Genomic DNA, 56676 nt, shown 5'->3' with positions numbered 1-56676 from the left:
ACTTTGTAAGTCTTGGAACCAACGATTTGACCCAATACACACTTGCAGTTGACAGAAACAACGAATTCGTTGCAAAACACTACACTGAAGAGCACCCTGCAGTAATGAAACTCATAGAAAGGACCATTAAGAAATGTGCCGAAGCCGGAGTTACCTGCAGTATCTGCGGACAGGCAGGTAGTGTACCGCACATCGTTGAAAAACTTGTAAAATTCGGAATTACATCAGTTAGTTCCAATGCAGACGCAGTGGCGGAAGTAAGAAAAACCGTTGCCCGCGCTGAACAGAAAATTATTTTAGAGGCTGCCCGTAAGCGTTTAGAATAAATTTTTTCTTTTTTTCTTTTTTTTAAATTTTTAATGTAATCAGATGATTTTATGAACGATTTACCGATAGATAAAGACGAAATCCTTAAGGAACTTGATTTGATTCAAGACGAAGATTTGAAATACCGTGACGGAAGAATTCTGGGATCCATGTGTACGGAGGCACATCCTTTTGCAAAGGAAATTTACATGAAGTTTCTTGACAGCAATCTGGGAGATCCTGGACTGTTTAAGGGAACCAAATCCGTTGAGGATAAGACAATAAAAATCATCGGTAAATTATTGAATCTTGATGAGGCTTACGGAAATATCGTAACCGGAGGAACCGAAGCCAACATCATGGCCGTAAGGGCTGCAAGAAATCATGCAAGAAACCATAAGGGGATAAAAAACGGTGAAATTATCCTTCCGAGATCCGCCCATTTCTCTTTTAAAAAGGCGGCGGACATGATGAACCTTAAAATCGTCGAGGCGGATTTAGATGAAAACTTCAAAATTGACGTAAACTCCGTAAAAAATAAAATAAGCGATAACACCATAGCGATTGTGGCGATTGCCGGAACGACCGAACTCGGATTAATCGACCCGATTGAGGAGCTCTCACAAATTGCCCATGAAAACAACATCTACTTCCACGTGGATGCGGCGTTCGGCGGATTTTCAATACCGTTTCTTAAAAACATTGGATATGACTTTCCCGAATTCGACTTTAAACTGAAAGGAGTTTCATCAGTAACTGTTGACCCTCACAAAATGGGGCTTGCACCGATTCCTGCAGGAGGAATAATCTTCAGGAAAAAGGAGTATCTGGAAGTGATGGCGGTTGACTCACCATATCTGACGGTAAAGACTCAGTCAACAATAGTCGGAACACGTCTTGGAGCTTCAACGGTTGCAACATACGCTCTTTTAAAGTATTTCGGAAAATCAGGATATTCCAAGCTCGCAGACAATCTCATGAAAAACACATACTTTTTAAAACAGTCCCTGGAAGAAATAGGTTATGATGTCATAGTCGAGCCGGAACTCAACATTGTTGCTTTCAATCATCCTGAAAAAAGTCCTGAACAGTTATCTCGGGAACTGGAAAAAATAAATGGGTGGAAAGTTTCAGTTGCAAACTGTCCTAAGGCAATAAGGATTGTCCTCATGAACCATGTAACCAAAACTCACTTGAAGGAATTCATATCTGACTTAAAGAAGCTTTACTGAATCTCCTCAACATACATGAGAGGATAGTTAAGCTCTTCAATGAACTCTATTCTGATTACTGCCCTGACGTCATCGACAAGGGTATGTATCCTAACGTCAAGCATATCGCCTGAAAGGGAAATGTAGTCAAATTCAGTATTGTCATTGAGATTGATTTTAACCTCAACGTCCTCGATTGCAGGCTGCAATCTAAATGAATCCTCAATTGTCCTTTCAAGATTTTCACGGGTTGCTTCATTAACAGGAGTTCCCACGAACTGGTGGAAAAGCGCTCCCATTGATATTCCCCCTTCAAAGATAGCGCGTTCCCTTTTTGTAATGTTTGAAAAGTATTTTTCGTTAACGTCCATTCATATTCCTCCGTTTAAAAAGATAATCTTGTCATAAATCAGCTGTGAAGGCATCGGATTGAAGCAGAAATAGAAAAGCACTGCTGACACTATCAGAACAGTTGCCAGAATATATGGCCTCATGTCCTTAGGATAGATGAATGACACTATAAGGCCCACTATCAGAAACGCTCCGGCTATTATGAACGCATAGGACTCATGCGGATTGTCCTCGATAATTTTTTCATCGATTCCGCTGACGTTTGTCTCAACACCTTCAATAATCAGCCTGTTTGCCGTGGATCCAATCGGGTCGCAGGTTATCAGAAATATGTGGTCTGCTGACTCAGTTGTGGAGAGCTTGTATGTTGCAGGCACGATTGATGAGTTTATCACAGTATAGTTGACCTCGCCCACATCAGGCCATTCCAGAGTAATGATGTCTCCCTTTTCAATCTCGTTAAGCCTTAAAAAGGGTGATCCCTGAAGCGTCCTGTGTCCGAAAAGCATGACGTCGCCCTCGGTTGGAATTGAGGACTTTTCATCTATCATAACTCCCAGTGAAAGGGATTCATTGTTGATTTTTTCCTGTATTCCAACCTTTTCAAGTATGACGACAGGAGAGGTAATGTTTTTTTCAGTAATTGTCTTTGCAGAGAAATAATTCACTTCTCCGGCCGCATACAGGGCAATTATCAGAATACAAATAATTATGATTATTGTTGTAACGTTTGGTTTTTCCATAGTATCATTTTTGTCCAATCAGTTAAAATAGCTTTTCTATTTGGGGGAGTATGTTGCATTAATCTCACCGGCCATCCATGACGGGGCCTTTGAAGTCGGTATCGTCAATACGATGCTGTCCATGTTGTCCAGAATGAAGCTGACCTTGTCCTGTGGCGCCTCAACCAGAAGCATGTACTCGGCATCCAGATCACCGAGATTGATTTGCCTTTCATAGCTTGAAAGCTTAACGCCGTAGTTCCTCAGCATATCCACAGTTGCCGCTTCATCATAGCCTTTTATGATGGCTCCCTTAAGCATCTCCAGAACGTTTGAATTGAAAGTCTGGGTGTTTTCCGATGGATTTGTCATGTTTCCCTCAACGATTGTATTGGCCTTCGAATATTCGGATTCGATTTCACCGTTGTCCTCATATCTCATTATGGAAAGTACTGTGCACCCGCTCACCGCAGCCTCAGTGGAATTGGTGATATTCTCCTCAAAGGTGTCGTTGTTGTTTTTGTAGATGTCCACAACGCTTCCGACGCTTATAAGGCCTGCTCCGGCCTGAAGACGTGAAACCAGAATTGGAACGGAAACGGTATTCGGCTTTTCAAAGGAGATTTCACATAATTTCTCCGCATTGTTGGCGTTTACGATGTTGACCGCATCCTCGCCGGACATTATGACGTTTCTTGACTCGTTTTCATATACTGCCATCGTTCGGTTGAACTGATCGGTGTTTGTCCGGATTGCCTTGAGATGGAAATTCTTCCAGTCCTTCGTTGCATACTGCATAATGTTGATGGATTCGACTTCATAGACGTTTCCCGCATCGTTTATTTTATCCTCAAGTATGAAGACGTTTCCGTCGCTTGCAAGTGCGCCCCTGTAAAGGGAGTGAAGCTCGTTGAGCTTTGTTGTCTTTGCGGCGTTCAACTCTTCCTGTGCAGGCTCGTAAATCAGGAAGTAATATGCTGATATGATAAGCGTCAGCACAATCAGCGTGGTGATTATCATCCCGATTTTGCGCTTTTTCTCGTCGCTTACGCTGGCGTTGATTTTAAACAGTGAACCTAACTTGTTGTTGAATGCCTCTATTGGCGTTATTTCCTTGTTTTCCTTCGGTTTCGGGCGAGGCATCTCAGTGTTTTTAAGGTCATCCAGCTCACCGAATCCCTTTGGAATAAATGAATCTTTTCTTGTCATTGTAAATCCTCACTATTTATTAATGAAAACCGGGTGTTCGGCGTGAAAATTTTTTATGCTGTGATTGACTGTGCGAAAACCCGGCAAGTTTTTTTAGAAAAATTTCTTAAAAACTTTAATATTACTATTTACCTTGTTATTATTAAGCTTAACTTATAATAAGGATTATAATTATTTATTTGATTTATTATGAATTTGTGGAGGTTATTTTCAAAAAAATAAGAATTATTATATGACTAATGAAAATTGTTCTCACTCATAAATATTGCCCTGAAAAATCCCGAAAGATAAAATATATATAAGAATTTAAAGTAATTTAATATTGTTAGACCTTAATTAATAGTACCTAAATTCGGCGATTTTTATCAAGCTAAATGGGGTTTTTAATTAATTTAACTATTAATTAAACGTATTTGGAACTTATATTAATATAATTGCGAGTAGTTAAATGATAGAAGATAATATACGCATTCTCAGACAGGCAGCAAGGGTCACGTCTTCGGATGAGCCAATTGATGATAAAGTTTGGTGTGTAATTGCAGGAAATGTTGATTTAATCGATGATGTGGCATATAAAGCTATTGCATCTAAGAACAGCGTAAAAATTCTATTCAGAGAACATGTCGTATTGAATGATGGAAGGCTCAACAAGAAATTTGATTTCATCATGCTGTATGGTAATTCACGAAGGATTGATGAGTTTGGGCGCTACACCCAGGCCAAGGGTGGGGCATTCGTCAAGATTTCACACTACTATACTCAGGAGGAGTCAAATCTTATGGTGTTTGTCGCTCCGGATGATACAATAAGGGATTCGGTTTCAATCATTGAAAAGGCCAGGATTCCATTTGCGATTCTGCAGGAATCACAGACCACAGGATTCATTGAAGTCGACCTTAACGACTCTGTAAAACTGCCGGGATTTGTTAAATCCGCTTTAAAACCATTTTATAATGCAAATGAGGTTGTCCTATCAACAATACTCATTTCTGTTGAAAATGATAAAGACGTTGGAAAGGTTCAAAGTATTGCTACATCTAATAAAATATTTGTTATCGATTTTAAAGATATTATAACGGAGGATTAGTCATGAATATTTTCGGAAACGATGAGGAAGAACTTGAAATTACCGATACAAGAGTAATCAGTAATAGTTTAGGGATAGATTTAGGAACTTTAAACACTGTAATAGCCAAACCTTCAGGGGACAAATTTGACCTGTACCAGATTCCATCTGTTGTTGCAGTCAAAAAGGACGATCCAAGCGAAGTATTGGCAGTCGGTGAGGAAGCTAAAAAAATGCTGGGAAGAACTCCTGAAGATATTCTCGCAGTAAGACCGCTCAAAAAAGGCGTAATTGAAAACGTTGTACAGGCACAGGCTTTACTTATCAAAGCAATGCAGATCGGTATCAACGAAGGAGAAACTGTTGGAAGAATTGTTATCGGTATTCCTGGTGACGCATCCGAAGTTGAAAAGAATGCGGCTGAAGAAATCGGAAGAAAAGCAGGCGCACAAAACATTCTCGTAATCAGTGAAGGTCTTGCAGCAGCTATCGGCGCAGGACTTCCTATAGCAGAGCCAAACGGAACAATGGTAGTTGATATTGGTGCGGGCTCTACAGATATCGTAATCATCTCATTAGGTGGTATCAACGACATCGAAACCGTAAGATGCGGAGGAGATGACATCGACAACAAAATCGTCGAACTTGTAGCAGAAAAATACGATGTAGCAATTGGTATTCATGATGCAGAATCTGCAAAAATGGAAGTTGGAATGGTACACTGTTCAGAACAGCTTGAAAACTTAAGCGTTGAGGTCATCGGTAAATCCCTCGAAACCAACAGACCTAAGAAAGTTGTCATCGACTCCATGCTTGTAGCAGATGCAGTTGAACCGTTCATGCAGGAAATCGTTGACGGATTGAACGTGATTTTAGAAAGATTATCTCCGGAGCTGATGATGGGTGTTTACAATAACGCAGTGGCTGTCGGAGGAAGCTCAAGACTTCGCGGTATCAAGGAAAGAATATTCGATGAAATTGCTATTCCAATCGAAATATCAGATGATCCTATGACTGTGGTTGCAAAAGGAACAGCAATCGTTGCAGCTGAACCTCTCGCACTGGAACCTGAAGTACGTTTAAGAGCTATGAAATAATTTTCAATAAATTATTTCTCTTTTTTTACTTTTTTTGATTTTAATGAATATTTTAGGCATTGATGAGGCAGGACGAGGTTCCGTTTTAGGTCCCCTGGTCATTGCAGGTGTTGTAATTGACAAACGCAAGGAAGCCGTTCTGGACAATATGGGCGTCAAGGACTCAAAAAAGCTCACGCCAAAAAGGCGAGAAGTGCTCTCCCGCAAGCTCAAGAAAATGTTTGAATGGGACACTGTAATATACTCAGCCCAGGACATCGACAATTTGAGGGCGAAAGGAGTCAACCTGAACGAAATCGAGCGTAAGGGAATGCAGGAACTGCTTCTCAAACTTGACTGTGACAAGGCAATAGTCGATGCTGTTGACGTAAAGCCGCAAAGGTTTGAGGACAAGCTTAGAAGAGCCACGAATGTTGACGTTACGGCAGAACACAAGGCAGACGACAGATATATTGAAGTGAGCGCAGCATCAATCATTGCAAAACAGACCCGTGACGATGCAATAGCTGAAATAAACAAGTACTTTGAGGATGTCGGAGGAATCGGTTCCGGTTATCCTTCAGATCCGACGACCAAAAAGTTCCTTTCAAATTACACATACAGCGAAATGCCTGGTTTTGTTAGAAAGTCGTGGTCAACTGTTGCAAAGCTTAAGGATGTTCAGACAACATTAATCTGATTTTAAAACTAATCCGCAAAGACTTCATCATAATCAACATCCATGCCGATGCTTACATAAAAGTTATACATCATATCATTTTCCGTCGGTGCATATGGACATTCTTCAAGAAATCTGGCTAATTCAAGAACTTCTGGCTCAGTTTTTCCTTTGATGCTTTTATATACTGCCGTTTGGCTATTGTCAACATTTATAAATTTTGATTCGGTCGTTTCACTGTCATCAAAGATTTCATCATATTTAACATCCATGCCTTCGCTTCTGTAGAAGTTGTACATTATATCTTTTGCTGATGGAGTGTATGGACAGCTTTCAAAAGCTCTGGCAAATCTGTGTACTTTGGGATTGGTTATTCTTTTTCTGCAATGATAAATAGCGGTTTTTCTATTATTCATATTATATACTCCAGTTTGGTTAATTGTTATCATTTATGTTTTCATTATTTATATATTATTCCCATACTCAGATTTTGTATCTTATAAATCAAAATATTTAACATTGTCTTTGTATAAATCATAATCATAGATTCAAAGATAAAAGTATTCCCATTTGGCCTCGTCGTGATGAGCGGCGAATTAGGTGCCATATGGGTTCTTTATCTACACTTGATAAATAGCTATTTTTAAGTATAGGAATAGATATACTATTCTTATAAATGATTATTTAATGTAATTTTTATAGAGGATAAATATGATTGTAGAGTATATCTCGCCAATTTTTGATGGAGTAATGGACATCTTTACCCAAGGGGGAATTATAACTTACATAATTCTTTTCATAGGTATCTATGGACTCATTATTTCACTTAGAAAAATTGCGTATTTAAGAAAGATTAGCCGTGTTGACACTACCGAAATATTCGGCGTTGTCACTGCGTCTATGGAAAGAGGAGGAGCTGTAGAGGCCTTGAAGCAAATCAACCGGTTCAAAAACCCTGTCTCAAGAATCATTTCCGAAACCCTGAAAATCGGTTACAAGAACAAGACCGAGGTTGAGGAAAGTATGGAGCAGATTTTCATCGTGGAAGTCGCCAAGATGACAAAGGGATTGAGCACTATCAAGACCATTACGGAACTGGCTCCTTTCATCGGATTGATCGGTACCGTTATTGGTATCTGGATGACCTTCAAGTCCTTGGGGGTAAATCCTAACTCAGCAGCAATGGCTGAAGGTATTTATGTGGCGCTCACAACCACAATCATGGGTCTTTTTGTTGTAATCATCTTATTGCCGATTTACACATATATTCAGGGACTCATTGAAGCGGAAATGGATAAAATCGAGCTGGCCACAAAGATGACAAACTGGGGATTTGCTGTGGTTAAGGTGAGAGTCGAGGCTAATGTGGAATGTGCCGTTGCGGCCCTTCAGGAAGCTGAAGGCGTTGTAAACACAAGGCTTATTTCAGACCCTTACGCCAATATCAAGGTTTCATTCAAGCCGAGTATGTTGGACAAGAGTATTTCCAACATCATTTTAGAGAAATGTAATGTGAATGCAGAGATTACTGAAAGTAAATTGAGACAATAAGTGGTTGTTATGGCAATTGATATTAAATCTTACAAGAAGAAGGTTTTGGGAGATTCCAAACCCAATATTAATTTGGTTCCATTTATTGACATCTTGTTTACAATAATGATTTTTCTAGTTGTAACTAGTAACTTTTCAGCAGTTGACATGCCGACGGATGTCACTGACGGCGGAACGGGAAAGCCTAACGTGACTGACGTTTCAGGTGATGCTGAATACTATATTGTGCCTGTTGCCAACCTGCACAAGGTCACTGTCAATGGCGTTGACAGGTCAGATGCCATAAGCGGAAGCGCTGTCGGAGTGATGGCAAAGGTTATGGATGAAGGACAGATATCGATCAGGCCGGGAGAGATTGTAATTACCACTCCTGACGGCATTGATCCGAATAAGGCGGTTCAACGTCCGAACGTTTAATTTAGAGGAGATTGTATGTATACTGGGAGGATATTATCAATTGGGATGAATAGTGATGGAAAACCGTTTGCTGCCTACAGGGTATCAAGCAGGTCATTTCCTAACAGGCAATGCCTGAAATTCGATACAAGGGCAGCTATCGTTCCTAAGGAAGGCTTTGAAAAGGACATCTATGAAAACACTTATATTACCTATAACTGTCTTCGTATAGTCCGTGACACTGCAATCGTGTCAAACGGTTCCCATACCGACGTGATTGCGGACAAGATTTCCCTTGGAATGAACATCAAGGATGCGATAGCATATTCACTTCTCACCATGGACTATGAAAAGGACGATTATCATACTCCAAGGATTGCGGGTGTAGTGACATCCACAAACAAAAAAGATGAATATGGCTGTTATGTTGGAATAGCAAACGACAAGAAACTGCTGGTTGAGCAGGTGCCTTATGGAGATGCGGTCTTCATTTCTACCTACGGCAGTCAGGTCCACGATTCTGTGGAATTCACGGCAAAGACTGCAAGTGAAGCTGCCAAGTTTATTTTTGATGAGGGCACATTTGCAAACTATAAAAAACCGGTAACCTCTTGTGCTACTGTTTTTGATGGAGAATGGACTATAGATGTTCATAATCCATAATTTTTTTTATTTTTTTTCAAGATGATTATTATGCAGATTAATTTGATTGGACTAGAAGGCATTCCTTTAGTTAAGGCAGGGGATAATATTGCCGAAATCATTAAAGACGCTATCATAAAGCAGGATTATGCCTTAAAAGACGGAGACATTATTTTAATAGCTGAAACCCTGATTTCAAAAGCTGAAGGAAACATCGTAAAGCTGGATGACATCACGCCATCCGAAAAGGCCCTTGAAGTGGCTGAAATATGCAAAAAGGACCCTAAGCTCGTGGAACTTATCCTGCAGAATTCAACAGAAATCGTTGAAATCGGACCGAATTTCATCATAACCGAAACCAAGCACGGATTCGTATGCGCAAATGCGGCAATTGATGAGTCAAATGTGGAGGACGGTCTTGCGACTCCGGTTCCTGAAAACCCTGACGAATCAGCATCAAAGATAAGGGAATTTCTCGAAGACGAATTCGGCAAAAACCTGGCCGTAATCATAACGGACACCCAGGGAAGGGCATTCAGGGTAGGAGCAATCGGAACGGCAATAGGATGCAGCGGAATGAATCCTCTGTGGGTAAGAATTGGTGAAAAGGACCTTTACGGAAGGCAGCTTGAAACCACCGAAATCGCCAGTGCCGACGAGCTTGCAAGCGCAGCATCACTTATTATGGGTCAGGCTGACGAAGGCCTTCCTGTCGTGATAATTTCAGGCTTTGCGGGATTCAATCACCTGAGAGATGAGAACTCAAACATAAAGCCTCTGCTCAGGGCTAAGGAATTTGACGTATTCAGGAAATAGGGATTTTTATGATTACTGTTTTATCCGGAGGAACGGGCACTCCAAAACTACTCCAGGGAATCAAGGAAATCGTCGAGCCTGAAGATTTGACAATCATCGTCAACACCCTGGAAAACGACTATTTTGCCGGAGTATATGTTTCAGCAGACATAGACACTGTACTCTACACAATGGCCGACATGATCAATGAGGAGACATGGTACGGGGTTAAAAACGACACATTCATAACCCATGAAAGGCTTGAGGAGCTGTCATGTCCCGAGCTTTTAAGAATCGGTGATATCGACAGGGCCACCAAAATACAGAAGACTCTCCTGATGCAGAATCATTCCCTTCAGGAAAGCGTTGAAATCCAGTCAAAGCATATGGGCATAGCATCAAGGATAATCCCGATGAGCAATGAAAACTCCGAAATCAAAATCTTAACCGACATCGGAGAGCTTGATTTTCATGACTTTCTCATAAAGCACCAGTCACAGCCTGAAGTTCTGGACGTGAAATTTTCAAAGGTCAGACCTGCTGAGGGCATAATCGACACCATAAGAAATTCCGATGCGGTAATACTAGGACCTTCAAATCCGATTACCTCAATATTGCCAATACTTTCTCTTGAAGGGGTAAGGGATGCACTGAAAGAGACCAAAGTAGTCGCAGTTTCTCCTATAATAGGCAATGATTCCGTTTCAGGACCTGCGGCAAAATTCATGAAGGCAATGGACATTGAAGTTTCATCAGTTGGTGTTGCAAAATTATACAAAGATTTTTTAGATGTAATTGTAATTGACAATCTTGATAAGGATTTGGAAGATACTTTAGGCGAAATTATTAATAAAGTAATAATTACAAATACTATAATGAATAGTTCAGATACCAAATTTAGTTTAGCCAAAAAAATTCTGGATGGTATCTGATGAAGTTAGGCGGTAATGCAATGATACAAATGACATTGATACAAATAGACAATTATGGTCCTTGGACTGTTACTCCAAGGCCACGTACTGAATCAGATTTACAAATGTTACAGGCAAGCTTATTTGCTGATTTAAACAACCATTTTGGAAACAAAAAGGGTTTGGTTTTCTTCACAAGATTCGACAACCTGCTTGCAATCTCAAACGGTTTGGATGAGGAAGACCACTTAAGGATTCAAAGATCCATCAGAAACAGATACCCTATCACAGTAAGTATGGGTGTCGGAGCTGCCGAAACCCCACATGAAGCTCAAAGACTTGCTACTGTGGCACTGCAGGAAAAAGGCGGAGCACAGTCCTCCCAAAGAAAAGAGATTCTTGCTATCGACAGTCTCGTTTCAGAGGAAGACAGCTACGTTCAGGCAGCACACATCGACATCAACAGCGTAACCGAAACCCTCACAGACATCGAATCAGCATTCGACACAAGCTTCATGGTCAACAAGGCCCAGCATTACCTTATGACAAAACTTATCAAAAAAGGAGCTTTATTATTCTTCATTGGCGGAGACAACTTCATGGCACCGTGCAACGGACTTAGCGAAGAGGAAATCAAGGAAATCCTTGTTGAAATCGATGAGGAAATTGGAATCGGCCTTAAGGCAGGTATCGGAAGAGGCAAAAACGCTGAAGACGCCGCATACATGGCAGACATCGGTCTTGAAGAAATCCGTGACCGCAACAACGAGCCTTGGACATGGGTAATCGAAAAGGAATACTAGGGGGATTTTAAATAAAAGTAGTTGCACCAATGGCCGGAATAACTGATGCGGAATTTTTAAAACGTGTTATTCCATACGGATTTGATGTAGTTACTTTAGGTGGATATAGCCTTGATGAAAAGACAATCGAAGCCTCCCGCAAGATTATCGAAAGGGGAAGAAAGGAATTCCACTTCGAAATCGATGAGGTAATTCCCCATATAGAAAGTGAAGTAAACTCAATAAAAAACAGTTATCCGGATGTGCGTGTAAGCGCAAACGTGAGGTCAGCTCTTCCCGAGCCAATAATTGAAGCGTCAAAAATAGAAAAACTAGATATAATAGAAATCAATTGTCATTGCCGTCAGGACGAAATAACAGCTATTGGCTGCGGTCAGGAGATGTTGAAAAGACCTGATTTTACGAAATACATCTCCAAAATAGTTGACGAATCCGAAAGTGAAGTGTCTGTAAAGATACGTGCAAATGTCGAAGGAACAGACACTCTTGAAATTGCACAAGGAATTGAGGATGCCGGAGCGGACTATCTGCATCTGGATGCGATGGACCCCAACGTGTTTGACGCAGACTGGAAACTGCTTAAAAAGGTTTGCGACAATACTGATATTAAGGTTATTGGAAACAACTCCATTGATTCTCGTGAAAAAATCATGAAAATGTATGATTGCGGAGTTTATGGATTTTCAATAGCTCGTGGAGTAATTTCCGGAAGCCTAAATTTTAATATTTCTGATTTTTGAAAACAAATATTTATTAATGCTCAAAATAAAACATTAATTATTTAACAATAGGTGAGTTATCTATGAATTTTATAACACTCAAAAACATTACTAAATCATTTAATGGAGTAGATGTTTTAAAGGATATTAACTTGGAGATTTATGAAGGAGAGACTTTAGGTATTTTAGGACGTAGTGGTAGTGGTAAATCTGTTTTAATCAACATGCTAAGAGGTACTCTTGATTACAAGCCTGATGGCGGTAAAATATTAATCAATGTTGCAGTATGTCCTAACTGTATGAAAATCGAATCCCCGTCCCATGACGGCGAAAAATGTTCATGCGGATGCGAACTTGCAGTTCAGGAAGTTGATTTCTTCAACTGCGACAGGAAACTTTTCGCAGCCATCAAAAGAAGAATTTCCATCATGCTTCAACGTAACTTCGCATTATACGACGAAGAAACCGTTATTGAAAACGTAATGAGAGCAATGGGGGACGAAATAGATTACGAAGAAGGCCTCTACAAAGCTTTAGACTTATTGGAAATGGTTCAGATGAACCACCGTATCACACACATCGCACGTGACTTAAGTGGTGGGGAAAAGCAGAGGGTTGTGCTTGCAAGACAGCTCGCTAAAGACCCTATGATGTTTCTTGCAGACGAACCGACAGGTACCCTTGACCCTCAAACCGCTGTAAAGCTTCACAATACATTGAAAGAAGGTGTAAAGGATGAAGGAATCACGATGCTCATCACATCCCACTGGCCTGAAGTAATGACTGAGCTTGCAGACAAGGTGGTCTGGTTTGAAAACGGTGAAATCAAAGAGGAAGGTGACCCTCAAACCATTGTGGACAACTTCATGGCTACCGTACCTGTTCCGGAAAAACCTGAAATTCCTGAATTCGGAGAACCTGAAGTGGTATTGGAAGACGTTAAAAAACATTACTATTCAATTGAAAGGGGAGTAATCAAAGCTGTTGACGGTGTTTCAATCACAATCAACAAGGAAGAAATCTTTGGTATAGTAGGTTTAAGCGGTTCCGGTAAGACCACAACAACCAGAATGCTTATGGGACTCACCGATCCGAGCAGCGGTAAAATAGAAATCAGGCTCGGGGAAGACGAATGGGTCGACATGACAAAGGTCGGTCCTTTAAACCGTGGACGTATCATGCCTTACATAGGCTTGCTTCACCAGGAATACTCACTCTATCCTCACAGAACTATTTTAGGTAACCTTACTGACGCTATCAGTTTGGAACTGCCTGCAGAGTTCGGTAAGATAAAGGCAATCGATGCGCTGACCACAGTAGGATTCAGCGACACCACTGCAGTAGGAATTCTCGACAAGTATCCTGATGAGCTGAGTGTGGGTGAAAAGCACAGGGTGGCTCTTGCTCAGGTACTGATTAAGGAACCTAAACTCATCGTACTGGATGAGCCTACAGGTACAATGGATCCGGTTACCCGTGTGGTCGTTACAGATTCAATTTTAAAGGCACGTAATGAACTGGAACAGACATTCATTATCATTTCACACGATATGGACTTCGTACTGGATGTTTGTGACAGGGCTGCTTTAATGAGAGGAGGAAAACTGTTGGATATCGGTACTCCTGAAGATATCGTTAAACAGCTAACGCCAGACGAAAAAGAAGACATGCTTAAAAGGGAAGAATAATTCTCTTTTAGCTATTTAATATTTTTTTTATGTCCCTCCAGTCGGGACAGTTCTTATCCATCAGCATTTTAAATTTTTTTCCATGATTGAACTCTATAAGATGGCACAGTTCATGGATAAAGACATATTCCAGACAGATTTTAGGCTTTTTGGCCAGGTTCAGGTTAAGGGTAATCACTCTGTTCTGCTTGCAGTTTCCCCAGTTTTTCATTTTGCGGATTTTAACTTCACGGGGCTTCACGCCGACGATTCCGCAGCACTTGTCATAGATTTCATCAATCTCTCGTGACAGTTCAAGACGATAGAAATCCTCCAGGGTCTTCTGGCGCCTTTCCATTCGGCTTCTTTTGGAAACCGGCAGGTAAATGGTGCCGTCCTTTAAAAAGGCAGTTTTAATATTGTTGGCAATTAACTGAAGATCATATTCTTCGCCCCAGAGAGGATGCTTTTCGCCGTTGACGTATTTCAGTTTTGGCAGATATTTGCCCTCAGCTATTTTAGCCCTTTTTTCTATAATCCAGTCCATTTTTGAATATATAAAATCGATTATCTGCTCATCGCTTACATAGTGGGGTGCGGAGATTTTAACAGTACCCTCAGGCGGAACAACCCGAAGGTACATGTTCTTGATGTTTTTCCTTTGAATTATTATGTCAATGTCGTTGATTTTCATTAGTGTGCCTCAGGGTCAAAATTGAATATTTTGATAGATAATTTGAAAGCGAGAGGCCTTACTATGAAGTTGACCAGACAGTATGCTACAAACCAGCGTACAGGCCACATTAAAAAGAACAGATCCAGAGGAAGGTTTGTCGTAACGCCGAATATCAGAGGTATGATGAAACTCATCTGAAGGCTTATGAAAAACGGCACAGGGTTGAAAAGGCCATATTCCTTATCCGGTCTGAAGTCAAAGACCTTGATGGCCAGTTTAAATCCTAAAGGATTGCAGATGAAGTTTGCAAAAAAGTATGCTACAGGCCAACGTACAGGCCATAATGCTAAACATAGCCAGACAGGCATTCCCATAGGATATGAAAAGATTAAAGCCATTATTCCGCTCATAAAAAAACTAATAAAAAATGCGATAGGGTTCCATAATTTCATGGGTTAATGTATGTGGTTTATATGTACAAGTAATTTTTGTCAGTGAGCAAATATTTGAATTAGTTTTTAAAACACAAAATATCAAATATCATCAGGAATTATCAAAATGTTTATGAATAAAATTGTTTTCAAAATTATTTTTTGTTGTAATTGTTGTTTGAATATTAGGAAGATTATCAAAATATTTTATTTTATCTTTTAATCTAACCTCAAAAGAAAAATGGCGATTTGAAGGACTAATTTCATTATTTTCAGCGAAAACAAAAATAAATTTTTTATTTAAATTCAATAACCATAATATGAAATCATTTTGAGATTGATTGTAATCCATTCCTAATTTTTCACAATAAGTTTCATAAATTAAGGGTAGGGAGAAAAATAATGATTCATTGGTTTTATTTTTTAATTTACAAATAATCTCATCTTCAAATCTTTTATAAATATTATCTAATGAATTGATAATATATTCATCTATATTATAGTTTGATTTTAATAGATTAATTATGGTTTCCAGTTCTTTTTTATAATCAGTTGATTTTAATGGAAGATTTTTAAATTCTAAAAAATATAATGTACTTTTTTCTTCATTAAAATAAATAGCATCAGTGGATGCAGGTAAATTTCTTTTTGGTTTTCCATTTTCACGTAAATTCGCATTAAAACATATATTATCAAAATTATACATGAAAATTTCGTTATTTTCTATAAAATGATTATTATTTTCTGATTTAGAGATATTATCTAAATTATCATATGTAATTTTAGCTTTTTCATGGAAATTATCCATATTCTTATAATACTTTAAAAGATTCATAAAATCATTATCATTAAATGACATTTAATCACCATCATCCAATTCTAATTTAAAACGAACTCCATTAAGTATATCAAATGGGTTTCCTAAGTTCATGTATACTTTCATTATGTCCAAATCATCAATCAAATTATAATTATATTTTCCAGAAATTTCTGATTCTTCTGTTAAATAGAAATTTGTATTATCATATAATCCATAATATTTAGAATAAACTTCAATAGCTTCAGCTAGAAATGGGCTGTGTGTATTGATATAGGTAGTTATATTTAATTCTTTGCTTGCCAACACTAAAATTTCAGCAAGTTTCACTTGAAATTCGGGGTGTAAATTGATTTCAGGTTCATCCATGATTAAAAAACTGTCCTCTGTCAGTTCATTTTTTTCAAGTAATATTTGGAGAATTCCTAACTGTTTTAATCCAGAAGCGGTGTTTTCCATAGGAAATATTAATCCATCTTTTTTAAAAGAAAATTTTCTGGATTTTGGATTATATATAAATTCCCCATTAATTAAATTATCAATTTTCTTTTTAAATTCTATTAACTTTTTATATGCTTCATCATCATAAACATCAGAAGTTAACTTTCTAAGTTTTCTATTAAGCAATTGAAAGTGGATTTGTTTGTTAATTTCATTATCAAATTCAAGGACAGACGGTGAATCAATGTAAATAATATTTTTAAAATTAAAATATGTTAAATATTCATTAGTTACTGCCCAATTTTTTCCATTGTTGGTTATATGAATTTCTTGATTTAAAGGTTCACCATCAATTTCGCCATGTAATTTAACATCAATATTTCCATTTTCTCCTAAAAATCCATTATATTCTGAATTAAATAATAAATTAAATGTTGAAGCATGTCTAATTTTTAGATTTTTATTTATTTCGGCTAAATCATGAATAGAATCCAAATCTTTTAGATAATCGTTTTTCAAATTCATTGGAGAAATGTCATCAGCTATATTAATGAGATCTTTATAGACATCATCAAAAATTCTAGTTGAAATGATGTCTGTGTTTATTATTGTAAAAATGTCATTTAACTTAGTTGAAAATGAATCATCAAAAAGTTTATTGGACCAATATGAGATAAAATTCATATATCTTCTTTTTATATCTCTATTTGCCAAATAGAAGCCATCACTTGAAGATGCGGTTAAAAGACAATATAAAAATTTACTTGATGTTGATTTTCCTGTGGAATTTTTTCCAACAATCACGTTAATTTTAGCTATATCCAACTCCGCATTATTTATTGGACCTAAATTGTTAATGGTTAATAACATTTTATTTGACATAAAAATTCTCCAAATTCGATTAATATATAATATATTTTAAAACTATATAAAATTATTCAATGCTTTAAATTTTAATTAAAATGATAATATTAATTTAATTATTAATTCAAATAATATTACTCGATTAAAATAATATTGTCGTGAATTAATAAACATTAATCTATAAAATGCATATTTTAAATATCTCTTTTAATTTTTGTATTTTTTAAAAATACATATTCATTTAGTCTAAAATATAATTTTAAAGCTAAATAATGTTTTAATCGTGTAACCGGTGTTGTAGTAATGTTTATATATTTTGATTGTTATAAATCAATATCGGACCATATTTCGGTTCTATGTTTTAGTAAGTTGGATAAGGATGCGTCAAAATTTGTTAATGCAAATTTGTCCTTATTCATTCAATCCTATTTTTTTCATCCATATGCCATTGCTTCAAATTTGTTAGTAACATTACAAAGTATTATATATTGTCATCAAGAAAAATTAATACATTATATTTATGGAGAATTATTATGACTTGGGAAAACGCACCGTCTCATATATGTAGGGGTGGAGATGTAATGGGACTTGCTTTTTGCTGTCCTCCTATAAAACCATGTCCTGTTTTAAATGCATTGGAAGAGGTAAATTTAACTCCTCAAGAGTATATTGATATTAAAGTGGAGTTTGGTAGGCAAACAAGGCTAGGTGAAGGGGCCGGAACTTGTTTTGGATCATTGATTTGGTGTTGCAAACCGTCCAAGCCTTGTCCTTTAAGAGACATGACTTTAAGAAATATGGGCATGAGTCATGACGAATACCTGGATTTGAAAAAAGAGCTCTCAGAAAGATTGGTGGGTGTTAAAAAACCTGAGCCTGATGCAAGAGCCGAAGCGCTGGCTGAAACTTTCAACATTTCAAAACTTGAAGCTATGAAAGTGCTGACTGACTGTAATAACGACTTGAGAAAGGCCGTCAGTGTTTTGAAAGCGCAATCCCTGGAAAATTCTGATTAATATGGATTGGACTGCTCTTTATCTGAAAACTTCCGGACTGAAAGTGTTTATTTTAGGAACCGGTGAAGTTGCAACAAGAAGAGCAAACAGATTTTTAGACCATGGGGCGATTGTAAGGCTTGCTGGCAACTCCATTTCAGACGATATTAAGGATAAGGGAGCAACGCTTCACTCAACTGATGATGCTGACGAGTTGGTTGAATGGGCGGATTTGGTTGTTGTGGCAAGCGCAGATGAGCAGCTGTCTGATTATGTTGCCAGTATCTCTGGAGATAAGCTGCTTAACCGTGCGGATTTTCCTTTTGACGGAGACATAATTGTCCCGACAAGCTTCAATATTGGGGATATTGAGATTTCTATTTTTACGGGAGGCAAAAGCCCGCTCATGGCAAGGCAGCTCAGAAAAAGAATCCAGTCCATCATCACTGAAGAGGACATTCTGGAGATTGAACTTCAGGACTATTCACGCTCAATTTTAAAAGAAATCATTCCTGACCAGAAGGAAAGGCGCAAATACCTTTATAAAATATTTGAAGACGAAACTATTTTAAAATTAATAAAATCTAGAGAAATCGACAAAGCAAAGGCTGTTATCAATGAATCAATAAAGAGGGATTTCAATGATACTTAACTTAAGGGTTGACCATAAGATTGCGGACATTCAGTCAATGGAGAACATTTCAAAGCAGATCGATGATTTGTTTTTGAAACTGCATGAAAAGTATTCAATTACCGAATACGTTGAAATATCAACCTGCAACCGTAAGGAATACTATATTTACAACAATTATATCGACAGCGACGATGAGCTTCTCTCACATGAAAACCAGAATATCATCATTGAATACGGTGATGCTGCAGTATTGCATCTGCTTCGTATGACTTCAGGACTGGAATCAATGATTGTTGGGGAAGACCAGATTCTGGGTCAGGTGAAGGACTCCAAAAACAAGGCGGTTAAGGAGCTTCACTGCAGAAAGGCATTGGACACTATATTCACAAAGGCCATTCATGTAGGCCAGGTCGTCAGAAACAGGACCAAAATAAACAAGGGTTCAGTTTCCATAGGTTCGGCAGCAGTGGATTTGGCCGAAAAGCACCTGGGCGATTTGGAAGGCAAGTCAGTTCTGGTCATCGGCGCCGGAAAGATGGGCAAGCTTGTTGCAAAGGCGCTGGCAGAAAAGGACTTAAGCGCAATTTTTGTTGCAAACAGGACATTTTATGTTGCGGTTGAGCTTGCAAAGGATCTTGACGGAACGGCAATTCTTTTTTCAGAGCTTGACGAATACCTTAAAACTGCCGATTTGGTTATAAGCGCAACCAGTGCACCGCATTCAATCATAAACAAGAAAAGGCTGGAATCAATCGATTTGGTTGAAACTGATTTGTTCATGGTCGATATTGCAAATCCCCGTGACATTGCAGAGGATGTCTGTGAATTGGGAGTCAGACTATTCAATATTGATGATTTGCGCGAGATTGCAGACACCAATACCAAGCTTCGTGAGAAGGAATTCGGTGAGGCAGAAATCATCATCGAAGAAGAGTTCAATTTGCTTAAAGAATCGTTTAAAATAATGGAAGTTGAATCAATACTATCAACTTTAAGAGTATCTATGGAAGATATAAGACAACGTGAAACAAAAAAAGCATCTTCAAAGTTGTCTGATGTAGATGGCAGCGGTAAAATTTTAAATAATCTTACAAATTCCATAGTCAACAAGATATTTTTCGACATCCAGAAGAATCTCAAGCAGGCTGCACTTGACGATAAAAAAGAAGTTATAGATTCTGCAGAGTATATTTTTGATTTCAGGAAGTAAGTGACTGTCTGACACACATTGAAAAGAGTCTTGTCGTGAACAATAAAAATATTGGGCTTACGATTAATGAAAGTATGAAATCAATGGACGGCAGAGACCTTAAAATGCCTAAATCAAGAATGCAGCTAATGACAATATTGAGGCTAATGCTTTCAATGATAATAATAAACAATGTTTCAAAAATCCCTAATTTGTAATATAATCTCAGTATCTCTTTTATATTGAATGCAGATTTCATTTTTCCATCATTTAATGCCTTATTGATTGCGGCTCCGAAAAAACATATGTATATCAGTACTGATGGAACTATAAAAGGTATCCAGATTAACGGATTGTCTGTGATGTCCATTATTCTAACTCCAAAGCCATACATTATTCCAAAAACAATCATATAAACGTATATGATGAGAATTTCTTTAAATCCGTCAACAATCACTTCCAGATGATTCCCCACAATTGATGGGGGAGCGTTTTCACCGTCCAATGTAGTTTCAATTATCTTTGAACGGTATCCCTCTTCAAAAAACAGAAGAACTGTTGAAATTATGAATATTAAGGTCACGATGATATAATGATTGCTCAGGTGTAATTCTTCAATGGATGATGCCATACAGAGGATTATGCCTAAAAGAATCAATATTTTCCAGTTTTTCAACGTATAATGAAAGGAGTCATCAATTAAAGTTATTAAATTCATTCAAACATTCCTTTGATATCGCTAATTTTTACTTTGCTGGATTTCAATGCATAATCAATATCTGACATATCTACAGTATCCTTATCATTGGCTATTGCATGATGCAGTGAAGTCTTGAGAATCTTTTCTTTGATATCTCTTCCTGACATGTTCTTGGATATCTTGACAAGCCTTTCCATATCAAAGTCATGTTCCAGAGGCATAGTTTCAATGTTTCTTTTGAAAATTTCACGCCTTTCATCATCATCAGGAAGCTTGAACTCGATTTCCTCTTCAAAACGGCTTCGAACGGCACTGTCAAGAGAGCTTCTGTTGTTTGTTGCACATATTGTTATGACGCTGTTGTTTTCAGTAATTCCGTCCATCTCGGTTAAAAGCGCATTGACTATTTCTGAAACGTCTCCTCTCAGTGACTGAAAAGACCTGTGAAGCGCAATCGCATCAATCTCATCAATGAAAATTATTGAAGGTGAATTCTTTGAAGCCTTCTCAAACAGATCATGTATCTTGGATGCTGCATCGCCCACATGGTCTCCAATAAGGGAAGTTGCCTTAATCAGATACAGGGGAACGTCAACCTCGCTTGCAAGGCCTTTGACAAGCATGGTCTTTCCCGTGCCGGGATATCCGTAGAAAAGAACGTTTTTAGGAGCCCATCCGCCAAAGCGTTCAGGTTCCGTAAGATACTTTTCAATAACCTTGATTTTGTTTTTTGCATTTGTCTGACCTACAACGTCGGATAACCTGACACTGCTTTTCGTTGACTTCAGGGCATTTTCATTAGCGGTTTCATCAATTATGATGTTGATTTTGGTGTTTTCCGAAATTATTGAGTTTTCAGGCTCTACGGAAATTACCTTAAAGGCAAAATCCGGAATGATTTTTTGATCGAAAAGGTATGATTCATTGTTGATTTCCATACCCAGCCACTGGTCACGGGCGTACTGTTCGAATAAACTTTTGTCGGTGATTTCCAAAGTATTATCCATCATTTCAAAGTCAAAAGGATAACCTGCTGCTTTTAAAACAATACATTCAGCGTTTTTCCTGTTGTTGCTTGTTGGAACTGCTGTTTTTTGACTTTGGCCTTTGACCTCGCTTTTTTTAGAATTGTTTTTCAAAAAATCACCCTGTAAAATTAATTAATATAAATACTATTGTAACTATATTATATTTATAATTTGGTGATTTTATTATGAGCTTCAGGACTAGACGGGTAACATTCATGACCCCATTTTATATGCTTTTCGAATTTTTTCTTCTGAAATTCCTTTTTATGCTGTTCTATCCTCTGGATGACTGGACTTTGCTTTTAATAACAGTTTTAATTGGAATATTAAATATAGCTCCGATGCTTTTAGAAGAGAAGAAAACCAGATTCATAACAAGACTATTAACGGAAATATCTGCAATCTGGATGTGGGCATCTCTGATGTTTTTTATAGACATTGTAATAATTTATCTTATTGGAAATCTCAGCCAAAGCGTTATTTACATCATGCTTCTTGCAGTGCCTTTAATAGGAATTTATGCATATTACAAGGCCCATAAATTAGTAATAAAACAGAAAGAAGTGAAACTGGACAGTCTTGAAAAAGATGTAAATATTGTCCACCTCTCAGACGTTCACTTCGGTGCCGTAAGGTATAAGAAAATCATAAATCAGCTTAAAGACACTTTAAATTATTTGTCTGATACATGTGATGTGGCAATCATTTCAGGAGATCTGGCCGACGGCTCATCACTTGTAGCACCCGACGATTTCATGCCTTTAAAGGATGTGAAGATGCCGATTATATTCACGCCGGGAAACCATGACTATTATCCCGGAATCGACAATGTAATTAATGCATGCAGAAATGCGGGAATAATAGTTCTTGACAACGAGTCAGTTGAAATCAACGGACTTAACATTTACGGACTCACATACAGCTTCGGCGACATTGAAATGCCGAGTGCAGATGAGCTTAGAAGTGAAATAAAAGAAGATAAAACCAATATAATCGTTTATCATGTTCCATACGCCTGGGACGTCCATTCAAAAATAGGCTTTGACATACAGCTGTCCGGACACACTCATGGGGGACAGTTCTATCCGGTAACATGGATGTCCGACAGGATGTTTGAATATAACAGGGGGCTTTTTAAGGATAATTTAAATCATTACCTTAACGTGACGACCGGTGTGGGTTCAATGGACCAGCCGTTAAGGTGGGGAACAGACTCTGAAGTAGTAGTCCTCAAACTGAAGAAAAACTAAATCATATTTTCATACAGTTCCTTCATTTTCAGGGCATCGATGTCCCTCAGCGGAGTTTCGCAGATTATGTTTGCCTTCCAGCCGTTGTCGATGAGATTGGCAAGAAGATCCCCGATTTGCGGTCCGTACTCATCGCTTTCATCCAATGTGTGATGCTTGACCTCTCCGCCATGGCCATATTCGATTGTTGTGAAATGACAGTGCAGGCGGTCAATATCCAGCTTGTTTTCGATTGTTGAAAAAATGCAGTTATAATCGTCCTTTTTTGTTAAAAATCCTCTTCCACGGGCATGTATGTGTGCAAAATCGATTGTAGGTTCGAAGTGATCAAAGCTGGCGCAAAGCTCTACAATCTCTTCAATATTTCCCTGCTGTGTTCTTTTTCCGGTGGTTTCAGGCGCAAAAGTAAAATCCTCAATGCCTTCAGCCTCAAGTTCCTCAAACAATCTATTGATGGTCTGTTTTGAAATTTCCATTGCCTTTTCAGGTTTCCGGTTGGTGTAAAAACCCGGATGGAAAACGAGCCTGTAGGCGCCCATCCATTCGCCCGCTCTGGCAGTAGCTATCAGATGGCCGATGCTTTTGTCTATCTTTTCACTTTCCTTAGCGCATAGGTTTATGTAATACGGACCGTGCATTGAAATCAAAATATCAAATTTCTCAGCTTCCTCTTTGAGAATTCTGGCGGATTCCTCACCAATCCTGACTCCATAAGGGGACTGGTATTCGTATGAGTCAAGTCCGATTCTTTGAATGTATTTGGGAGCTTTATATGCTGCACCTTTATAGTTAACCGGACTGCCTGCTGGTCCAAAAAAAACTTTGTTTTTCATAGAATTATCTTTTATTTAATGGGTTATTATACTTTTTTGAAATTAATAAAAGATTAGAATGAATAATATTCTTCTAATCTTTTTTGAATAATTAACTGAATTTCTTTTTTCATACTCGGTTTTAGATATACATCAAGGCCATGATGTGTTTTTTTGTAACCGATTATGTTTTCTGCATGTAATCTTTTAACTTCTTTGTTAATTGATTTGCACGGAATTTCAGATAATTTGTTACACAAATTGGTGATGGGGGTGTGCTTTTTGTTAAAGTAACGTTTTTGCCACATGAAAAATAAGATTTTTTCTCTAACTTCATTAGAACTCTTATTTTTGCTCATTTTTTAAATATATTTATCTAATAACTCTTTAAGTTCGGCTGCAACTTTCTTGTTTAAAATTATTTGTTTATCTGATTCGTAAACAATTTCTAAATTTCCAGTATCATCATTTTTCAATTTTTTATTTACCAGTATCATCATTATTTCATTATCATCTCCACCAACACCTATATGGGATATATTAATCACTTCTGAGTTGGGATTAATTGTTATTCCTTCTTTTCTAGGGACATCATATTCTTCCTGTTCATCTATCATAATTTCACCTTATTTCTCATCAATTAACATAAATTCAAAATTCATAATTCTATCAGTGTTCAATGAAGTAAATGTATAATTTTCTTTCATAGTTATTTCGTGTTCAAGCAAATCCAAATCAACATTCGGTGCGTTTTCACTTAAATACAATTCTTCTTCATCTTCGGTTAGTTCATCAGATATTTCTTCAGGTAATTTTAACTGTTCCTGATACTCTTTTTCAACTAATTCTTCACTAATTTTCATTAATCCTTTAACAATATTCGATTTTGGATTCAAACTAAATTTTGAATTTTTAAAAGTAATTATTTCAATATCAACCAAATCATCAATAAAATTATTTAGTGTTGATCTAGATATTTCTGATCCCACAGCTATTTGTTGTTTCGTGTGCTGTGAAAACGGGGTTGACATTAAATAGTCAATTACTTTGACTTGTGGACAATTTCCAAATATTTCTTTAAACATTAGCAACACCTCATGTATAATAATTATACATAATATTTTATAAAATTTTTGGTTTGTCCAATATTCATACATTATTTTTGTATTGAAATTATTTGAAAAGAAAATTTAGCAATGATAAAATGTACAAAGTGAGTTAAATCTTCAGTTAAGGCATGGTTATTAAAAAGAGTAAAAAGGGAATTATAAAATTCCCATAGCTTTGTTGGTTTTTGCGATTGATTTTTCGTTGTCACTTTCCATTTCAAGAAGTGCACGAATAGCATCAATGTTTTCAGGTATTACATCAGATTCCTGGTGTACTGCCTGCATGTAGAAGAGTTCGTTTCCAACAACGTTGATGGATTCTCTCCATACTGGAATTTCGTATAAGTCATTTCTGTTCCTGCCCAATTCCTTAGCATATTCCATAAGCTCTGCAGTTGAACCGAGGCCTTCTGCAGCATCAACGACAATAACTCTTGAACGTTTTTCCAAAGCTTCAACAATCTCTTCGGTTTCCACTTCGTTGTTGATTTCAACCATGATGTTGTGCTGGTGCATTAATGTTGTAGGCACGAGCAAAGCCATTGTGGTAACGTCAATGCCTTTCATTACGGTTTTTACGTCAGGACCGTGGTGAGATGGCACTTTTGGAGGGTTAGGTACAATTGCGTTAATCGGACCTTTCTTGATTTCAGACGGGTCTGATCCTCTTCTTACCATTACAGCCCTTACCTTTTTGATATCAGCAATCGGATCGATTGTGGATAATGTACGGGTAAGTCCTGTTGTGTTACATGAAACTACTCTTGTGTAGTCCTTACCGTATGAATCGTCATAGTTGGAGATTGCATTGAATGAAAGGCCAGTCAGTTCATGGTCTTCTCCGCCCTGATAGATTGCTTTTACACCGGCTTTCTTATACATTTCAAGGTTTTGCGGACCGATGCTTCCAGGAGTACAGTCAACAACAACATCAGCTTCCTGAATCATGTCTTCAACAGTACCTGCAATTTCGATTCCGGCATCCTTAAACAGCTGTTCTCTTTCAGGAATTCCAATGTATAAAGGATAGTCTTTTTCTTCAACAGCAGTTCTTGCTTCGTAATTAGGTCTTGTTTTACTTACACCTATTACTTTCATGTCGTCCTGAGCTGCAACAGCGTCAGCAACTCTTTTTCCTATTGTTCCATATCCATTAATTGCAACAGATTTCATTTTAATCCCTTTTTGAAAAATTTAGAAATTTAATTCTATGCTTTAAATTTATTTTTTAAATTATATATAATTTGATATTTACAAATATGCTTAAAAATAACTAATTTTTTGTATTTTTCCATATTACTTTTAAATACTATGATAAATATATTACTTTATAACTCTCTTTCGAGTTTTTCATTATAATTAATTAACAGGAGGAAAAAACATGAATATTGTTGAAATATTTAAAGATTCATTATCTTATCCTTTGCATAATATAAAATCATTAGTCATCTATGCGATTTTAGGTATTATTGCAGCTATTGCTTTTGGAAGTACTCTCGTCGGTATTGTCACCGGTGTGACTACAGAAAATGTGGCAGCTCTTTTAGGCTCAGCATTTTTAGGCGTTATTATCACAGCATTCATAGGCTTTGTAATTTCAGGTTATGAGCTGGATATTGTAAAATACGGTATTCAAAGATCCGATGAAAGCCCAAGCATTGATATCATCAGACAGTTCTTCAACGGATTCAAATTGATGATTGTAGGCATAGTTTACTATATCATACCTTATGTTATAGTTTTAATTTTATCTATATTCTTTAAACATTGGGTTATTTCTGTCATTGCCTTTATTTTGTATGTCATTTTTGCTTTAGCACAGTTCATGGCTCAATGTAGATTAGCTAAAAGCGAAGATTTAATGGATGCTTTAGCTTTTGGACAATCAATTGCGGATATTTCAAGAGTCGGTATCGTTAAATTATTAGTGTTCATTGTTATCGTTGCAATTATCGCAGCTATCCTGATATTTGTTTCAGTAGCGTTAATGCAATGGAATTCAATTGTCGGCGGAATAATTTTAGGTATCGTAGCAGTATATCTTGTATTCTTTGTCGGTAGAGCAACAGGTTTATTATACTCTGAAGTATAGATAAACCTTTCATTTTCTTTTTTTTCAGAAATCTTAACATTTATATACTTTATATCACAAATATATTGTCGGAAGGCATTTTCCTTCCAGTCAATTTTAAATTTTATTTTTGTGATTATTATGGTTTTAAGTACAGGAAACACGGCATGGATGCTGGTTTCAACAATTATGGTTTTATTAATGACTATTCCTGGAATAGCATTTTTCTATGGTGGATTGTCAAAAAAGAAGAACGTCCTGAACTCGATGTTTTTATCTTTGATTGCATTTGCAATAGCTAGCCTGATATGGATTTTCTACGGTTATCAGCTGTCATTTTCTGATGCGAGCTTTTTAGGGTTCATTGGAATACCTCAAAGCCTGCTGATGGAAGGAATTGGTGTTGATTCCCTTACAGGCACAATACCGACATTCGTATTTGCAGGCTTTGAGCTGACATTTGCGGGTTTGACTGCAGCAATTGTCTCAGGTTCAATTGTCGGAAGGATGAAAACAAAGTCATGGGTGATATTCACCATTTTGTGGGTAAGTCTTGTTTATATTCCGGTCTGTCACTGGATATGGGGTGGTGGATGGCTTATGAACATGGGAGCAATAGACTTTGCCGGAGGAGTTGCCGTTGAGGTAAACTCAGGTTTTTCAGCTCTTGCATTGGCGCTTGTCCTTGGAAAAAGGAAAGATACCTCACTGCTTCCGCATAATTTGGGTTATTCCATTTTAGGTGCAGGATTTTAATGGTTCGGATGGATGGGATTCAACGGAGGATCAGCCCTTGCCGCCAACGGTCTTGCAGGTTCAGCCATTCTGGTGTCAAACACCGCAGCGGCAGCAGCCATGATTGCATGGGTAATACTTGATATAATGAATGTGGGAAAACCGACAGTTTTAGGTGCAATCACCGGAGCTGTGGCAGGTCTTGTGGCAATCACTCCTGCAGCTGGTTTCGTTCCTCTTTCAGGCTCAATTGTTATTGGTGTTGGAGCGTCACTGATATCATACTATGCGGTATATCATATCAAGACAAAATTCGGATACGATGATGCTCTGGATGTATTCGGTGTTCACGGACTTTCCGGAGTCTGGGGACTTATAGCGACAGGACTGTTCGCATCTCCGGCAATCAATGGAGTTGCAGGACTCTTCTATGGAAATCAAGTCAGTTATTGATTCAAGTTATTGCAGTTGTCGCAACGATGGCATACACTTTTGCAGTAAGTTTAATAATAGCCAAAGCATTAGATAAGACTATAGGATTAAGAGTTAAAGACAGTGAGGAAATTTCAGGTCTTGACTCAGCATTGCATAAGGAATCAGGATACAGAATTTAATGGGGTGTAGTTTATGAAAAGAATAATTGCGGTAATACGTGAAGAAATGTTTGAAAATGTTAAAAAGGCTCTTCTGGAAGCAGGATGTGAAGGAATGAATGTCTCCTCAGTAAAAGGAAGGGGAAGACAGCTGGGCACTAAAGAATCCTACAGGGGTTCAACTTATTGTATCGACCTTCTTCCAAAAACAAGGGTTGAACTGATTGTCAATGAAGGCGATCTCGACAGAATCATCGATGTCATCATTGACAGCGCCAGAACAGGCGAAGTCGGAGACGGTAAGATATTCGTCTCAGATGTTGAAGAGGTAATAAGAATCAGGACCGGCGAAAGGGGTTCAGATGCGGTTTAGTTGATGGGTAACTTCACCCATTAATTTTACCTATTGAAATATTGAATTAACCATCCATTAAAATTAAATTCTAAAAGTTAACTCATTGTTTATTTTAAGATAAAATTAATTATATTGGTGTGGGTTAAAAAAATAGTGAGTTGTAGAAATGTTATTACATAAAAATAAAAAAGTTAGGGGATTTATTCTACGTTAAATCCTGCTTCTTCGACAGCTTCCTTGATGTCGTCATCGGAAACTTTGTCGGTATCCAATTTGATTTTGGTAATACCTGAATCTAAATCAGCTTTAGCATCTTCAATACCATCAACATCGGTTAATGATAATTGTACAGCATTTACACAGGAAGGGCAGTGCATTCCTACAACTTTTACTTCTTTTTCTTCAATTGCCATATTTAATTCTCCTTTTTAATTGATATGTAATATTATGTTGTTGGCTTATTTAAATGTTTAGTTATACCTAACTTTTTGCTTTTTCTCAATTCTTTTCCTGTCAATTTGTAGTTCATTAACGTTGACGAATATATGATTACAATCACTGATCCGATATTGTGAATCAATGCTCCGCTAATAGGGTCCAGCAATCCTAGAATTGCCATTATCATTGCAACTACATTTAAAGACAATGCAAATGCGATATTTAAGTTTATTGTACTTAATGTTTTTCTTGATATGGCGATTAAATGGGGAAGTTCTGATATATCGTCATTTATCAAAGCAATGTTTGCAGCTTCAATTGACACGTCACTTCCAATATCTCCCATAGCTATTCCCACATTAGCCTTTTTAAGGGAAGGAGCATCATTAATTCCGTCTCCAATCATGGCAATTTTATTTCCATTTAACTGAGCTTGGCGGATATATTCTGTCTTGTCTTCAGGCAGGCAATTGAATTTCGCACTCTGTACTTTTACTTGTTGTGATATGAATTCTCCGGCCTTTTCATTGTCTCCTGTCAATAATGTAGTTTTAATTCTCAGTTTCTTTAATCTGTTAATTGTATATCTGGAATTTTCACGTAGTGTATCGGCTAAAATTACATTTCCCATTACTCTACTGTCTTTTGCAACAATTATTTGGATTTCTCCGTTTTGATTTTCTTCAGGATAATATTCCAAATCAATTCCCTCATCGTTAAGAAGCTTTTTATTTCCGGCAATTATTCTGGAACCGTTGATGTATCCGATAATTCCCTTTCCGATTTTCATCTCAAAATTTTCAACCGTTGCTAAACTGTTTTTGCCATAATAGTTTACAATGGCTTTTGCTAGAGGATGCTCGGATTTGGATTCAAGTGAAGCAAGCAGATGCATCATTTCCTCTTCCTCATCTGAAATTACTTTCACAACTTTTGGAGTTCCATGAGTTAATGTTCCTGTTTTATCAAATACTAATTCATTCACGTGAGCCAGCTCTTCTATTGAAGCACCATCCTTTACTAGAATTCTGTGTTTTGTCAGATTTCCGATGGCTGCGGTAATTGCCGTTGGTGTGGCTAAAACCAATGCGCACGGGCAGAATACAACTAAAATAGTTACGCTGCGGGAAATCTCGAAAGTGAACAGATATGTAAGTATCGCTGCAGTAAATGCAATTACAACAATCATTGTAGCCCATTTATCGGCCGCCCTTACAATCTTAGCGTTTTCAGGAGAAGAGGATTTGACCAAATCAATCAATTTTTGAAGGGAACTGTCCTTGCTTACTTTTGTCGTTTTCATCATAAAAGATCCAAAAAGATTAGTGGTTCCGCTGAATACTTCGTCATTTTCTTTTTTGTCAACTGGCAGGGATTCACCGGTTAATGTAGACTGGTCAATTGATGTTTCACCGTTAATGATTACTCCATCGGTTGGGATATTTTGTCCAGGTAGGACCTTTAGGATATCTCCGATTTTCACATCTTCCACATTTATTTTCTCTTCAATGCCATTTCTGATTCTTGTTGCAAATTGGGGTGTCAATTTGACAAGTTCTTTTATTTGGGATTGTGTTTTGTTAACAGTATATTCCTCTAAAAATCCACCAATTGCCATTATCGTTGCAATTTCTCCTGCCGCAAAGACTTCACCAATAACTATTGATGCGATAATGGCTATTGTAACCAATAAGTCTGCTTTTATGTCAAATTCAGTTATGAGTCCTTCAATACATTCCTTAAATATAGGTATTCCGCACAATATTATTGCAATCCATGATAAGTAGTTAATGTCAAGTATGAAACTTGATATAACACTTATCGCTGAGATAATAATGAATATTATGTCTTTAATTTCAGTTTTGCCAAACTTTAAATTCATTTCTATCAGCCCCTAGGTACAGATATACCCTATGGGGTATAGTGTTACTTCAAAAAAAATTATAGTCTTGAGTAGTACTCTAGAATTGATGAGATATCAACAAGTGCATCATCCACATCACCATCATCAATTGCATTTTTTACGCAATGTTCAAGGTGTCCCTCTACTATAATATGCCCAACTTTATGTAGAGCGGATTTGGATGCATTTACTTGCATTAATATCTGTTCGCAAGGAATATCTTCATCTATCATACGGTCAATTGCATTCAGCTGGCCGATGATTTTCTTGAGTCTTCTGTGTAAGTTTTCACTGTCCATGCATTCTTTCAAAATAATCACAACCTATACCTACTAGGGTATATAACAAAAGTTGTATATAAAGTTTGTCTTAAAAATAGTTTAAAAAATATAAAAAAAGAAGGAAAATTTTAGGTTTAATTTTCCAGTTGTTCTAATTTTTCAGGGAAGTATGTATCTACAACATACTCAAGCCCGTATTTTGAGAAAGATTGCTGTTCTGCTTTCTTACCGATTTTAAGCATCTTTTTGATTTCAGTTTGCCAGAAATCGCTTTTGTACCTTGGGTCTTTGGAAAGCTCTTTCAGTCTCATGACGTCAACATCTTTAAGCTTATCTGTAGGTAAATCGTAGTTGATAATGTCAGATGCGGTCACTCCCATGAATTTAGCGTTTGGTGTTGCCAAATCATGATTTACGTGAGCTAGTTTTGCACTTCCGGAAATGATAACCTGTGCAATGTGGAATCCCCAAGGGTCTCCGTCGTTACAGATGTAAACAGGCAGATCCAGTTCTTCATTAACCCTTTTGATGAATCTTCTTGTAGCACGTGCGGCCTGTCCTTTGAGCCCGACAATAAGTGTATTGAATCTTTGGTGAGCGTTTTCCTGAACCATCCTGTGGAACATTCCCATGGTTTCCACTGCAATAACCCTTTCAACACCACAGTCAAGGAATTCGACCTGATCGATTGTAGGTGAAATGGTATAACCTGATTTTCCTGCTTTTGCAGCGTTGATTTCAACGTCATCATCCAGAAGGGTAATGTCTCCGTAAACGGATGCTCCGTCTTCTTCAGGCATCAGTCCGAGGTCTTCACGGGTGGTACCTAAGGTTACTTCAAGGTCTTCCCCGACAATGTTGGATTCCTGCTGGGATTTGAAGCTGATTCCCCAACCTTCGGAAACGTAATACATTTCCCTGATGGTTGCGGTTTTTTCTCTTGCAACCAAATCCTTACAGAAGTTTGCAACATAAACCATCTGTCCTAATTTTCTGATTTGTTTAACGTTACCGAGAGATCTTCTACCGTATCTGTCTCCTAAAACATAGTATCTTTTCGCATCATCGTATACAATGTTTCCGGTACCTCTTGAAGGAACTCTAAGGGAAGGGACTTTTTGCTTTTCAATTTCCTCGATAATTTCCTGACCTAATCCTTTTAACTTGTTGAAAGTGTATTCTTTCCTGAGTTCTTTATGTGATTTGCCTTCTTGTTTTACTTCATCAGCCATCTAATCACCTATTCATCAAAATCTCCTTCTTCTTCATCTTCGTCAAAGTTGAGATTACTGTGTTCTTCATCAACTGCATATCCATGTTCGTCAAGCTCTTCCATGATGATTGCATCAAGTTCTTCTTCTTCCTCTTCCTCTTCAACTTTTTCACCGAGCAATTCGGCAAGAGCTCTTTTGGTTACCTTAGCGAGGACTTCCTGATATTCAGGCACTCCTGTTTCACCAAGTTTAGCTGCCTCTTCAATAATGACAGGTACGTATTCTTCAAATACTTTGGAACGTTTTTCCTTTTCTTTAGCTGCTCTTTTAGCTCTGATGTGTTTTTGGAGCTGACGAGCCAGTTTCATTGTAGCCTGTCTGATTTCCTGAACGATTTCAGGTTCAGGTGAAACACTCTGTTTACCTGTTGATAAGTAAGGAACCTGGGTTGAGATGATGTTAACGAATAAAGTCAATGGAGTGTTGTCCAGGTCTTTAAGACCGTAACGTTTCCAGTCAATGCTTTTTAAGGCTTCTGTAATAGCACAGCTTCCTGCATCGAAAGTCAATGGAACCCTGTTGGCGAATCTCATGATTTCTGATTTTCTCTGTTCGTTAACTTTTCTTCCGGAATTTCCTCCGTAAGCGAGTCCCGCTTCGATAATGAATGATACACCGCCTGCGTATGTGACAGGTTTTCTTGTGATTGTTGTGACGAATTCAGGCTTGAGGATTTGCTTCATACCTTTTTCAATCTGTTCTGATCCGATTGGTATGAGTCCGTCGGTTGGAGGGGCCATGAACTTCATTTTCTTGAAGCACTGAACGATAGCTTCAGCTTCAGGGAATGTCATGTCCTTAGGACGTTTGTTCATGTCAATTCCAGTCATTTCAGCTATTTCATCTGCCCTTTTGTTGGACATCCTTGACATTGAAGATGTCAGCATGCTTTTATATCTTCTTTTGTCGGTGTTTTTAGCCATTGTCATTAAATCGTCTGCACTTACACCTTTAGGGTGTGGTAATACTTCTTTTGGCTGTACAGGAACCACATCTGCTGCTCTTTTGAAGATGTATTTGTGTCCTGTCGGATCTCTGAATGTAATTTTGGCGTGAGGGTTTCCGATCATGGTTCTTCTGATATATTCGAAAGCACCCTGTTCCGCCATGGAGTATGAAACTTCTTTGAACTGTAATTCAATACAAACTCCAGTCGCTTCAGCAGGATAGTCTTCCCTTTCCATTAGGATACCAGTGTTGTTTTCCACATCCATCTGGAACTTCATTTTAACTCCTTTGATTTCATCTCCGTCCTTGTAGCATGAAATTACATGTGCAGGTTTACCTGTGGTCATCTGTGATAATAATACACAACCACTACAACCTAAACCCTGCTGTCCTCTTGACTGGATGTTTCTGAATTTGGAACCTGCAAACATTGTACAGTATACCTGCATAACGTAATCCTCAGGGATTCCAGGTCCGTTATCCTTGTGTCTTAATATGTAGTGTTCCTTGTCAACTCTTTTCAATTCAATGTCTATGTCAGGCAATATTCCGGATTCTTCTGCAGCATCGAAACTGTTTGTAATCAGTTCGTGAAATACAATGGTCAATGAACGGATTTTACCGGTAAAACCTAACATCTGTTTATTTTTACGAAAGAACTGTGATGGTGTTAAGCGTTGAAAGTCTTCATCCCAATCTAGTCCTACTTGTTCTTGAGCCAAATTTTTGCCTCCTAAAAATTTTTATAGAATATCTATAATTAAGATTATTTATTTAATATGTATATAAAACGAACCCGAGAGCATTTGAACAGTAATATTTTTACAGTACTCTATCTATGTCGTTGATAAATATGCATTAAATTAATAATAAAAATTGTAGAAAATATAGTTTTTGTACTATGTTACCTATATATGTTGGTTGAAGTATATAATATTTTGCTATTCCTATCGATAATTTTTCAATGGGGAGTCATTATTTTAATGGTGAGGTAAAAAAAATTAAATCAGTAACACGTGAAATGTTACTGAAGGCTTTCTTCATCAAACTTGATTCCGTCCTTGAACTCAATCTTGTCATCATGGATTCCGACAAGATCCTTGAACTCCTTGAGCTTGAGTGTTTCTTTCTTGTTTTCCAAAAAGCCATAAACGGACTTGTGTCTGGAACCGTTTAAAAGCATTTCAACTGCTTCTTTAGCAACCATGACATTATCCATTTCACCAATCAGGGAAACAGTTTTACCATAAACGGCCATATCAACTTCGGCAAGTTCAGTGATGAGTTCACGTGTTTTACCGTTTTTACCAATGATTCTGCCTTTGTATCTTGCCAGAGCCTTTTTGGATTTGCCTACATATAACGGCAATTTCATAATCTCAAGATAAATGTCGTCGTGAATCAGTTTTTTGGCAATTTCAGGATTAAATCCACGTGCAATAGCTTTCACGATATGATTGGCGTTCCAAACACCTAAAGGATCTTCCATATCCTCACGGGGAGTGATATAAACAGTTCCATCATCACTATCAATATCAATTATCGTGCCGGTCAGTTTTTCAATGGATTTCTTTACTTCTCCATTAGGGCCGATTAAGGCACCGACTCTATTTTGAGGTATTTTTAAATAATCTGTTTCAGGCATTTTTATCACCTTCTTTAATTAATTATTTGTATAAAATTCTATTTAATACTTGTTTTTACTTGTTGATGGTTTAAATAATTTGGCATTTCGATAATTAATTTAATATATTTTAAAAGTTATACTACTTATTTAGGTATTAACATGAATGATAAAATAATATTAGGTCTTCCGAAAGGAAGTTTGAATAATGTGAAAAGAGGAAATACTCATCAGCTCTTTGTAGATGCAGGTTATGAAGTAAAAGGATACGAACCTGGCGATGAGTCTTATGAAATAGAAATCTTGAACGATGAAGATATCGTTGCTTTTCTCACCCGTCCGCAATCCACTCCTGTGGAACTGAACAGGGGAATGGTTGATATTGCAATAGTAGGTGAGGACTGGATTAAGGAAGAATCAGTTTTAAGAGAAACAAACACCATCAAGCTCGGTGATTTGGACTATGGAAAAACCCGTCTGATTGTAGCTCTTCCTAAAGAATCACCTTATGATAATCTCACAGACTTTTTCAGAGCAAACAAGGATAGAAAAACTCCAATTTTATGCTTTACAGAATATCCGAACCTGACCAGAAAATTCTTCATGGAAAACGAAGCTTATCAGGAAATCTATGGGGATTCAGTGCCATTTGTTCAGGTCAGAGGTTTGACCGACGGAGACAATGAAATGGTGCAGGTAATCAACTCAGACGGTGCTACCGAGGTTTATATTGCTAAAGGTGCTGATCTAATTGTGGACAATACCCAAACCGGAAGCAGCCTGAGAAAAGCAGGTCTAAAGGAAATAGAAACAATACTTCACTCCTCAGCAGGCCTTTATGCAAGTGAAAAATGCAGTCCTGAAAAGCTTGAAAAGGCAAAACTGATTTATGAACAGCTCCTGGGTGCAATTACCGCCAAAGCATATTTCGATGTAAAATTCAATATTGCAAATAATAAAATCGAAGAGGTTTCAAGCTATCTGATTGAAAATAAGCTTTGTGCTGATGAACCTACTTTAACTCCAGGGTCTGACTTTTCACAGATTAACGTTTTGATTCCAAAATCAAAATTCCCAGAAATGGTTGACGCCATTAAAGGATTTGATGCAACTTCCATCATCAGAAATGACTTAAAACAGTTGATTAATTAAATTCTTGGGGTTATTCCTCAGGATTTTCTTTTTTTTTAGAATTATTTTCGTAAGGATATAGTTTGGTGATATGCATAATAGGATTGAGATTGCTCGTGACTTTGCAAATTCCATCAACTCCGAAAAAATTATTAAAATTATATTATTCTGATCTGTTGTCCGTCAAGAAGATACGGAAGACTCAGATATATGGGATATGATAAATGATGTTGCTTTTCAGATTGTTTTAGATAAACAGGAAGTTATTTCTCCCCATATTGCTAGTGAGTCTAATCTTAATCAGATTAAAGATTTTAGTTTCATACGCAATGTTATGGGGGAGGGTATTGTTATCGGTTAGGGGGAAGAAATTGAATCTTTGTTATTAGTTTAAATTTTAGTATTATATCTTAAAAGAATTATTATCATTTCAAGTGTATTAAATGTTTTAAGGAAGTTAAATAATTCTCAGGTTACTTGCAATTTTACATAACTTTTTTCTTTATTACTCATAAATATATTTGCTATAATGTTAGTAAATAATAAATAATTAAAAATTTACAATACTAAACATAGAAAACTATTTCCATACTTTTAGTTTAATTTATTAAATATGGTTAAATTTAATATTTTAAATTTTAAGGAGGTGATTTTTTATTTCAATCTAAATTTGTTGTTAAAATAAAATATAAATGATAATGAAGGATTTGAGTATTGACTTAATAAGATTTATTAGTTAAGAAATATATAATTAATATTATTCAAAAATTAATTTTTAAAGGGGTGAATCTATTGAATCAATTTGAAAATAATACAATAAGCATGCATTGTAATTTCACTACACTTTATCATTCTATTTCATCTAAACTTGAAGAATTCAAGGAATATATCTTAAAATTGTTGATAAATGAAAATTCACAGTTACTTGGGCAATATTCATATTATTATGATGCATTATTTGAACTTTTAAGCATATTCGATGAATTTAAAAATGAATGCCGTGCACTTTTAAAAACCAATAGAATCATTGAATACGTTTTCAAACACAAAAAATTAACCCCTGAATTAAGACATTATATTAATAATGTATGGAAATCTTTCAGCAACCTTTTAAAATCAAAATTAAATATGTTAAAAGGAAATGTATCAAATGAAGATTATGAAAATGCATATTCCAAATTTCGTGATGAATAAGCATCAATAGCGACTATTTCTATAGTGAAATATATGTTCAAACACATGAATTCGATGATGAAATCAATCAAATAAAATCCATTTTATTTTAGGTGATTTGATGTGTGATAAATATTTCATCGATACTAATGTAGGCATTGCATATACTTTTTTTCCAGATAAATTTTATCCTTCTGTTAAAGAAAAGATTGACAATACTGAAAAAGCATTGGTTTGGTCATCCTTTACAAAATATGAATTTGGACAAAAATTTCAGGAAATTAATGATAATATCGACGATTTTTTTGTAGAAATCCAGAAAGTATTAGCAAATAATGAAGTATACTCTTATGATTTCTTTGAAAGAAATGTGTTGAGAAACACCCAGGATATTGAATTTGATAATCATAAGAAAATAAAGTTATTGAAATTCATTTGGAACAGTGATAAATTCAATTCAATGTTTCCATAATCATTATCTAGGCTTACCTGCGAATTGATGTCCTGTTTTAATCATGAGAAAAAAATTTTTGTTAATAAAATGGAATTATTTGACTGTGGCAGGGACAATTACAAAAATTTCCCTGATGTTTTAGATAAACTAAAAAATCAAATTGATGTTCATAAACCGGATTATATTATTGTTATTGATGCTGATGTCTTTTCAGCGAATGAACCAATAATATTTTTAACAAGTGATGAAAAATTATTCTTAAAAATTAATAATGCAGGTTTTTTAAATATTCAGGGTTACGAATTAATTAAAGAAGCAAATTAAGAAGTTTTATTAATTTTTTAAATTTTCATTTGAAGGAGTTAATTTTCAAATGAATAAATCCATGCTTATTTTGTTAAACATTTTATATATAACTTATTTTCATAAATAACATTCTAATGAAGTTTGAATAATTAAAATAATAGAAATACGTTTGAAACAGTTAATTAAGTTAATAAGTTAGTTTCTGATGAAAAAAATTTTCACCAGAAAAACATGAAAAATCATATTTTATTTTATGGTAAACTGTTAGAATAATTAATTCGATTTAATTTTTAGAATTTAGGATTAACGTATTCCCAAACTTCTTCAAAACTAGTTTTTACGCCTAATCTTGTATATTCATTAACTAGGGTGTTAATGTCCCGTTCAAGCAGTTCTTTTGAAATAGGATTGTCAAGAACCACAGACTGTGACACGTCAATTATCACAGGATTTTCGTCCTTGTTCAATATGTTGTAGTTGGATAAGTCCCCATGAACCAATCGGGCATCATTTACGAATTTTTTAAGTTCAACAAGCAGTTTGTTCCAGAATTCATCAGGATTTTCAGGGTTCTGGTTCTTAACCGGCTGTGCAGGGTTTCCGTTTTCATCTCCAATGAATTCAATAAGAAGCACGTTATTGGAGCTTGTGTAAGGTTCCGGAACATTGACTCCAGCATCATATAATCGTTTAAGGTTTTTATACTCCTTGGTAACCCATGAATATATGATTTTGCGCTTGTTCTTGGTTTTGACGTTGAATCTCGGATCTCCGTTAAGATAATAGTTCATCTTCTTAAAATCAGAGGTGGCTATTCTATAGATTTTAACTGCCACAAATTTATCATCCTTATTGATACCTGTAAGCACATTAGCCTCTTTTCCTGTGCTTATGGCTCCGTTTAAAACATCAATGTATCCCTGATTAGCTATTTTATATAAAGTCTCCAGTGTCAGTTTATCGAAAATTTCGTTACCGACCTTTCTGTCTTCACTGTCTTTTTTTCTTTTCTGTGAATGTAATTTTTGGTGTTTTGCATCTGCTTTAGCTACTTTAGGATCCATTAAAATCAGTAAAAAAAGTGAATGGTGTGGTTACATTTTTAAGTAACCTTTTCTTTCAAGCCAGTTGGATTCTGTTTTGGTGTATCTCCAAATTACGTCTCCTTTTTCATCGGATTGGAAATCCCATGGTTTTACTAGGATAACGTCTCCTTCACGAATCCAAATACGTTTTTTCATTTTTCCCGGAATTCTGGTCATTCTGATGTGTCCGTCTGCACATCTGACTTTTAACTTACCGTGTCCCATGATTTGTTCTACTACTCCAGGTATTTCTCCCTTTTTAGGAGTTCTTACTCTCCTATACTCTTGTTGATTATTATTAGGTTTAGACAAATACTCTCCTCCAAAATTTTAAAATAGCATTTCACAATTTAATATAAATTATTTATATATTTATAAATATACTATATATTAATTTATTGATTTTACAAAAATGGTGTTGAAATGGGAACTGAATTTTTAAAAATAAAAGAGTGCGATGAGGCACAGGACATTATTCAAGATTTGTTTGACAAATACTGCACATCCGAAAGCGAAGAGATAGCTTGCCAGGACGCTTATGGCAGGGTATTGTTCAATGATGTTTACAGCAGAATGGATTTTCCTCCTTTTGACAAGGCTTTAAAGGACGGATTTGCGATTCTTTGTGAAGACAGCTATGGTGCCAGCGAAGAGAATCCGAAGACTTTGGAGGTCATCGATTTTCTGGAAGCGGGTTCAATCACTGATAAAAAGGTTGAAAAAGGCAAATGTATTGAAATAAGTACCGGAGCAGCAATGCCTGAAGGTGCGGATGCCGTTGTGATGGTTGAATACTCAGAAAAATTTGACGATAAGGTAAATCTATTTACCAGCGCAACTCCAACACAGGATGTTGCTAAAAAAGGCTCAGATATTGAAGAAGGCAACTTAATCCTTAAGAAAGGGGATGTTTTAACTCCGGGCAAAATCGGTGTCCTGCTGTCACAGGGATTCGAGACAATTGAGGTTTACAAAAAGCCTACTGTTGGAGTCATATCATCCGGAAACGAAATTACAATGCAGGGTGAAGAGTTGCCATTCGGTAAAATCTATGATGTTAACGGTAACATGATTAAAAACGATGCGATTTCCTGCGGCGCCGATGCAAAATTTTTGGGAGTTGTTCGCGATAACTACGACCAGGTCAAAGAAAAGATTCAGGACTCCATTAAAGACGTTGATATTCTTCTGTGTTCCGGCGGTACCTCAGCAGGCCTTGGGGATGTCATAAAGCACGTTCTCGATGAATTGGGAGAAGTCTACATTCACGGAATTTCAGTTCAGCCTGGAAAGCCTACCATTGTTGGTGTAATCGATGAAAAGCTGATTATAGGTTTGCCTGGAAATCCCGTTTCTGCATTAATGATATTCAATGCGTTTGTAGCACCTCCACTGACCAAAGTTGCCGGAATCGAAAAGGAATTCGAGCAGAAAGTTGTAAATGGAGTTATGACAAGAAGGATTCATTCTCCTGTTGGACGTATGCAATACCAGCTTGTTAAAGTTGATGGCAGTGACGTACATCCAATATTCAAGGATTCTGGTGCGATATTTTCCCTATCCAGTGCTGATGGCTATGTGAAAGTGGAGAAATCTGTTGAACTGTTGGATGAAGGAGAGGAAGTAGAAGTTTATTTATTCAATTAAATTAAAATATTAATAAGGTGTTAACATGGAACATGAAATCAAAATTATTCCTGATCAAAAATTAGCAGTCATTAACTATAAAGGTCCGATTGAAGATTTAGACATTTTAGTTTCTAAATTGGTTGGTTGGGCAGAAGCTGAAGAAGTTGAAGTTGAAGGCGAACCGTTCATTGTCTATTATTCACCAAGACATGAAGTGAACGAAGGAGATGCCGTTTACGATGTCGGAATTGTACTGAAAGAGGATGCAGACGAAAAAGACATAATCCGTGTCGTTGACATGGTGGAACATAAGATGCTAAGCGGAATCCATGAAGGACCGACTGACAACATTTTAGACACTTATGCCAAATTGGTGGATGTTTCACAGGAAAATAACTATGATATCATCGGTTCTCCTAAGGAGATATTAATCAAAAGTTTCCACAACTGTGACAATGAAAACGAGTTTATTACTGAAATTCAATTGCCTATTATTGAAATGTAAGGTGATAAAATGTCAAAAAAAGATTTTGATGTGGACAAAGAAATCGAAAGGATTTCTAGAAAGACCAGAGTCAACATGGCCAAATCAGAAAGAAGCTTTGAAAACAGGTTAAATCAATTGGAAAAAGACATTGATAAAGCCATCAGATCAAAGGAAAGTCTTTTTGATGATTCCAAAGACTTAACATCAAAACATATAACAAATAATTATACAGACAATGCTTTGGAAAGATATAAGAAAAAATTAAATAAAATTTAATCTTTTTCTTTTTCAAACATTTTTAAAAACGATTCCATAGGTATTTCAACACTGAATTCACTGAACGGATTAATGACCACACCACTTATATTTTCCGGATTGTCATCAATCATGTCAGCCAAATCTGATGTGCGGATATCAATTGCTGATGTATGGCCGTGAACTTCATCATCATCCGTGTATAATGGAATAAAAGTTTCTCCAGCATCATTAACTATTTTTAAAGGTTTAAAACGCAGACCGTCTTCAAACTGTATGGTGTCTCCGACAGTAACGTCATCCAGATTAAGATTGGTTGTGATTTCTATAGGCATAATTAACTGTGCAGTTTTAATCTCTTCAAGCAATGAATCGTCATCTTCCTTTGTAGCTTCGCCCGGAGCGATATTTAGCAATTCTTTAATGTTATTCATATTAATCCCTACAATCCGATAACTTTAAGGTCATGAACGAGTATTTTTGGAATGATAAATGATCCTTTCTGTTTTATTTCAGATTTAAGGCCGTTACATTTCTTCATAAGCTCATAAATGTTTCCGGAAATCATGGCTTTTTTGACTCCTTCGCAGATTTCTCCGTTTTCAATTATAAATGCATTGTTTGCCTCAACTGAAAAGTCTCCGGAAATAGGATTTGCGGTATGAGCTCCCAAAACGCTTGTGGTCAATATTCCGCTATCAATTTCATCCAGTCCGACTTCATTTTTAAAGTCAAACACCAGGTTTGACGGAGAGATGCCTGGGGTTGATAAGTAGGATCCTCTATATCCGTTTGAAGTACTTTCACAACCTGCCCTGTTTGCAGTGTAAATGTCATATAAGAATGATTTCAAAGCACCGTCTTCAACCAGTGAGGTCTTTCGGGAAGCGGTTCCTTCACCATCGCACTTGCATGTTCCCATGGCTCCTTCAAGCAACGGGTCATCAATTATTGAAAGGTTTGAATCAGTTATTTCTTCACCAATCTTGTCGTGGAGAATGGATCGTCCTCTTAAAACGTTTTCTCCTATAAATCCCTGAATAAATGTTGAAAGCAATCCTGATGCTGCATAATAGTCAAGCACAACATCACATTCTTTGGTTTCAATGGCTTTCGGATTAAGTGAATCATGAGCCAGTTTGCAGACATCGTCGGTCAGCTGTTCATATTCCAAATCGAGCTGTCTTGATGATGTGTAATCATATGCCGTTGCAAATTGTCCGTCCTTTTCGATGTTGACAGATAATCCTCCGCTGAATGATGTGCCTTCATCAAAAATGGACACGCCATTTGAATTCAATATTAATTCTGAACCTTTCATGGCGGAAAAACCTGTTGAGGTTATTTCACATTCATTTTCCTTTGTTCTTTCAATGATATTTTCAAGAAATTCGCAGCATTCTTCAAGGCTTAAATCATCATAATTCTTGTCATATGTTCCTTTCACATCTTTAACGTCTTCAACTGCTGCAAATTCGTAATTTTCATCAACCTTATTTAATTTTGCATTGTCAAGGGCTTTCTGTGCTGTTTGGCCAATCTTATCCAAGTCAGAAGTGTATGCAAAACCCATTTTATTGTCTTTGATTATTCTGATTCCAACGCCATTTTCTATTTCTTCTTTGGCAAAATTTAAAATGTCCTTTTTGGATTCGACTTCAATGCATTCGCTGTTTGCTATATAAATTTCCCAGTTATCTGACAGTTTTTCAACTTCCTTAACGCATTTATCAGCAATTTCATATATCATATTCATTCACCCAATGCAAATTTTTCAATCGCTTCGGCAACACCGTCACCGAAATTCTTCTCACATGCGTATGTGCTGATTTCTTTCAGTGATTCATCGGCATTTCCAACAGCTATTTTGACTCCGGCCTCTTTTAGGAATTCCTCATCGTTTTCGCTGTCGCCGATAGCCATGACATTTTCCATGTTAATGCCGTTCTGTTCACACAGTCTTCTAAGGGAACTTCCCTTGTTTACTCTTTTATCTGTAATGTGAAGCGCAAATCCACTGTCATAGATTTCCAATTCGTCAGCATGTTCGTAATCCTCAAGAGCCTCTTCAAGAAGTTCCTTTTTGATTGTTTTGTAGAAAACGATTTCCGTTGCGCGGTAGTTGTTGTCATGTGAAGCGTTTTTGGCGTATTCGTCTCCTAACTTTTCTTTCAGGTGAGCATCCGCCTTTTCAATGTATTCTCTGTTTACAAGAATTTCAACAGCATTGTTGTTATATCCTTCCTTAAAAATCATTCCCCCGTTTTCTGCTACAAGTCCGCCGCTGCATCCTATTAATACTTCGGCGGCGTATGCATAGTTAACCACGTTTCCGGTAACGATTATTGTTGGAATTCCTTTCTCTTCAGCAGCCCTCAGTGATTCGATTGCTGAGATGCATATCTTTCTTGTATCGTCAGTTATGGTTCCATCAATGTCGACAGCTATCGCTTCAATTTTCATGATCTAGCCTCTCTTGAATATCTGTGTGCAATGTTACAGGTTCCTTCTTTACTTACCATACAGGCTCCGATAGGGTGGAGCGGATTGCATTCTTTTCTGAATAATGTGCAGTCTTCAGGTCTTTTAAGGCCTGTTAAAATAGGTCCGCAGATACATCCTTTCGGTGCTTCTTTAACGTCCTTGACTTCAATATCGTATTTTTCACGGGCATTGAACTCTGCAAATTCGTCTTTTATTTCCAAAACGGAGTTAGGTATCTTTGGAAATCCTCTCCATTCTCTGCTTGCAACATCAAATACCTCGCCAATCATTTTTGTTGCAATTTCATTTCCTTCTTCCTTAACTGCCCTTGCATATTCATTATCAATTTTTGGTGTTTCATTATGTATCTGTCTTAAAATCATGTAAACTGACATTAAAATGTCTAAAGGATTAAATCCTGCTACGGCCTGTGGAATGCCGAAATCAGTAGAGAAGTACTCGAATGGTTTTGTTCCGATAATTGTACAGACGTGTCCAGGCTGAATCAGAGCGTTCAAACTGGTTTGTCCGGAGTTTATTAAGAAATCTATTGCTGGAGGAATCAGTCTGTGGCATGAAAGCACTGAGAAGTTTTCAGGAGGCGTTGCAAGCAGTTCTGCTGCGGTAGTTGGAGCGGTTGTTTCAAAACCTGCTGCCATAAACACAACATCATTGTCTTCCTTTTCAGCTATTTCAATAGCTTTGTTAATTCCATATACAATTCTCACATCTCCGCCTTCAGCTTTTGCATCTGCAAGTGATCCGTTTGAACCTGGAACCCTTAACATATCTCCGAAGGTAGTTATGGTCACTCCCTTTTCCACCAGTTCCAGACATTCATCTATCTCACGGGATGGAACAACACATACAGGACAGCCTGGACCTGCAACGATTTCCACTTCGTCAGGCAACAGGCTTCTAATACCATTTTCCATTATTGTATGTTCATGTGAACCACACACGTGCATTATTTTAACGGGTGTGGCTAAGTTGTTAATTCTTTCTAATAGCTCTTTTGACATATTTTTCATTTTAACACCAAAGATTTAATATTATATTATATTAATATTAATTATAGATATTAATTAAATTTTTTATATTAACTCGTGATATTTATGTTCAACAACAATAAAATTTTGGTAGTTATTCCGGCTAGGGGAGGTTCAAAAGGAATTCCCCGAAAGAATATCCGTCTGCTGGGGGATAAACCTTTAGTTTCTTATGCTATTGATGTAGCAAAATCTTCTCAGTATGTCGATGATGTTGTAGTATCTACCGAAGACTCAGAAATTGCACATATTGCCGGAAAATTTGGAGCAAGTATTATCAGACGTTCTCCTGATTTGGCAGGCGACAGAATTCCAATAGATCCGGTCATTTTCGATGCAACAGTCCAAAAAGAGAAACAGGCTTTCGATGAATATGATATTGTAATCACATTGCAGGCGACGTCACCTCTTTTAAAAACAGAAACTCTTGACAAAGCTATTGAAAAATTTGAAAGCTTTGATGTTGACACTGTCATTTCTGTTGTGGAAGACAGGCATTTGCGATGGGGATTCAATGAAGATGATAATCGCTGTTTCCCATTGTATTCAGAAAGATTGAATGTCCAATATCTTCCAAAGGAATATAAGGAAACCGGCAGTATTTTTGCAACAAGACGTGGTTTTTTAACTCCCAATTCACGTTTGGGAAATAATGTCGAGTTGATAGAACTTTCAAATGAGGAAAGCTTGGATATACAAACCCATGAGGACTGGTGGATTGCAGAGCATTATCTGAATAAGAAAAAAATGGCCATCGTTGTAGCCACTCCTGATAAACTGGATTCCAACCACATTTACAGAAGCCTTTCTCTGGCATCCAAATTATTCATTGATGACTTCTTATTTTTGGTTGATGAAAAGTATCAGCTTGGTATTGATGTAATTCAAAAATTTGAACATCCATGTAAATTATTCGACGGTAAAGATGAATTGTTTGCTTTATTGGATGAATATAATCCACATATTGTTATTAATGATGTGCTGGATACTACAAAGGAGTATATTGCTCGTTTAAAGGAATCAGGATACTTTGTTGTTAACTTTGAAGATATTGGTATGGGTTCTGAAGATGCTGATGTCGTATTCGACGCATTATATGAGCATGAGGGAGGATTCGGAAATATTTTCTCAGGATATAAATATTACATATTGAAGGATGAATTTTACTTTCTGCCGTCTAAAATCGTAGGTCCCGAAGTCAGCAATGTTTTAATAACTTTTGAAGGAAAAGACGAAATTAATCTGACTGAAAGAGTGTTGGATGCTGTTTTAGCCAGTGGATATGTCGGAAGAATTGATGTTTTACTGGAGAATCGATTTGAAAACAAATCTGAATTTATGGAAAAGTATGAGTTGAATAATAATGTTCAGATTTATTCTAATGTAAATAATGTGGGAGATTTCATGTTAAAAGCAGATATCGTAATTACTTCTGCCGGAAGAACGATGTATGAAGTTTGCTGCATTGGAACTCCGTGCATTTGTATCTGTCAAAACGGACGTGAGCAGACCCATGCATTCGGTTCACATAACAACGGATTCATAAATATGGGTCTTGTTGATACCTTGTCAGATGAGGATATCACAAATCAATTTAAAATCGTGTGGCAGGACTTTGAACTTAGGCAGAACATGAGCAATTTAATGAAAAGCATTGATTTAAAGCATGGCTATGAAAATATCCGTTCTGTGGTTGAAGAAAGATATTGGTCCCGTGACTTTGAACTAAAACATTAAGGTGTTAATATGAATATTTTCCATAAAAAACCATTTTTAATAGCAGATATTGGCGTTAACTATTATGAAATTGCTGAAAAGGAAGAAATTTCACTAATTGAGGCCGCAAAATTAATGATTTTGGAAGCTAAGAAATGTGGTGTGGATGCTGTGAAATTTCAGTCATATAAGACTGAAAACATACTTTCCAGAAAAACTCAGGATTTCAATGGGGATTCTTATGATGAGCTGTTTGATTTATTCAAAAAATATGATCAGTTCTCACAGGAAGAGTTTCGTCAGCTGTCCAGCTATTGTGATGAAATCGGCATAATGTTTTTATCAACTCCATTGGATGTTGAATCCGCCGATTATCTTGATGAGTTTATGGATATTTACCCATTAGCCTCTTCAGATTTAACTAACATTCCATTCATCAAATATGTTGCAGGAAAAAATAAGCCTATTCTGCTATTGACTGGTGGAGCGACATTGAATGAAGTAAAAAATGCCGTCAGGGCTATTGAAGAGGTTTCAACTGTGGACATTGCAATATTGCATACCATTTTATCATTTCCTACAGAATATAGGGATGCTAATTTGCTGATGATTAAGGATTTGGCCAGAAACTTCCCGGAATATGAAATCGGTTATTCAGACCATACAGTTCCGGATTCCAACATGTTCGTTTTAACGTCCGCATATAATTATGGTGCGGATATCATTGAAAAGCATTTCACTTTGGACAAGTCACTTTCGGGTGATGACCACTGTCATTCAATGGATCCTGAAGATGTGATGGTTTTCAAAACCAACATCAGGTTTTTATCTCAAATCAGCGGCATGAGAAATAAGCAGCCATTGATTTATGAATCATCCACCACACGCTCAGAAAGGCGTTCAATTGTACTTGCCAGGGATATTAAAAAAGGGGATGTAATTACTCAGGACGTCTTAACATTCAAGAAACCGGGAATCGGAATATCTCCAAATAGAATTGATGAAGTTATAGGAAAGACTGCCCTGGTTGACATTGAAGAGGACACCATAATCGATTTTGACATGCTTGAATGATTGTTACAATATTTCTTTTTTCAGTAACATTTATTAATAACTTGTGTTTAAGTATTAATTGGTGTTGTCTATGAAATTCTGTTATGAATGTGGATACAAATTAGAAGGCTTTGAAAAATTCTGCCCTGAATGCGGCAAGGAATTTAAAAGTTCTAAAGACACTGAACATTTTGTAGAATCTATTTTCAATCAATTCATAAGTGATGTTGACCAAATTAAAAAAGAAACTCTTCAAATGTTTGATGAAATGGATGTTGAAGATGCATTCGATGACTTTTCCAAAAACTCTAAAAAAGCTTTGAATAGGGATATAATCTATATTAACAGGGCTCGTAGAAAATTGGAAAACTCAGGAGATAACCAAAGGGTAATCTATCTGTGTAATAAGGCATTGCTTGTTGATGAGCTTAATTGGGAAGCATATTACTTAAAGGGAAGAGCATTAATCAACCTTGAAAGATATGATGAAGCTATTGAAGAGTTAATTAACTGTCTGGCCTTAAACGAGGATTATATAGATGCCAGACTCTATGTTGCTAAAGCTTACCATTTAAAAGGTGAAATCGGTTATGCGCTGAAAGTATATGATTCAGTATTGAATATTGATGAAAAATGCTTTGAAGCCCTTTGCGGCAAGGCGTTAATATTCTTTGAGCAGGAAGATTATTTTGAAGCTGAAAAATATTTCAGTAAGGCAAATAATATTTCATCACTGCCTAAGGATTGCAGGTATAAATGGGATGTCAGTTCTAAAAAAATTAAAGAGGAATAACCTTCCTCACTATTTTTTTTCAAAATAAAAAAAGAAATTAAAATTCTGAAGAACAATCTGCTGAGTATTTGCTTAAAAGCACTGCACATTTGTCTATAGTTTCAGAATTTAACTTAATTGTACTGGTTTGTATAGTATTCAGTAATTCTTCAATAAATAAGTCTTCATCAGTTAAAGGCATATTTATAACAACAACTTCGTTATTGATGAATCCTACTAAAGGCTCAACAAAACAATTTCTGATATTGTTTTCATTAAGGAAATTAATCAGATCTTCACCTAATGTCAATGCTTTTTGTTTTATTGCATTGTCCTGGGAGAATTTGGCCTGTTTTGTTGTGTATTTAAAGAGCTTTTGACCTCCAACATTTGTGATTTCAAATTTCTCTTTGTCTTCTTCAGCGGATTTTATTAACTCTATATTCTCATTTTCAGAATTCAGCCTATTTTTAGGATTATACTTTTGAGAAAGAAGTGCATAAATTCCTGTAGGTCCTACAACAACGTGATTTATTCCAACAGGTGAAGTTGGAGTTTTAACATTATAGAATACATAATAATCTTCAGGCAATGTTAACAAGTGTTCTCTGATGATTCTTGTTCTGATTGTCGTTTCTTGAGTATCTCTTGTTCTATAAAGTCCATAAGCTATAATGACGATTCCTATTAATAAAGCTGCAAGCCCTATTCCACTATTGACTAAAATTACTTCAATTACACTTAAAATAAATATTACAACGCCTGCAATGATGATATACTGGTCTGTAGTCATGTTCTTGATATCAAAATCCGGACCATCATTTGCCAGCATTTCTGTTGAAACTATTCCGTCTCCAGGTTCTGAAATGCTGATTTTATTCAGTATTCCGTCAAATCTGCCTTTTTGCTTTTCTTCGGTTGGAGTGTAATATACCTTCATTCCTTTGAAGAATTCATCCTTAAGGAATTCTTTTAATATATTATAATCATTGGTTTTTGGCAATGCAAATTCCTTACCGAATTTGGATAATACCGGTTCTGGAATGGTAGTTCTGGCTGTTTTAGGCGTATTTTCTATTTGCATTCTTTCTTCTTCAAGTTCTTCCTCTGCAATTTTTTGCATCTGGTCTTCTGAGAAGAAATTTTCAAGTTTATCAGTAATGGATTTTATGGAGCGTGCGTTATCTTCAGTCTGTTCTTCAATTTCAGGTTCGGCTTCTTGATTTCTTCTAATTTCTTCAAGTTCCTTTCTCCTCTCATCAATGTAGTTATCTAATTCCTTGTTCATTTCAGAGTCAAGATATCTTAAAGAACCTCCACAACTGTCACATTCGTAGTCAAGTATATTGTCGCTAGCTTTAATTTTATATTTCAATCCGCAATCTTCACATTGGACGATTTGTGAATTGTCATATTTGATTGAGCTTAATATTCCTGAATTGGAGGATGATTGGCTGTTGGAATAATCTTCTAAAAGCTCCAAGTCTCCTGCACATGAAGAACATTCAAATGATGAAATATCGTCATTATCATCGAGTTGGTATTTGGCACCACAGTTCTTACAACATACAACTTTCATAAATATCCTCTTTAATTTGCCTTTATGTTATTAGTTATGTTCAGTTTTTATTATTAAATATATTCATTCACCTGAATTATGGCATATTTATATTCAATTAATAATACTTTAATTTAAATAAAAAGAATAGTCTTCATTTGGATTTTTAAACAGCTATTGAATAACCCATAAATATATGAAATATTGGAGGATTATATTTTATCCTCAGTTTATTTTTTTATAAAGGTATAAATCTTCAATTTGTGTGATTTCACTGTAGTTTGTCAGATTATCCTGTTTCACATTCGAGATATAGTATGTGACATTGCTTTCAATAATCTTGTCAGTAAACTGGTTCGGTATTCCAGTTACGTTATCTCCCAGATACCAGAAATACGGCCGTATATTGTAAACTCCGATTTGCAAATCGCTCCAGTTGTCAGCATCTGATTTGATGTAGTCGCTTATTTGTTCAGGGGCATTGAACTCATTTGTTTCATCAAAGGAATATGTGAATGCGAATCCCTGGATTATAAACAGAACAATTAAAAGTATCGGCAATATTTTCTTTTTGTCTATTTTTGAGTTGATTTCTTCCACTGCCACCATCAAAAAGTAAATCAGCGCAGGAAAAGCAGGCATGATGTATCTGTTTACCTTAATTACATAATATGACTGGAATATGAGGTATGCCAGAATCCAGCAGATCATTGCATATCCCATTTTGCTGTCGCTATCTTTTCCAATCAGATAAAGTCCAAAGAAAACCAGTATGATTGTTATTGTTGAACTGAACATGGAAAATGTGACAAGGGCTATCATGCATAAAAGAATTCCCAATATTTTTTCACGGTTCAACTCAGGTTCATTTCTTCTGGCCCATATAATTCCTCCAACAATCAGAATCAGGAACACCAATCCGGACAGTACTGTCGGATTTGAAAGGGCAGGAGTTTTACCTATAAACGTCGTGTTTGTTGAAGAAATAAAGCTTGGCATATTTACAAGGTAATATGCAAAATCGGGATTGTATGAGCTGTCATGGGTAGATCCGAGATTTCCTCCAACTCCTCCTAAAAACAGGCTTCCGAAACCTAAATTGCCGTTTCCCATTATTAAAATGACTGTCACGATTATTATAAACAGGATAATTCCCACAATCAATCCCTTTTTAATGAATTTAAAATCATTTTCGTTAATTTTCAATGAATTTTCATATAGGTAGTAGAGCACGACTGCAGGCAGAATCAAACCGACGGTGTATCTTGTGAAAAATCCTATGACCAGCAAGGGAAATACTGCAAGGTAATATCGGGGATTGCTTTTTATTGCAAGAACTGTGGCGTAAACAATCCATATTGTGATTGTCACTGCGGGAATGTCCAGACTGCCGTTTGCAAGCCAGGTTAAGTTAAGTGCAAGGGTCGTGTATACTATAGTTCCTGTAAAGCTCAGTAAGCTGTTGAATCTCAATCTTAAAAGTAAATACAATCCAATATTTCCCAGAATTGCGAAAATTCCGGTAACAATGTATATTGCAAGCTTATCAACAAGGCCTATGTCAAATAGCAGTGAAGTTAAAAAACAGATTACGGGTGATAGAAATATATTGTTTGTTGAGTGAACGTTGGTTCCGGCAAAATACTGCGCGTTCAGCAGATAAACATAAACGTCGGAACAGTAAATGCCCAGATTAACATTGAAGTTTATATAATAAACTACAAGGGCAAGACTGATCAGTGCAATCAGTATCAATTCTTTTTTATCAGTAATGTTTGTGTTCATTCAAATCACTAAAAAGATCCTATTGCAAATGAGACGAATGCAATCAGCATTCCGATTTTCAGGAATTTTGAAGTTCTGGCTGCAGTTTCAACGTCCTGATTTCTTATTATCAGTGCCGCCGAATAAACAAAGAGGATGACTGCAATAGCTATTATTATTAAATAAAACATGTTGAACACATGCTGGAAGTATAATAACGGACACAATGCACAATCAAGGATTATTAAAACGAAGGTGATTATTGCAGATGGCTTTTTCCCATATAGTATTGGAAATGTTCGGGCTCCTTCCGCCTTGTCTCCTTCAATATCCTCTATGTCTTTTGTTATTTCACGTGCTGTGGTCATTACAAAAGCGAAAAATCCCAGAAATGTTGAAGTCAAAATCATCTGTTCGGTTCCAATTGAAAATCCTCCAAATGTAAAGCATAATCCTGTCATGAATCCAACAGTTAAATTACCTATTAATGGGGTTGATTTCAGTTTGTATGCATACAGGTAAAGGATAACGTCTGCAATCACAACTATAATGAATGGAATCCAGTTGCTTGTCAGGTAGCTGATTAAAAATCCACAGATTGTTCCGCCCAAAAATAATGAATATGCGTAATTTCTTGCTGTTTTAAGAGCTATTCTTCCTGAAGGTATTGGTCTTGACGGTTTGTTGATTAAATCAATCTTATAATCAAAATAATCATTAATTACATTTCCAGCACTGATTTCAAAAAATACTGCCAGCATTGCAAGTATTATTGGTATGGAAAGAGTATGGCCTACTATGGCTACAAGTACAATAGCTATCATCGCCATTACAACATTTCCCGGTCTAAGTATTTCTATATATGGATTCATTTCATTTTCCCCATTAGTTTTACATTAAACAATAATTATATAAACTATGTTAAGTAATACATATATTAGTATATTATTTATTAAATTTATATTATTACTTTTTAGCTGGTGTTAAATTGAACAAGATTAAAATAGCGATTGTTGGAATAGGTAACTGTGCAAGTTCACTTATTCAAGGAATTCATTATTATGATGGAAAAAACCCTGAAGATGCAATTGGATTGATGCATTGGGATATTGGTGGTTACGAACCTAGTGATATTGAAGTAGTGGCTGCTTTTGATGTTGATAAAAGAAAAGTTGGAAAAACAATTGATGAAGCAATTTTTGCAAAACCAAACTGTACTACTGTTTTCCAGGAGGATATTCCTAAATATGATGCTAAAGTAAGTATGGGTCATGTTTTAGATGGTGTTGCAGAACACATGTCTAATTATGATGATGAATACACTTTTGTTGTCAGCGATGAGGAACCTGTTGACGTTGTAGATGTTTTAAAACAAAGCGGTGCTGAAATTCTTGTAAATTATTTGCCTGTCGGATCAGAAAAGGCAGCAAGATACTATGCACAATGCGCTCTTGATGCAGGAGTGGCTTATGTTAATTGTATGCCTGTATTCATCGTAAGTGATGATGAATGGGATGCTAAATTTAGAGAAAAAGGAATTCCTATTGTTGGGGATGATATTAAAGCTCAAATTGGTGCGACTATCACTCACAGAACACTAGCTAGTTTGTTTATGGATAGGGGAGTAAAATTGGATAAGACCTATCAGATTAATACTGGTGGTAACACCGATTTCCTGAATATGCTCAATAGGGACAGATTAGATTCCAAAAAAGAATCCAAGACTGAAGCTGTACAGTCCGTTCTTAAAGAAAGAATGGATGACAGAGATATTCATATTGGACCTAGTGACTATGTCCCATGGCAAAATGATAATAAATTATGTTTCCTCAGGATGGAAGGACGTACATTCGGTGATGTTCCAATGAATATTGAACTCAGATTAAGCGTTGAAGACTCACCTAACTCTGCAGGATGCGTTATCGATGCAGTCAGATGCTGTAAAATCGGTTTAGAAAGAGGCATTGGTGGTCAATTAACTTCTATTTCTTCTTACACCATGAAACATCCTCCAATCCAATATACTGATGATGAAGCATATGATAATGTTGAAAAATTCATTTCTGGCGATCTAGAAAGATAATTTTTCAATTTCTTATTTTTTTTTAATTTTACAAATTTATTAATATAAGGAATAATAAATATTAATACATAATCAATAAAAATTATTAGATTTTATTAAAAAATTTTAAAGAGGTGTTTAATAAATGGCTAAAGTAAGATTTACTGAAACTGCACTTCGTGATGCTCACCAGTCTTTACTTGCAACCAGGATGAGAACCAGAGACATGATTCCTATTGCAGAGGAAATGGATAAAGTGGGCTATTTTTCTGTAGAAGCATGGGGAGGAGCAACATTTGATACATGTATCAGATATTTGAATGAAGACCCTTGGGAAAGATTAAGAAATTTAAAATCCGAATTTAACAAAACCCCAATTCAAATGCTTTTAAGAGGACAGAACCTTGTAGGATATAAACATTATCCTGATGATGTCGTAGAAAAATTCGTTGAAAAGTCCTATGAGAATGGTGTAGATATTTTCAGAGTTTTTGATGCTTTAAATGATATAAGGAATATGGAAAAAGCTATTAAGGTAGCTAAAGATCAGGGCGCACATGTTCAGGGTACAATTAGTTATACTATCAGTCCAGTTCACACTTTAGATGATTTCGTTAATTTAGCAAAAGATTTAGAAGCCCTTGACTGTGATTCAGTAGCAATTAAAGATATGGCAGGATTAATTACACCAACTGCAGCATATGATTTAGTGTCAAAATTGAAAGAAGAAACAGATTTGCTCGTTGATTTGCACTGTCACTGTACGAGCGGTATGACTCCAATCAGTTATTATGCTGCTTGCCAGGCAGGCGTTGACATACTGGACACTGCTATTTCACCATTATCCTGGGGTACATCACAGCCTCCTACAGAAAGTATGGTTGCTGCATTGCAGGGAACTCCATATGATACTGGACTAGATTTAAAACAGCTGACTCACATAAAAAAATACTTTGACGACATCAGAGAGAAATATGCAACTTTGCTTGATCCTATAGCAGAAAGTATTGATGCTGATGTATTATTATACCAAATTCCTGGAGGAATGCTTTCAAACCTCATTTCCCAACTCAAGGAACAGAACGCATTGGACAGATATAATGATGTGCTTGAAGAAATGCCTCGTGTAAGAAAAGACATGGGTTATCCACCACTTGTAACTCCAACCAGCCAAATTGTTGGTATTCAGGCTGTAATGAATGTTTTAGGTGGAGAAAGATATAAAACAGTATCCAATGAAGTTAAAGAATATATGAAAGGTAATTACGGTAAGCCTCCGGCACCTGTCAATGAGGAAATCTCCAAAAAAATCATTGGCGATGAAGAGGTCATCACATGCAGGCCTGCCGATTTGCTTGAACCTGAGTTTGACAAATTCAAATCAGAAGGTATGGAAGAAGGATTTGTTAAATCCGATGAAGACGCTTTAACTTATGCATTATACCCACCAATAGCTCCTAAATTCCTTAAAGGAGAAGCTGTTGAAGAGGAACTTAAAGCTCCGTCCATTGCAGATGACACTGAAATTGGAATTCCGACCCAATATAATGTTGAAGTTGACGGGGACGTATTTGAAGTTAAAATCATGCCTACAGGATTCATGGAAGTTGAGGAAACTGAAAAAGGACCTTTCACTCCTGTTGAGGGTGGTGTGTTGTCAACCATGCAAGGTATGGTAATCAAACTCAATGTAAATGTTGGAGATAAAGTATCAGAAGGCTCTACCATTGCGGTCATTGAAGCTATGAAGATGGAAAACGACATACAGTCTGAAGTTGCTGGTGTTGTAAAGGAAATCTTCGTGGAACCTGGTGATGCTGTCAGTGCCGGAGATATTTTAATGGTTATCGAATGATAACCTTCATTTTACTTTTTTTTAAACATTATTTGAATATTATTTACTTTTTTTAAAATTTTTTAGACATCTTTAAATATTCTGATTTATATAAATATAATCATCGAAGTTTATTAAAAAACTTTGAATATTTTTTAGGAGACAAAAAGATGAAAAACTACTTTGACATAAAAGACAAAGTCGCTCTCGTCACTGGAGCATCTTCCGGTCTCGGTTGGCAAATTGCTCAAGCATATGCTAGTCAAGGCGCAAAATTAGCATTATTCGCTAGAAGGGAAGAAAGACTTATCGAAAACAAAAAAGAATTGGAAGACGAATATGGTGTAGAAGTAATGTATGCTGTAACAGATGTCGGAGATCCTGAAAATATCGCAGAATCTGTTAAAAAAGTAGTGGATCATTTTGGAAGAATCGATATCCTAGTAACTGCTGCTGGTATGGGTAACAACAAACCTGTTACCGAACAAAGTACTGATGAATGGGATAGACACATCAAAATTGATTTAAGTGGTGTTTACTACACTTGCGCTGAAGTAGGAAAAGTAATGATTGAACAAAACTATGGTAAAAT

At 36.5% G+C, this 56676-nt stretch carries 62 protein-coding genes and 2 pseudogenes (1 of these 64 only partly in view); 33 read left to right on the top strand and 31 right to left on the bottom strand.

Annotated elements, in window-relative coordinates; translation table 11 throughout:
* Together ppsA and mfnA are read left to right on the top strand one after the other, a co-directional pair.
* Window positions 1–326, top strand: the end of a protein-coding gene (gene ppsA, locus ACKI2W_RS10200; RefSeq protein ID WP_407381785.1) for a phosphoenolpyruvate synthase. Its footprint begins 1948 nt before the window's first position; 326 of the gene's 2274 nt are visible here — the last part of the coding sequence; its start codon lies off the left edge, out of view; the stop codon is at window positions 324–326.
* A 51-nt stretch (window positions 327–377) separates the two neighbouring features.
* Window positions 378–1538 (top strand): tyrosine decarboxylase MfnA, encoded by a 1161-nt coding sequence (gene mfnA, locus ACKI2W_RS10195; RefSeq protein WP_407381783.1) that lies wholly within the window; start codon window positions 378–380, stop codon window positions 1536–1538.
* Here mfnA and ACKI2W_RS10190 read toward each other — a convergent pair.
* From ACKI2W_RS10190 to ACKI2W_RS10175, 4 genes and pseudogenes are all read right to left on the bottom strand, one after another.
* On the bottom strand, window positions 1532–1888 hold the full coding sequence (locus ACKI2W_RS10190; protein ID WP_407381781.1) for a dihydroneopterin aldolase family protein: 357 nt from the start codon (window positions 1886–1888) through the stop codon (window positions 1532–1534). The two genes, mfnA and ACKI2W_RS10190, sit on opposite strands and share 7 nt — an antisense overlap.
* Window positions 1889–2611 (bottom strand): class E sortase, encoded by a 723-nt coding sequence (locus ACKI2W_RS10185; RefSeq protein ID WP_407381779.1) that lies wholly within the window; start codon window positions 2609–2611, stop codon window positions 1889–1891.
* Between the two features lie 36 nt (window positions 2612–2647).
* The gene (locus ACKI2W_RS10180) at window positions 2648–3274 is read right to left on the bottom strand and encodes a DUF515 domain-containing protein (protein ID WP_407381819.1); all 627 of its coding nucleotides are present in this window, start codon (window positions 3272–3274) and stop codon (window positions 2648–2650) included.
* Window positions 3275–3334: 60 nt separating this feature from the next.
* A pseudogene (locus ACKI2W_RS10175) lies at window positions 3335–3610 on the bottom strand (DUF515 domain-containing protein); the annotation flags it as partial.
* Between the two features lie 637 nt (window positions 3611–4247).
* Here ACKI2W_RS10175 and ACKI2W_RS10170 point away from each other — a divergent pair.
* The 3 genes from ACKI2W_RS10170 to rnhB are packed head-to-tail and all read left to right on the top strand — an operon-like array spanning window position 4248 to window position 6641.
* Window positions 4248–4886: a hypothetical protein gene (locus tag ACKI2W_RS10170; RefSeq protein WP_407381777.1), complete on the top strand. Its 639-nt coding sequence runs from the start codon at window positions 4248–4250 to the stop codon at window positions 4884–4886.
* 2 nt (window positions 4887–4888) lie between these two features.
* A complete protein-coding gene (locus ACKI2W_RS10165; protein ID WP_407381775.1) occupies window positions 4889–5962 on the top strand; it encodes a rod shape-determining protein in 1074 nt (357 codons plus the stop codon).
* 43 nt (window positions 5963–6005) lie between these two features.
* On the top strand, window positions 6006–6641 hold the full coding sequence (rnhB, locus tag ACKI2W_RS10160) for a ribonuclease HII (protein WP_407381773.1): 636 nt from the start codon (window positions 6006–6008) through the stop codon (window positions 6639–6641).
* Between the two features lie 8 nt (window positions 6642–6649).
* On the opposite strand, the gene ACKI2W_RS10155 is transcribed toward rnhB, so the two are convergent.
* A complete protein-coding gene (locus ACKI2W_RS10155) occupies window positions 6650–7036 on the bottom strand; it encodes a hypothetical protein (protein ID WP_407381771.1) in 387 nt (128 codons plus the stop codon).
* A gap of 295 nt (window positions 7037–7331) precedes the next feature.
* Between ACKI2W_RS10155 and ACKI2W_RS10150 the strand changes: the two genes are divergently transcribed.
* From ACKI2W_RS10150 to atwA, 8 genes are all read left to right on the top strand, one after another.
* Window positions 7332–8171: a MotA/TolQ/ExbB proton channel family protein gene (locus ACKI2W_RS10150; RefSeq protein ID WP_407381769.1), complete on the top strand. Its 840-nt coding sequence runs from the start codon at window positions 7332–7334 to the stop codon at window positions 8169–8171.
* A gap of 9 nt (window positions 8172–8180) precedes the next feature.
* On the top strand, window positions 8181–8588 hold the full coding sequence (locus tag ACKI2W_RS10145) for an ExbD/TolR family protein (protein WP_407381767.1): 408 nt from the start codon (window positions 8181–8183) through the stop codon (window positions 8586–8588).
* A 15-nt stretch (window positions 8589–8603) separates the two neighbouring features.
* The gene (locus ACKI2W_RS10140) at window positions 8604–9230 is read left to right on the top strand and encodes an IMP cyclohydrolase (protein WP_292797174.1); all 627 of its coding nucleotides are present in this window, start codon (window positions 8604–8606) and stop codon (window positions 9228–9230) included.
* Between the two features lie 21 nt (window positions 9231–9251).
* Window positions 9252–10025 (top strand): coenzyme F420-0:L-glutamate ligase, encoded by a 774-nt coding sequence (locus tag ACKI2W_RS10135; RefSeq protein WP_407381765.1) that lies wholly within the window; start codon window positions 9252–9254, stop codon window positions 10023–10025.
* An 8-nt stretch (window positions 10026–10033) separates the two neighbouring features.
* Window positions 10034–10936: a 2-phospho-L-lactate transferase gene (gene cofD / locus ACKI2W_RS10130; protein ID WP_407381763.1), complete on the top strand. Its 903-nt coding sequence runs from the start codon at window positions 10034–10036 to the stop codon at window positions 10934–10936.
* Window positions 10937–10956: 20 nt separating this feature from the next.
* Window positions 10957–11718: a GTP cyclohydrolase III gene (locus ACKI2W_RS10125; protein ID WP_407381813.1), complete on the top strand. Its 762-nt coding sequence runs from the start codon at window positions 10957–10959 to the stop codon at window positions 11716–11718.
* 29 nt (window positions 11719–11747) lie between these two features.
* Window positions 11748–12458, top strand: a complete 711-nt coding sequence (locus ACKI2W_RS10120) for an MJ0144 family RNA dihydrouridine synthase-like protein (RefSeq protein WP_407381761.1) — start codon at window positions 11748–11750, stop codon at window positions 12456–12458.
* Window positions 12459–12520: 62 nt separating this feature from the next.
* A complete protein-coding gene (atwA, locus tag ACKI2W_RS10115; RefSeq protein WP_407381759.1) occupies window positions 12521–14125 on the top strand; it encodes a methyl coenzyme M reductase system, component A2 in 1605 nt (534 codons plus the stop codon).
* A gap of 7 nt (window positions 14126–14132) precedes the next feature.
* Here the strand turns inward: atwA and ACKI2W_RS10110 are convergent, their stop codons facing one another.
* The 4 genes from ACKI2W_RS10110 to ACKI2W_RS10095 all read right to left on the bottom strand — a co-directional run bounded on the left by ACKI2W_RS10110 (window position 14133) and on the right by ACKI2W_RS10095 (window position 17351).
* A complete protein-coding gene (locus ACKI2W_RS10110) occupies window positions 14133–14798 on the bottom strand; it encodes a M48 family metallopeptidase (RefSeq protein WP_407381757.1) in 666 nt (221 codons plus the stop codon).
* Window positions 14798–15190, bottom strand: a complete 393-nt coding sequence (locus tag ACKI2W_RS10105) for a hypothetical protein (protein ID WP_407381755.1) — start codon at window positions 15188–15190, stop codon at window positions 14798–14800. Before ACKI2W_RS10105 ends, ACKI2W_RS10110 begins: the two co-directional genes overlap by 1 nt.
* A gap of 133 nt (window positions 15191–15323) precedes the next feature.
* Entirely contained in the window at window positions 15324–16070 is a 747-nt protein-coding gene (locus ACKI2W_RS10100; protein ID WP_407381753.1) for a hypothetical protein, read from the bottom strand.
* A complete protein-coding gene (locus ACKI2W_RS10095) occupies window positions 16071–17351 on the bottom strand; it encodes an AAA family ATPase (RefSeq protein WP_407381751.1) in 1281 nt (426 codons plus the stop codon).
* Window positions 17352–17866: 515 nt separating this feature from the next.
* Here ACKI2W_RS10095 and ACKI2W_RS10090 point away from each other — a divergent pair.
* Genes ACKI2W_RS10090 through hemA form a run of 3 tightly spaced genes read left to right on the top strand, consistent with a single transcriptional unit; the run spans window position 17867 to window position 20172 of the window.
* Window positions 17867–18349, top strand: coding sequence for a methanogenesis marker 9 domain-containing protein (locus ACKI2W_RS10090; protein WP_407381749.1), 483 nt, complete (start codon window positions 17867–17869; stop codon window positions 18347–18349).
* 1 nt (window position 18350) lies between these two features.
* Window positions 18351–18980 (top strand): bifunctional precorrin-2 dehydrogenase/sirohydrochlorin ferrochelatase, encoded by a 630-nt coding sequence (locus ACKI2W_RS10085; protein WP_407381747.1) that lies wholly within the window; start codon window positions 18351–18353, stop codon window positions 18978–18980.
* A complete protein-coding gene (hemA, locus tag ACKI2W_RS10080) occupies window positions 18970–20172 on the top strand; it encodes a glutamyl-tRNA reductase (protein WP_407381745.1) in 1203 nt (400 codons plus the stop codon). Before ACKI2W_RS10085 ends, hemA begins: the two co-directional genes overlap by 11 nt.
* Here the strand turns inward: hemA and ACKI2W_RS10075 are convergent.
* On the bottom strand, window positions 20162–20869 hold the full coding sequence (locus tag ACKI2W_RS10075) for a DUF4013 domain-containing protein (protein ID WP_407381743.1): 708 nt from the start codon (window positions 20867–20869) through the stop codon (window positions 20162–20164). The genes hemA and ACKI2W_RS10075 overlap by 11 nt on opposite strands.
* Entirely contained in the window at window positions 20866–21990 is a 1125-nt protein-coding gene (locus ACKI2W_RS10070) for an AAA family ATPase (RefSeq protein WP_407381741.1), read from the bottom strand. The genes ACKI2W_RS10075 and ACKI2W_RS10070 overlap by 4 nt, the downstream gene beginning before the upstream one ends.
* 74 nt (window positions 21991–22064) lie before the next feature.
* Here ACKI2W_RS10070 and ACKI2W_RS10065 point away from each other — a divergent pair, with 74 nt between their 5' ends.
* A complete protein-coding gene (locus ACKI2W_RS10065) occupies window positions 22065–23129 on the top strand; it encodes a metallophosphoesterase (protein ID WP_407381739.1) in 1065 nt (354 codons plus the stop codon).
* On the opposite strand, the gene ACKI2W_RS10060 is transcribed toward ACKI2W_RS10065, so the two are convergent.
* The 5 genes from ACKI2W_RS10060 to ACKI2W_RS10040 form a co-directional block, all read right to left on the bottom strand.
* Window positions 23126–23962 carry a TIM barrel protein gene (locus ACKI2W_RS10060; protein WP_407381737.1) on the bottom strand — a complete coding sequence of 279 codons (837 nt, stop codon included), beginning with the start codon at window positions 23960–23962 and terminating at the stop codon, window positions 23126–23128. The genes ACKI2W_RS10065 and ACKI2W_RS10060 overlap by 4 nt on opposite strands.
* A gap of 53 nt (window positions 23963–24015) precedes the next feature.
* Window positions 24016–24300 (bottom strand): hypothetical protein, encoded by a 285-nt coding sequence (locus tag ACKI2W_RS10055; protein ID WP_407381735.1) that lies wholly within the window; start codon window positions 24298–24300, stop codon window positions 24016–24018.
* Between the two features lie 3 nt (window positions 24301–24303).
* Window positions 24304–24558 (bottom strand): hypothetical protein, encoded by a 255-nt coding sequence (locus tag ACKI2W_RS10050; RefSeq protein ID WP_407381733.1) that lies wholly within the window; start codon window positions 24556–24558, stop codon window positions 24304–24306.
* A gap of 9 nt (window positions 24559–24567) precedes the next feature.
* Window positions 24568–25026, bottom strand: a complete 459-nt coding sequence (locus tag ACKI2W_RS10045) for a hypothetical protein (protein WP_407381731.1) — start codon at window positions 25024–25026, stop codon at window positions 24568–24570.
* A gap of 180 nt (window positions 25027–25206) precedes the next feature.
* Window positions 25207–26223 (bottom strand): phosphorylating glyceraldehyde-3-phosphate dehydrogenase, encoded by a 1017-nt coding sequence (locus ACKI2W_RS10040; protein ID WP_407381729.1) that lies wholly within the window; start codon window positions 26221–26223, stop codon window positions 25207–25209.
* A 208-nt stretch (window positions 26224–26431) separates the two neighbouring features.
* Between ACKI2W_RS10040 and ACKI2W_RS10035 the strand changes: the two genes are divergently transcribed.
* The 3 genes and pseudogenes from ACKI2W_RS10035 (at window position 26432) to ACKI2W_RS10025 (ending at window position 28822) form a co-directional block, all read left to right on the top strand.
* Window positions 26432–27142: a DUF4013 domain-containing protein gene (locus ACKI2W_RS10035; protein ID WP_407381727.1), complete on the top strand. Its 711-nt coding sequence runs from the start codon at window positions 26432–26434 to the stop codon at window positions 27140–27142.
* A gap of 117 nt (window positions 27143–27259) precedes the next feature.
* A pseudogene (locus tag ACKI2W_RS10030) lies at window positions 27260–28470 on the top strand (ammonium transporter).
* 13 nt (window positions 28471–28483) lie between these two features.
* Window positions 28484–28822: a P-II family nitrogen regulator gene (locus tag ACKI2W_RS10025; RefSeq protein WP_407381725.1), complete on the top strand. Its 339-nt coding sequence runs from the start codon at window positions 28484–28486 to the stop codon at window positions 28820–28822.
* A 182-nt stretch (window positions 28823–29004) separates the two neighbouring features.
* Here the strand turns inward: ACKI2W_RS10025 and ACKI2W_RS10020 are convergent, their stop codons facing one another.
* The 6 genes from ACKI2W_RS10020 to ACKI2W_RS09995 all read right to left on the bottom strand — a co-directional run bounded on the left by ACKI2W_RS10020 (window position 29005) and on the right by ACKI2W_RS09995 (window position 35293).
* Entirely contained in the window at window positions 29005–29217 is a 213-nt protein-coding gene (locus tag ACKI2W_RS10020; RefSeq protein ID WP_292799474.1) for a heavy-metal-associated domain-containing protein, read from the bottom strand.
* Window positions 29218–29249: 32 nt separating this feature from the next.
* Window positions 29250–31124, bottom strand: coding sequence for a heavy metal translocating P-type ATPase (locus tag ACKI2W_RS10015; protein WP_407381723.1), 1875 nt, complete (start codon window positions 31122–31124; stop codon window positions 29250–29252).
* A gap of 59 nt (window positions 31125–31183) precedes the next feature.
* Window positions 31184–31456 (bottom strand): metal-sensing transcriptional repressor, encoded by a 273-nt coding sequence (locus tag ACKI2W_RS10010; RefSeq protein ID WP_407381721.1) that lies wholly within the window; start codon window positions 31454–31456, stop codon window positions 31184–31186.
* A 104-nt stretch (window positions 31457–31560) separates the two neighbouring features.
* A complete protein-coding gene (locus ACKI2W_RS10005) occupies window positions 31561–32658 on the bottom strand; it encodes a DNA topoisomerase IV subunit A (protein ID WP_407381719.1) in 1098 nt (365 codons plus the stop codon).
* An 8-nt stretch (window positions 32659–32666) separates the two neighbouring features.
* The gene (top6B, locus tag ACKI2W_RS10000) at window positions 32667–34370 is read right to left on the bottom strand and encodes a DNA topoisomerase VI subunit B (RefSeq protein ID WP_407381717.1); all 1704 of its coding nucleotides are present in this window, start codon (window positions 34368–34370) and stop codon (window positions 32667–32669) included.
* A 302-nt stretch (window positions 34371–34672) separates the two neighbouring features.
* A complete protein-coding gene (locus ACKI2W_RS09995) occupies window positions 34673–35293 on the bottom strand; it encodes a KH domain-containing protein (RefSeq protein ID WP_407381715.1) in 621 nt (206 codons plus the stop codon).
* 141 nt (window positions 35294–35434) lie between these two features.
* On the opposite strand from ACKI2W_RS09995, the gene ACKI2W_RS09990 reads away from it, so the two are divergent.
* The 4 genes from ACKI2W_RS09990 (at window position 35435) to ACKI2W_RS09975 (ending at window position 38354) form a co-directional block, all read left to right on the top strand.
* Window positions 35435–36424 carry an ATP phosphoribosyltransferase gene (locus ACKI2W_RS09990; RefSeq protein ID WP_407381713.1) on the top strand — a complete coding sequence of 330 codons (990 nt, stop codon included), beginning with the start codon at window positions 35435–35437 and terminating at the stop codon, window positions 36422–36424.
* Window positions 36425–37195: 771 nt separating this feature from the next.
* On the top strand, window positions 37196–37597 hold the full coding sequence (locus ACKI2W_RS09985) for a hypothetical protein (protein WP_407381711.1): 402 nt from the start codon (window positions 37196–37198) through the stop codon (window positions 37595–37597).
* Window positions 37598–37697: 100 nt separating this feature from the next.
* Window positions 37698–38048, top strand: a complete 351-nt coding sequence (locus tag ACKI2W_RS09980) for a hypothetical protein (RefSeq protein ID WP_407381709.1) — start codon at window positions 37698–37700, stop codon at window positions 38046–38048.
* Between the two features lie 69 nt (window positions 38049–38117).
* Window positions 38118–38354 carry a hypothetical protein gene (locus ACKI2W_RS09975; protein ID WP_407381707.1) on the top strand — a complete coding sequence of 79 codons (237 nt, stop codon included), beginning with the start codon at window positions 38118–38120 and terminating at the stop codon, window positions 38352–38354.
* Between the two features lie 272 nt (window positions 38355–38626).
* Here the strand turns inward: ACKI2W_RS09975 and ACKI2W_RS09970 are convergent, their stop codons facing one another.
* Together ACKI2W_RS09970 and eif1A are read right to left on the bottom strand one after the other, a co-directional pair.
* On the bottom strand, window positions 38627–39400 hold the full coding sequence (locus ACKI2W_RS09970) for a serine protein kinase RIO (RefSeq protein ID WP_407381705.1): 774 nt from the start codon (window positions 39398–39400) through the stop codon (window positions 38627–38629).
* A gap of 30 nt (window positions 39401–39430) precedes the next feature.
* Window positions 39431–39733, bottom strand: a complete 303-nt coding sequence (gene eif1A / locus ACKI2W_RS09965) for a translation initiation factor eIF-1A (RefSeq protein ID WP_149731155.1) — start codon at window positions 39731–39733, stop codon at window positions 39431–39433.
* 111 nt (window positions 39734–39844) lie between these two features.
* On the opposite strand from eif1A, the gene glp reads away from it, so the two are divergent.
* From glp to ACKI2W_RS09950, 3 genes are read left to right on the top strand one after another with little or no spacing between them, the layout of a single operon-like run.
* The gene (glp, locus tag ACKI2W_RS09960) at window positions 39845–41068 is read left to right on the top strand and encodes a gephyrin-like molybdotransferase Glp (RefSeq protein ID WP_407381703.1); all 1224 of its coding nucleotides are present in this window, start codon (window positions 39845–39847) and stop codon (window positions 41066–41068) included.
* A 25-nt stretch (window positions 41069–41093) separates the two neighbouring features.
* The gene (locus tag ACKI2W_RS09955; RefSeq protein WP_407381701.1) at window positions 41094–41555 is read left to right on the top strand and encodes a GyrI-like domain-containing protein; all 462 of its coding nucleotides are present in this window, start codon (window positions 41094–41096) and stop codon (window positions 41553–41555) included.
* A 9-nt stretch (window positions 41556–41564) separates the two neighbouring features.
* A complete protein-coding gene (locus tag ACKI2W_RS09950; RefSeq protein ID WP_407381699.1) occupies window positions 41565–41813 on the top strand; it encodes a hypothetical protein in 249 nt (82 codons plus the stop codon).
* Here the strand turns inward: ACKI2W_RS09950 and ACKI2W_RS09945 are convergent.
* From ACKI2W_RS09945 to hypD, 4 genes are read right to left on the bottom strand one after another with little or no spacing between them, the layout of a single operon-like run.
* Complete coding sequence (locus tag ACKI2W_RS09945; RefSeq protein WP_407381697.1) at window positions 41810–42226, bottom strand: SseB family protein; 417 nt, start codon at window positions 42224–42226, stop codon at window positions 41810–41812. The genes ACKI2W_RS09950 and ACKI2W_RS09945 overlap by 4 nt on opposite strands.
* An 8-nt stretch (window positions 42227–42234) precedes the next feature.
* Complete coding sequence (locus ACKI2W_RS09940) at window positions 42235–43542, bottom strand: TldD/PmbA family protein (protein ID WP_407381695.1); 1308 nt, start codon at window positions 43540–43542, stop codon at window positions 42235–42237.
* A gap of 2 nt (window positions 43543–43544) precedes the next feature.
* Window positions 43545–44255 (bottom strand): phosphoglycolate phosphatase, encoded by a 711-nt coding sequence (locus ACKI2W_RS09935; RefSeq protein WP_407381693.1) that lies wholly within the window; start codon window positions 44253–44255, stop codon window positions 43545–43547.
* Window positions 44252–45307, bottom strand: a complete 1056-nt coding sequence (hypD, locus tag ACKI2W_RS09930) for a hydrogenase formation protein HypD (protein ID WP_407381691.1) — start codon at window positions 45305–45307, stop codon at window positions 44252–44254. The genes ACKI2W_RS09935 and hypD overlap by 4 nt, the downstream gene beginning before the upstream one ends.
* 105 nt (window positions 45308–45412) lie before the next feature.
* On the opposite strand from hypD, the gene ACKI2W_RS09925 reads away from it, so the two are divergent.
* The 3 genes from ACKI2W_RS09925 to ACKI2W_RS09915 all read left to right on the top strand — a co-directional run bounded on the left by ACKI2W_RS09925 (window position 45413) and on the right by ACKI2W_RS09915 (window position 48887).
* The gene (locus ACKI2W_RS09925; protein ID WP_407381689.1) at window positions 45413–47062 is read left to right on the top strand and encodes a cytidylyltransferase domain-containing protein; all 1650 of its coding nucleotides are present in this window, start codon (window positions 45413–45415) and stop codon (window positions 47060–47062) included.
* A gap of 9 nt (window positions 47063–47071) precedes the next feature.
* Entirely contained in the window at window positions 47072–48115 is a 1044-nt protein-coding gene (locus ACKI2W_RS09920; RefSeq protein WP_407381687.1) for an N-acetylneuraminate synthase family protein, read from the top strand.
* A 70-nt stretch (window positions 48116–48185) separates the two neighbouring features.
* Entirely contained in the window at window positions 48186–48887 is a 702-nt protein-coding gene (locus ACKI2W_RS09915) for a hypothetical protein (RefSeq protein WP_407381685.1), read from the top strand.
* A gap of 37 nt (window positions 48888–48924) precedes the next feature.
* On the opposite strand, the gene ACKI2W_RS09910 is transcribed toward ACKI2W_RS09915, so the two are convergent.
* From ACKI2W_RS09910 to ACKI2W_RS09900, 3 genes are all read right to left on the bottom strand, one after another.
* Window positions 48925–50445, bottom strand: a complete 1521-nt coding sequence (locus ACKI2W_RS09910; RefSeq protein ID WP_407381683.1) for an NERD domain-containing protein — start codon at window positions 50443–50445, stop codon at window positions 48925–48927.
* Between the two features lie 204 nt (window positions 50446–50649).
* Window positions 50650–52209 (bottom strand): glycosyltransferase family 39 protein, encoded by a 1560-nt coding sequence (locus tag ACKI2W_RS09905; protein ID WP_407381682.1) that lies wholly within the window; start codon window positions 52207–52209, stop codon window positions 50650–50652.
* An 8-nt stretch (window positions 52210–52217) separates the two neighbouring features.
* Window positions 52218–53060: a UbiA family prenyltransferase gene (locus ACKI2W_RS09900; RefSeq protein WP_407381680.1), complete on the bottom strand. Its 843-nt coding sequence runs from the start codon at window positions 53058–53060 to the stop codon at window positions 52218–52220.
* Window positions 53061–53176: 116 nt separating this feature from the next.
* On the opposite strand from ACKI2W_RS09900, the gene ACKI2W_RS09895 reads away from it, so the two are divergent.
* The 3 genes from ACKI2W_RS09895 to ACKI2W_RS09885 all read left to right on the top strand — a co-directional run.
* A complete protein-coding gene (locus tag ACKI2W_RS09895) occupies window positions 53177–54271 on the top strand; it encodes an inositol-3-phosphate synthase (protein WP_407381678.1) in 1095 nt (364 codons plus the stop codon).
* Between the two features lie 124 nt (window positions 54272–54395).
* Window positions 54396–56105, top strand: coding sequence for a sodium-extruding oxaloacetate decarboxylase subunit alpha (gene oadA, locus ACKI2W_RS09890; RefSeq protein ID WP_407381676.1), 1710 nt, complete (start codon window positions 54396–54398; stop codon window positions 56103–56105).
* A gap of 149 nt (window positions 56106–56254) precedes the next feature.
* A partial coding sequence (locus ACKI2W_RS09885) for an SDR family NAD(P)-dependent oxidoreductase (RefSeq protein WP_407381673.1) occupies window positions 56255–56676 on the top strand: 422 nt, incomplete at its 3' end.

This window comes from Methanobrevibacter sp. (assembly GCF_045603845.1).
GTDB lineage: Archaea > Methanobacteriota > Methanobacteria > Methanobacteriales > Methanobacteriaceae > Methanocatella.
This window is presented reverse-complemented; position numbering and strand designations above follow the sequence as displayed.

Excerpts from the sequence above, each read along its gene's own strand:
- mfnA (WP_407381783.1), top strand. The coding sequence starts at position 378 with ATGAACGATTTACCGATAGATAAAGACGAAATCCTTAAGGAACTTGAT.
- ACKI2W_RS10190 (WP_407381781.1), bottom strand. The coding sequence starts at position 1,888 with ATGGACGTTAACGAAAAATACTTTTCAAACATTACAAAAAGGGAACGC.
- ACKI2W_RS10185 (WP_407381779.1), bottom strand. The coding sequence starts at position 2,611 with ATGGAAAAACCAAACGTTACAACAATAATCATAATTATTTGTATTCTG.
- ACKI2W_RS10180 (WP_407381819.1), bottom strand. The coding sequence starts at position 3,274 with ATGTCCGGCGAGGATGCGGTCAACATCGTAAACGCCAACAATGCGGAG.
- ACKI2W_RS10170 (WP_407381777.1), top strand. The coding sequence starts at position 4,248 with ATGATAGAAGATAATATACGCATTCTCAGACAGGCAGCAAGGGTCACG.
- ACKI2W_RS10165 (WP_407381775.1), top strand. The coding sequence starts at position 4,889 with ATGAATATTTTCGGAAACGATGAGGAAGAACTTGAAATTACCGATACA.
- rnhB (WP_407381773.1), top strand. The coding sequence starts at position 6,006 with ATGAATATTTTAGGCATTGATGAGGCAGGACGAGGTTCCGTTTTAGGT.
- ACKI2W_RS10155 (WP_407381771.1), bottom strand. The coding sequence starts at position 7,036 with ATGAATAATAGAAAAACCGCTATTTATCATTGCAGAAAAAGAATAACC.
- ACKI2W_RS10150 (WP_407381769.1), top strand. The coding sequence starts at position 7,332 with ATGATTGTAGAGTATATCTCGCCAATTTTTGATGGAGTAATGGACATC.
- ACKI2W_RS10145 (WP_407381767.1), top strand. The coding sequence starts at position 8,181 with ATGGCAATTGATATTAAATCTTACAAGAAGAAGGTTTTGGGAGATTCC.
- ACKI2W_RS10140 (WP_292797174.1), top strand. The coding sequence starts at position 8,604 with ATGTATACTGGGAGGATATTATCAATTGGGATGAATAGTGATGGAAAA.
- ACKI2W_RS10135 (WP_407381765.1), top strand. The coding sequence starts at position 9,252 with ATGATTATTATGCAGATTAATTTGATTGGACTAGAAGGCATTCCTTTA.
- cofD (WP_407381763.1), top strand. The coding sequence starts at position 10,034 with ATGATTACTGTTTTATCCGGAGGAACGGGCACTCCAAAACTACTCCAG.
- ACKI2W_RS10125 (WP_407381813.1), top strand. The coding sequence starts at position 10,957 with ATGATACAAATGACATTGATACAAATAGACAATTATGGTCCTTGGACT.
- ACKI2W_RS10120 (WP_407381761.1), top strand. The coding sequence starts at position 11,748 with ATGGCCGGAATAACTGATGCGGAATTTTTAAAACGTGTTATTCCATAC.
- atwA (WP_407381759.1), top strand. The coding sequence starts at position 12,521 with ATGAATTTTATAACACTCAAAAACATTACTAAATCATTTAATGGAGTA.
- ACKI2W_RS10110 (WP_407381757.1), bottom strand. The coding sequence starts at position 14,798 with ATGAAAATCAACGACATTGACATAATAATTCAAAGGAAAAACATCAAG.
- ACKI2W_RS10105 (WP_407381755.1), bottom strand. The coding sequence starts at position 15,190 with ATGAGCGGAATAATGGCTTTAATCTTTTCATATCCTATGGGAATGCCT.
- ACKI2W_RS10100 (WP_407381753.1), bottom strand. The coding sequence starts at position 16,070 with ATGTCATTTAATGATAATGATTTTATGAATCTTTTAAAGTATTATAAG.
- ACKI2W_RS10095 (WP_407381751.1), bottom strand. The coding sequence starts at position 17,351 with ATGTCAAATAAAATGTTATTAACCATTAACAATTTAGGTCCAATAAAT.
- ACKI2W_RS10090 (WP_407381749.1), top strand. The coding sequence starts at position 17,867 with ATGACTTGGGAAAACGCACCGTCTCATATATGTAGGGGTGGAGATGTA.
- ACKI2W_RS10085 (WP_407381747.1), top strand. The coding sequence starts at position 18,351 with ATGGATTGGACTGCTCTTTATCTGAAAACTTCCGGACTGAAAGTGTTT.
- hemA (WP_407381745.1), top strand. The coding sequence starts at position 18,970 with ATGATACTTAACTTAAGGGTTGACCATAAGATTGCGGACATTCAGTCA.
- ACKI2W_RS10075 (WP_407381743.1), bottom strand. The coding sequence starts at position 20,869 with ATGAATTTAATAACTTTAATTGATGACTCCTTTCATTATACGTTGAAA.
- ACKI2W_RS10065 (WP_407381739.1), top strand. The coding sequence starts at position 22,065 with ATGAGCTTCAGGACTAGACGGGTAACATTCATGACCCCATTTTATATG.
- ACKI2W_RS10060 (WP_407381737.1), bottom strand. The coding sequence starts at position 23,962 with ATGAAAAACAAAGTTTTTTTTGGACCAGCAGGCAGTCCGGTTAACTAT.
- ACKI2W_RS10055 (WP_407381735.1), bottom strand. The coding sequence starts at position 24,300 with ATGAGCAAAAATAAGAGTTCTAATGAAGTTAGAGAAAAAATCTTATTT.
- ACKI2W_RS10050 (WP_407381733.1), bottom strand. The coding sequence starts at position 24,558 with ATGATAGATGAACAGGAAGAATATGATGTCCCTAGAAAAGAAGGAATA.
- ACKI2W_RS10045 (WP_407381731.1), bottom strand. The coding sequence starts at position 25,026 with ATGTTTAAAGAAATATTTGGAAATTGTCCACAAGTCAAAGTAATTGAC.
- ACKI2W_RS10040 (WP_407381729.1), bottom strand. The coding sequence starts at position 26,223 with ATGAAATCTGTTGCAATTAATGGATATGGAACAATAGGAAAAAGAGTT.
- ACKI2W_RS10035 (WP_407381727.1), top strand. The coding sequence starts at position 26,432 with ATGAATATTGTTGAAATATTTAAAGATTCATTATCTTATCCTTTGCAT.
- ACKI2W_RS10025 (WP_407381725.1), top strand. The coding sequence starts at position 28,484 with ATGAAAAGAATAATTGCGGTAATACGTGAAGAAATGTTTGAAAATGTT.
- ACKI2W_RS10020 (WP_292799474.1), bottom strand. The coding sequence starts at position 29,217 with ATGGCAATTGAAGAAAAAGAAGTAAAAGTTGTAGGAATGCACTGCCCT.
- ACKI2W_RS10015 (WP_407381723.1), bottom strand. The coding sequence starts at position 31,124 with ATGAATTTAAAGTTTGGCAAAACTGAAATTAAAGACATAATATTCATT.
- ACKI2W_RS10005 (WP_407381719.1), bottom strand. The coding sequence starts at position 32,658 with ATGGCTGATGAAGTAAAACAAGAAGGCAAATCACATAAAGAACTCAGG.
- ACKI2W_RS09995 (WP_407381715.1), bottom strand. The coding sequence starts at position 35,293 with ATGCCTGAAACAGATTATTTAAAAATACCTCAAAATAGAGTCGGTGCC.
- ACKI2W_RS09990 (WP_407381713.1), top strand. The coding sequence starts at position 35,435 with ATGAATGATAAAATAATATTAGGTCTTCCGAAAGGAAGTTTGAATAAT.
- ACKI2W_RS09980 (WP_407381709.1), top strand. The coding sequence starts at position 37,698 with ATGTGTGATAAATATTTCATCGATACTAATGTAGGCATTGCATATACT.
- ACKI2W_RS09975 (WP_407381707.1), top strand. The coding sequence starts at position 38,118 with ATGGAATTATTTGACTGTGGCAGGGACAATTACAAAAATTTCCCTGAT.
- ACKI2W_RS09970 (WP_407381705.1), bottom strand. The coding sequence starts at position 39,400 with ATGGATCCTAAAGTAGCTAAAGCAGATGCAAAACACCAAAAATTACAT.
- glp (WP_407381703.1), top strand. The coding sequence starts at position 39,845 with ATGGGAACTGAATTTTTAAAAATAAAAGAGTGCGATGAGGCACAGGAC.
- ACKI2W_RS09955 (WP_407381701.1), top strand. The coding sequence starts at position 41,094 with ATGGAACATGAAATCAAAATTATTCCTGATCAAAAATTAGCAGTCATT.
- ACKI2W_RS09950 (WP_407381699.1), top strand. The coding sequence starts at position 41,565 with ATGTCAAAAAAAGATTTTGATGTGGACAAAGAAATCGAAAGGATTTCT.
- ACKI2W_RS09945 (WP_407381697.1), bottom strand. The coding sequence starts at position 42,226 with ATGAATAACATTAAAGAATTGCTAAATATCGCTCCGGGCGAAGCTACA.
- ACKI2W_RS09940 (WP_407381695.1), bottom strand. The coding sequence starts at position 43,542 with ATGATATATGAAATTGCTGATAAATGCGTTAAGGAAGTTGAAAAACTG.
- ACKI2W_RS09935 (WP_407381693.1), bottom strand. The coding sequence starts at position 44,255 with ATGAAAATTGAAGCGATAGCTGTCGACATTGATGGAACCATAACTGAC.
- hypD (WP_407381691.1), bottom strand. The coding sequence starts at position 45,307 with ATGAAAAATATGTCAAAAGAGCTATTAGAAAGAATTAACAACTTAGCC.
- ACKI2W_RS09920 (WP_407381687.1), top strand. The coding sequence starts at position 47,072 with ATGAATATTTTCCATAAAAAACCATTTTTAATAGCAGATATTGGCGTT.
- ACKI2W_RS09915 (WP_407381685.1), top strand. The coding sequence starts at position 48,186 with ATGAAATTCTGTTATGAATGTGGATACAAATTAGAAGGCTTTGAAAAA.
- ACKI2W_RS09910 (WP_407381683.1), bottom strand. The coding sequence starts at position 50,445 with ATGAAAGTTGTATGTTGTAAGAACTGTGGTGCCAAATACCAACTCGAT.
- ACKI2W_RS09905 (WP_407381682.1), bottom strand. The coding sequence starts at position 52,209 with ATGAACACAAACATTACTGATAAAAAAGAATTGATACTGATTGCACTG.
- ACKI2W_RS09900 (WP_407381680.1), bottom strand. The coding sequence starts at position 53,060 with ATGAATCCATATATAGAAATACTTAGACCGGGAAATGTTGTAATGGCG.
- oadA (WP_407381676.1), top strand. The coding sequence starts at position 54,396 with ATGGCTAAAGTAAGATTTACTGAAACTGCACTTCGTGATGCTCACCAG.